The sequence below is a fragment of the Thiocapsa imhoffii genome, from assembly GCF_016583985.1.
Taxonomy (GTDB): domain Bacteria; phylum Pseudomonadota; class Gammaproteobacteria; order Chromatiales; family Chromatiaceae; genus Thiocapsa; species Thiocapsa imhoffii.
The window spans coordinates 1-57,671 of sequence record NZ_NRSD01000009.1 but is presented as its reverse complement, the minus strand read 5'-3'; the positions used below and the strand labels follow the sequence as shown (position 1 = coordinate 57,671).

Below are 57,671 nucleotides of genomic sequence, written 5' to 3'. Positions count from 1 at the left end.
GAGTCACTTCCATGCCATTGAGCCAGACCTCCCAGCCTAGTCCCCAGGCCCCCAGTGTCGGCGATTCCCAATTGTCTTCGACAAAGCGGATGTCATGAACCAAGGGATCGATCCCCAGATGACGCAACGAGCCGAGATAAAGATCCTGGATCTCAAGAGGCGAGGGCTTCAGCATGACCTGGTATTGATAGTAATGCTGCAGGCGGTTCGGATTCTCGCCATAGCGTCCGTCCGTGGGGCGTCGCGATGGCTGAACATAGGCGCAACGCCAAGGTTCCGGTCCGATGGAGCGGAGAAAGGTCGCGGGGTGGAAGGTTCCGGCTCCAACCTCCAGGTCGAGCGGCTGGACGATGACACATCCTTGTTCGGCCCAATAGCGCTCCAGCGCAAAAATGAGACCTTGAAACGTCGAGACATCCTCGCGATCGCGACTCAAGTTCGTTCTCCTTCCACAGGGATTGGACGAAAGCGCCCAAGTATATCGTCGTTTTCCGAGATGGCATCAAGGGAAGGGGTCAACGCCCGGCCCGGATGGCGTGGACAGAGCGCAGGCGACTGCTCAATCGCACCAACCTCCAACGTCGAATTGGATCAGCTGCGAGTTGGAAGATTCAGATCCTTCGCGCCAACGAGCCGACTCGACACCAAGCGTCGGTTGATGGCATGAACGAACCAGTTGATCGATCCGCCTTACGTCATCAAGCCGTGACGCGGACGGCCATCGTTGGAGCCATCCTCAACAGCCTGCTCGCCGCCGTGAAGATCGTCGTCGGCGTCCTGGGCCAATCCCAGGCCCTGGTCGCGGATGGGATCCATTCGCTTTCGGATCTGCTCTCGGACTTTCTCGTCCTGATTGCCGGGCGTCGTGCCAGCCAGGGTCCGGATGGTGACCACCCTTACGGTCATGCCCGTTATGAGACCGTCGCGACACTCCTGCTTGGTCTCCTCTTGATTGCGGTGTCCATTGGGATCGCCTGGGATGCGGTTCATCGTCTGTTCGATCCTCAGGCCCTGCTGCAACCGGGAATCTTGACCCTCGCCGCGGCCCTGCTGTCCATCCTCGTGAAGGAATGGCTCTACTGGTGGACACTCGCCTATGCCAAGCGGGTCAAATCCGATCTACTGCGTGCCAATGCTTGGCACCATCGCACCGATGCCGTCTCCTCTGTCGTCGTGCTGGTTGGGATCGCGGGGACCATGGCGGGCTTGGTCTATCTCGACGCCGTGGCGGCGGTGGTGGTCGCGGTCATGATTGCCAAGATTGGGTGGGATTTGGGCTGGAATGCGATCCATGAATTGGTCGACACCGGGCTTGAATCCGATCGTCTCAACGAGGTGAGGGCAACCATTCGCTCGGTTGGTGGGGTCCGCGATGTTCACATGCTGCGCACACGTCGTTACGCTGGGCAGGTCTCGGCCGACGTGCATGTCCTCGTCGATCCCTTCGTTAGCGTTTCCGAGGGCCACATGATCAGCCTCCTGGTCGAGCATCGGTTGAAGCGCGACATCGATGAGATCACCGATGTCACGGTTCATATCGATCCGGAGGACGACGATCGTGTACCACCCACACTCGCGTTGCCCCTACGCGCAGAGGTATTAGCGCGGTTGGCGTCCCTTTGGTCGGCCGTTCCCGAGGCGAATGAACGCGAGCGGGTCGTCCTGCATTATTTGGCGGGGAAGATTGATCTCGAAGTCCATTTCCCGATCGCGGCTTGTCTGCGTCAAGGCGCTGACGTGTCGCGCTTGCGCAAACTCCTCGCTGATGCGCTGAAGGACGATGCGCGTTTCGGTGAGGTGCGTGTCTTATTTTGTGATGCGAGCACGAGTACCTAAAGGCGTTGGACGCGCACTGCCGCACGGAGGGAGGTGCGGGGTTTGCGAGACCCGGAACCTGGAACGACCGTCGTCATGTTTGCCCTAGTTTGGTGCGTTGGCGGTTGTAAATGAATTATTTTAGTGCGCGCGTTTGTCATCTTGGTGTCGACTAGGCGGTGGGTGCGTCCGGCATGGCGCATTGTCTCTGGCGGTCAGACGATGGTGCTTGGTTCGATGATCCGCGTCTGCAGGGTGAAACCCGCGGATCATCCGGACATCCATCCTCCGTTTTCGATTTCGCGCGTGCGCGATGCGGCTAGGTCCCACTCCAAGTTCGAGATGGCCCGTTTTATGCTTTGTCGCATCGACACTTGCGACATCCGATGTGGATTGGATCAGGTCTAGAAGGCGCCGCGTCGTCGTGCGCCAGATGATCAGGCCATCCTAACGGTTCGGTCGCGCGCATCGGGACGCCGAGCCGCCAGACAGAGAGGTTGTCCGCGGGTGCCGAACCGAGGCAGACGCGGGCAACAGTTTCGAGAACCCCAAGCCAAGCTGAGAGAGATCCTATGACAGACGTGCTGAAAATGATCAAGGACAACGAAGTGAAATTCGTCGACCTTCGTTTTACCGATACCCGCGGCAAGGAGCAGCACGTCTCCATGCCGGCCCGGGTCGTCGACGAGGATCTGCTGAAGGAAGGAAAAATGTTCGACGGCTCCTCGATCGCCGGCTGGAAGGGCATCGAGGCTTCGGACATGATCCTGATGCCTGAGCCCGACACAGCGGTCATGGATCCCTTTACGGACGAGAACACGCTGATCATCCGCTGCGACATTCTCGAACCCGATACCATGACCGGCTATGAGCGTGACCCCCGTTCCCTCGCCAAGCGGGCCGAAGCCTACCTCAAATCGACCGGGATTGCGGATACGGCGTTCTTCGGTCCAGAGCCGGAATTCTTCATTCTCGACGATGTCCGCTGGGGCGCCGAGATGAGCGGTGCCTTCTACAAGATCGACTCCGAAGAGGCCGGCTGGAACTCTGAGCGCGTCTTCCCCGACGGGAACATGGGCCATCGCCCGAGCACGAAGGGCGGTTATTTCCCAGTGCCCCCGGTCGATTCACTCAACGACTTGCGGGCCGCCATGTGTCTTGCGCTCGAGGAGATGGGAGTGCCGGTCGAGGTCCACCATCATGAGGTCGCGACCGCGGGTCAATGTGAGATCGGCACCCAGTTCGATACCCTCGTGTCCCGTGCCGACAAGAATCAAATCACCAAGTATGTGATTCAGAATGTCGCCCACGCCTACGGAAAGACCGCGACCTTCATGCCCAAGCCGCTGGTGGGCGACAACGGGAGCGGCATGCACGTGCACCAGTCGCTCAGCAAGGATGGTCAAAACATCTTCGCGGGTGACAAGTATGCGGGTCTGTCCGATATCGCGCTCTATTACATCGGCGGTATCATCAAACATGCGCGCTCACTGAACGCGCTGACCAACGCCTCAACGAACTCCTACAAGCGGTTGGTCCCCGGTTTCGAAGCGCCGGTCATGCTGGCCTATTCCGCACGGAACCGCTCGGCATCGGTGCGCATTCCCTACGTTGCCAATCCGAAAGGCCGTCGGATCGAGGTGCGGTTCCCCGATTCCACGGGGAATCCGTATCTGGCCTTTGCCGCGATGATGATGGCCGGTCTCGACGGTATCCAGAACAAGATTCATCCGGGCGATGCCATGGACAAGGATCTCTACGATCTTCCGCGTGAGGAGGCCAAGGCCATCCCAACGGTGTGCCACTCACTCGATATGGCGCTGGATCATCTCGATCAGGACCGCGAGTATCTGACCGCGGGCGGTGTCTTCACGGATGATCTGATCGACGGCTACATCGCCCTGAAGATGGGTGAAGTGACCCGCATGCGCATGACGACGCACCCGGTTGAGTTCGATATGTACTACAGCCTCTAAGCGATCACCGCAGGCATTCATCCGCCGCCCATGAAGCGGTGTGATACTGTCGACGACAAGGCCCCGAGAACCGGGGCCTTGATCGTTTGGGTTGAGCAATCACGTGGCTTCGACTAACCTTTCGAGACGATGAGAGTCCTCCTGTTCACCGCAATCGGGTTGCTGACTTCCAGCCTCCACGCCGAAGTTTTTCGTTGGGTCGACGAAGACGGCCGGACACATTTCTCAGACCGTTTGCCAGAGAATCCCTCCCTGCAGGTGGAGCGTGCCGATCTCGACACCGGGACGGCTGCTGCTCTCCTGGGGCCTGTTGCCGCTTCAGCCGAGGAGGATCTCCTCCCTGGAAGCGGACCCTATGATGCCTTTGACATCCTTGCACCCTCTCCAGGGGCCGTCCTCGTTCAGGCAACCGATACGCTCGCCATCAATGTCTTGTTGGAACCGCCCTTGCTCGATGAGCACACGCTCGAACTGGTTCTCGACGATCGCACGATTGCGGTGGAAGCCGGGGTGAGCGCATTGGAGTTAGAAGGCGTCGGGTTCGGTCCACACCAACTGCAGTTGCGGATCACGGATGCGAATGGCCAAACCATCGCATCCACACCCACTCATGATCTCGACCTTCAAGAGACGACCCCACCTGGCATCCTACGCTAGTCGCTGTTGACGACCCGACCGTCTCTGGTCTCCTCCTTCCCCCCCCTCCCGCACCCACCGAGCCTCATTCTGGTGCGTCATGGTCGCGCATCGTCAAGCCTGGCGTGATGAGTCGCTCAGGTTCTTGCCACACCCTGGACATCGGACCAGCGGGTCGCTTCATTTCAGTTCGATTCACGATGGGATCGCTCGGTCACCGAGCGCGTTCGTGCGTTGATGGCGGCTCACTAAGAGTATTGATTGGTACGATTCTCGCTTAATGAGCTGATGAAGTGATCAGGATCCGGCTGGTGTCGTCGTCAACCCAGGTTCCGACCGAGCCGCCGTACGATAACCCCCATTCGCACGTTTGCGTGTTTGGTCGCGCGATCGTCCGAGCCAGTCGATCGAATCAAGATGATTGAATTATCAGTTAAAAAATCCGATTTCGAGCGCACGGTTCTCGACCACATGAACACCGCCGCGCTGCTCTTCGACAACGCATTGAGCCTGCTTTACCTGAATCCAGCGGCGGAGATGCTGTTCGAGGTCAGTGCACGTCACATGTTGGGGCAACATGCGTCACAGATCCTGCCCTGCCCGGATGCGGATGTCGAGGGGCGGCTGCGTGCGGCGCTCGCGTCACGTCACCCGTTCACTGAGCGCGAGGTCAATGTCTTCGCATCGGATGGGCGCATGAAGACCGTGAATTGCACGATTCTGCCTTTGCACTATTTTAGTGCGGAGGTTCAGTTGTTGGTCGAACTCACTCAGGTTGATCGACAACTTCGGATCACCAGGGAAGAGCAGCTTTTGTCGCAACATCAGGCCACGCGCACCATGATCAGCGGGCTGGCGCATGAAATCAAGAATCCATTAGGAGGTTTGCGCGGCGCGGCACAACTGCTGGAACGGGAACTCGCCGATCCTGAGCTGCGCGATTACACCCGCATCATCATCGATGAAGCCGACCGTTTGCAGGATCTCGTCGATCGAATGGCCGTGCCCAATCGCTCGCGACGGTGTGGTCCCGTGAATGTCCATAACGTCTTGGAACATGTGCGGGGATTGATCAGCGCCGAATATCCGCTCGGCCCAAGTGTCTCGCGAGACTACGACCCCAGTATCCCCATCTTTGAGGCCGATCAGGATCAGTTGATCCAAGCCTTTCTCAATCTCGCGCGCAATGCCGCGGCGGCGGCGGGCACCGCCGGGCACATCGAATTTAAAACACGTGTTCAGCGCCAATTCACGATTGGCCATTGCCGGCACCGACTCGTGCTCAAGGCGCAAGTCCAGGACAACGGAGCGGGTGTGCCCGATGAGATTAAGGATCAAATCTTCTTCCCCATGGTCTCGGGCCGACAAGGCGGCAGTGGCTTGGGTCTGGCGATCGCTCAGGACTTGATCCATCAGCATGATGGTCTGATCGAATGTCAAAGTCGTCCTGGCGAGACGATCTTCTACGTTTATCTGCCGTTGGAGAAGGTCCATGACTAGAGAGCCCAAGGTTTGGGTGATCGATGACGACAGATCCATCCGCTGGGTTCTCGAACGCGCCCTGCGCAAGGCCGAAATGCACGTCACCTGTTTTTCCAATGGAGTTGGAGTCATGGAGGCTCTCTATCGGGAACAACCGGATGTCATCATCACGGATGTGCGGATGCCGGGACTCGATGGACTCGACCTCTTGCGCCAGATCTCAGCACGCTATCCCAACCTGCCCGTGATCATCATGACCGCGCACTCGGATCTCGACAGTGCCGTGTCCGCTTTTCACGGGGGGGCATTCGAGTATCTCCCGAAGCCGTTCGATATCGACGAGGCCGTCAGCCAAGTCAACCGGGCGTGCCGCCGAGGACAGAGTGAACGCACGGAAGAGGTGGTGATCCATCAGTCGCCGGACATCATCGGTGAAGCCCCGTCGATGCAGGAGGTCTTTCGTGCGATCGGTCGACTGGCACGCTCGAACATCACCGTGCTGATCAATGGCGAATCCGGAACGGGCAAGGAACTGGTGGCCCGCGCCCTACATCGTCACAGTCCAAGGAGCGATCATCCCTTCATCGCCCTGAACATGGCCGCGATCCCACGCGATCTGCTGGAGTCAGAGCTCTTCGGTCACGAGCGGGGGTCCTTTACCGGGGCTCAGAGTCGCCGCACCGGGCGTTTCGAGCAAGCCAATGGTGGAACGCTTTTTCTCGATGAGATCGGCGACATGCCCGCGGAGCTACAGACCCGGCTCCTGCGCGTGCTCGCCGATGGTGAGTTCTATCGGGTCGGTGGTGTGGCGCCGACGCGTGTCGACGTTCGGATCATCGCCGCGACCCATCAGAACCTCGAGGAATTGGTTCGCCAGGGACGCTTTCGTGAGGATTTATTCCACCGGCTCAATGTCATCCGGATTCATTTACCGGCCCTTCGTCACCGCCGTGAAGACATCCCGCTCCTGATGCGGCATTTTCTCAGCCAAGCGGCTGTTGAGCTCAGTTGCGAACCCAAATTGCTTGCGCAAAGCGCCATCGATCTGCTGCAGCATCTCGATTGGCCCGGCAATGTCCGGCAACTGGAAAATACGGCGCGCTGGGTCACCGTCATGGCCTCGGGCAAGGAGATTCACGCCGAGGACCTGCCGCCCGAGCTCAATGCCTCCTATGCTGAATCCACGCCAGACGAACCCTGGGAGACGGTCTTTCGACGTTGGGTTCGTCAAAGCCTGAAGCAGGGGCAGGTCTCCCTGCTCGATCATGCCCTGCCGGCATTCGAACAGATCCTGATTCAGACCGCGCTTGAGCATACTGGAGGTCACCGACAGGAGGCGGCCAAGCTGCTGGGCTGGGGACGGAATACCCTGACGCGAAAAATCAAGGAACTCCAACTGGATATCGAGACGGATCCGGATGTGACCACGCCGAGCTGAGTGCCAGGTCTGACGTGATCAGGGCTGCGATTCTTGTGGGTTGCCCCAATACTCTCGCTGCGAGCCGCGGTGCGTCCGCCATGACGCTTTTTTGACTCTGGCGTTTCTATTGGAGAGCAATCACCTTGGACATGACAAGTATCGACCTCAGGGGCAGTGAAATCGACTCGATTGAGTGTCGCGAGGGGGTCTTACGCGTGCATTTTTCCCGCGCCTATCTCATCAAGACGATGACTGGATCGAAGGAGCGGACCCGTTGGTGGCAGGCTGGTGATCTGATCCTTGAGGAGGCCAGTCTGTCCTCGGGGATTCCAGCCGCTCCCTTGATCGGTCGCGGCGGGGATATCGAGGAGAACATCTATACCTATCGCGACATGATCCCCGTGCCCCTGACGAGCCGCGGCCACGCGCGTGTGTTGCTGCACTTCGAGGGCAGCGACACCTCACTCGATGCCGTTGGCACGGCGGTCAGGTTGGAGATGACCGACACCCCGAAGTACATCGAACATCTGCGTGATGAGCACGCCTAGCCCGCGAACGAGGCTCTGCCTTTCGGCGCTGTCGATCCTTGCGTAATGGGTCTTCGCTGGGATTGCGCGGATGCAGGTGGGGGGCAGCTGGAGCGAGACCGATCGAGCGAGCAGGCTCGATCGGTGGGGATCGGTCAGGAGGTCAACCCCGTCACAGGCGTGACGAACCGACGATTTCATGGGCGATATCGACCACGCGGTTGGCCATGTCCATGTATTCCTGCCGGTAGCCAACCAGTAATCCCTCACTTGGTGCCCAGTAATCCTTCCCCGTCACGCCGTGCTCGCGCTCGTGTTCGATGAACTGTTTCTGCATCTCGAGCATTTTGTTGATGAGATCTTGCTTTTCTTGTTTTAGCGCAGCGATATCGCTCATAGTCTGGTCCCCCAGGGGAGATGGCCGCGATGGCGCGGCGATGTTAGAAGTTACCGAATTCTTAATATAGCATGCGTCATTGAGCAGGGGTCAACCGCTGGCCCACTGGGTCAATGTCGGAAGAGGCCTGAGCCGCGCTGGATGGCGCGTGCGTGGGCGTTGTTAGAGTCTAAGGACCAGTCATGTTCGATGTCATCCTCTACGAGCCCGAGATTCCGCCAAATACGGGGAATGTGATGCGACTCTGCGCCAATGCCGGCTTACGGTTGCATCTGATCGAACCGTTGGGATTTCGTCTCGAGGATCGCCGCTTGCGTCGAGCCGGCCTTGACTATCGGGAATGGGCGCAGGTGCGGGTACACCCTGATTGGGTGACAGGTCTCGCGGCCATCAGCCCCCGGCGCCTGTTCGCGCTCACGACACGCGGGCTCACGGCCTATACGCAACCTCGCTTCGAACCGGGTGATGCCTTTCTCTTTGGTCCCGAAACGCGTGGTCTACCAACGTCGCTGCTCGAGACCATTCGCCCTACCTACCGGCTGCGCATCCCCATGCAGCCCGAGAGTCGAAGCCTGAATCTGGCGAACGCGGTCGCCATCGTCTTGTTCGAGGCCTGGCGCCAACAGGATTTCGCTGGCGCGGTTCTCGGAACCGCGGCCAAGGGGCCTTGACGGTTCCGTCTGGCGGCGATCCGACAGTGCCGCCTGTGCAGGGCCAGGGACCCCAGGACACAGGTCGAGAGCGATGAGTCGACCGCCGCTTCAGCCAAACTCGGCTTTCGGCTCGCGCTCGAGCAAGGTCTGTGTCGCGGTCTCGGGCGAGACGGCCTCGTAGAGGACCCGATAGACTTGCTCACTAATGGGCATCTCGATCTTCAGGCGCGTCGCGAGCCGATGCATGGCCAGTGCCGTCACCACCCCCTCCACCTCCTGACCAATGACGGCTTGCGCTTCGGCCAGACTGGCCCCGCTGGCCAGGGCGAGACCCAATCGTCGATTTCGGGATTGATCATCGGTACAGGTCAAGACCAGATCGCCGATCCCTGCCAGCCCCATGAAGGTCTCCTTGCGACCACCTAGGGCATCGCCGATGCGAATCAACTCGGCTAGGCCGCGCGTGATGAGTGCGGCCCGGGTATTGGCGCCAAAACCGAGACCGTCAGCAATCCCGGTTGCGATCGCGAGCACGTTCTTGGCGGCGCCGCAGACCTCGACGCCAACGATATCGGAGCTGGTATAGGCGCGAAACCGTCCTCCATGCAGGAGTCGGGCGATGCGCTCCGCGAAGCCGTGATCGGCACAGGCGACGGTCACGGCCGTCGGAAGCCCATGGGCGACCTCGAGTGCGAAACTCGGCCCGGAGACGACCGCCAACGCCCGCTCGCCCAGCACGGACTGTGAGACCGTGTGCAGCAGCTCTCCGCTAGCGGGATCCAAGCCCTTGGTCGCCCAGGCCACGCCGAGATCCGGGGGAAGGTGGCGCGCGGTCTGTTCGGCAACCTGCCGAAAGGCATGGCTCGGTACCACGATCAGGCAGTCGCTCGCGCCCTCAAGGGCGTGCGCCAACGAGGGTGTCGGGACCAGTTCGGCGGGGAGAGGGACGCCCGGAAGAAACAGGCGATTTTCCCGATCGCGCACCAGGGCCTCGACCTGTTCGCGCTCATGGCCCCAGAGACGAACCCGATGACCGTTGCGACACAGCAAGATCGCGAGTGCCGTGCCCCATGAACCGGCGCCAAGGACGGCGATCGTGGCACCCATGCGGTGGCTCAATGTGGTTTCGGCGCAGCCGCCTCCTCGTCCTTGGCACGTTGCAGCGCCTCTTGTTGATGCTGGGCGTAGAGGGCATCGAAGTTGACGTGCTGGAGAACCAATTGAGGGAAGCTTCCCTTCGAGACGAGGTCGGTGATGGCCTCACGCGCATAGGGGAAAAGCAGATTGGGGCAGTAGGCACCGACCATGGCCCCCATTTCCTGGTCATTGAAGCCGCTGATACCGAAGATTCCGGCCTGTTGGACCTCGACGATGAAGGCGGTTTTCTCGGCGAGCTTCGCCGAGACCGTGACGGAGAGCACCACCTCATAGAGATCGCTTTGCAAGGCATTGACCTTGGTGGCGACATTGAGTTCGTGTGCCGGCTTCCACTCACCACGAAAGACGTCGGGGGCATTCGGGGATTCGAAGGAGACATCCTTGATGAAGATGCGCTGCACCGAGAATTGGCGCTCCGGCGTGGATTGTCCCGGTTGACTGTGATCTGGCTCTGCCATGGGGGGATCTCCTGATCGGGTGATTGAAGCTCGGAACCGCGCCAACACGAACCCAAGCGTAGGACGACAGGACGCAACAGGCATCCGGGACCGTCGGTGCGGGCGGGGCACTCACCCCTTGGTCACCACCGCATGAATCCTGCGCGCTGGCGTGCGTGCTCGGTGTTCTAGCCGCTGTGATTCCCAGCGGGTCAGCGCTTCTTGCGCGTCAGCGGCAGGCTCGCCGCCTCCCAGCCCATGATGCCGCCACGCAGGTTGAAAACCTGTTCGAAACCTTCCTTGCGCAACTGCTGACAGGCGATCGAGGATTGAGCACCAGAACGACAGTTGACGATAATCGGCTTGGTCTTGTGCTTGACGAGCGTTCCGATCTGATTCTTGAAACCATTCATCGGGATATTGATGGCGTTGATGATGTGTCCTTTCGCATAGTCCGCGGCGGGACGTACATCGACGACGATCGCATCTTGATGGTTGATCATTTCGGTCGCCCCCAATGGCTCGACGCTGCCTTTGCCGCCAACGATGATGTTGTGCGTCAGCAGGCCGACGATGACGGCCAGGGCGAGGAAGAGGTACCAGTGGTTACCAATGAATTCCAGCAATTGGTCTAGCAACATCGCTTTGCGATCTCATGACGGGGGCAGTACCGGATCGGCCTGAGCAGTGCTTGCTCAAACCACCGAACGCAGGATCTGGGTCGTGCGTCCGCGTCTGCCCGGGGAATGTTCAAGGGGACGCAGTATAAGGAGGCAAGCCGCGAACGTCATCCGCCGCATGCGTGATCAGTCAGTGTGCGTGACTGCAAAAGACCTCACGCATCATCCCGATCAATTGCAGCGTTCGACCATCGCTGACGCGGTAGTACACGCGGTTGGCATCCTTCCTGGAGGCCAGGATACCCTTGTCGCGCAGGATCGCGAGATGTTGGGAGATGTTGCTCTGTGAGGTGCCGACGTGATCCACGATCTCCTGCACACTGACCTCTTGGTCACCCAGGGTGCAGAGGATCTTCAGGCGCAGCGGATGTGACATCGCCTTCAACGACCGCGACGCGCGCTCGATGTCGGCATCATCGGCAAAGAGATTGATTTCGCCACGCTCGTCCAACGGGTCGTTCAGGACCGGGCGGGTCGATTGACTGAGGTTGCTCACCATCGGATCCTGTTCGATCAATTTATCACTATACAATAATAAACTCTTCCGGTCTGCTTGCGAAGAGCATGCGCCGATCCTGTCATGTCCAGGATCCGGAAATCCGCTCGACTGCTCAGGCTGGACGCGACACCTTGCGCGAATCCCCGAGATCCCCCGGGGCTGGCGTTTATAATCGACGCCAGACCGAGTCTAACCAGACCTCGAGAACGATCTTGCCTCATGCCGTTGGACAACCGCGCCAGACACGCCTGCCCTTGATCCAAATGCCGATGCCCGCCGCAGCACATGAGCGTCTTCCCCCCCCGCGCTCGCTCTTTCTCATCCTGACGCTCACCATGATCTGTGCCGTCATAGAGGCGGGGTGGGCGTCCGATGAGGTCTTGCGGGCTCGGACCAAGGATCTGCAATCGATCGAACAGCAGGTCGAGTCATTGGGTGAGGCCTTGACGGCGCGGCAGGCGGATCGACAAGCGCTGATCGAGGAGCTCGAGCGGCGAGAACGGGAGGTCGCGGTCGCGTCCTTGCGGGGTCGTCAGTTGGAGCAAGAACTGACCGAGCAGAACCGCGTTGCCGAGGCCTTGCGCGTGCGCCATCTTGAGGAGCACGAAGCACTCGATCGCGAGTTGGACATCTGGTCCGACTTGATCCGTACGGCGTACGTGATGGGGCGAGCGGATCGCTTGCGATTGTTCCTGAATCAGGAGGATACCGCGAAAGCAAGCCGGATTTTATCGTACTTTGCCTATCTCAATCAGGAACAATTGCGGCGTGTCGCAGCGATTCAGGTTCGTGTCGAGCGTCTCACGCGCTTGGCGCACGATGCCGAACGCGAAGCCTCGCGTTTGGTCGAATTGGCACGCGAGCAGGACCACGCACGACAAGGCTTGGAGGCGGCGCGTGAGCAACGTGCCGCGGTCTTGGCTGAATTGGAAGCCAGCATCACGGAGCATAGCGGCAGTCTCGAGGTTCTCGAACGCGATGCCGAGTCCCTGCGGTTGCTGGTGCTGCATCTGCAACAGCGCGCGCAGATTCACGCTGAACTCGCGATCCAGCGCGAACCATTTCATACGCATAAGGGTCATTTGAATGCGCCCCTCTTGCATCCCGAAGTGCTCGTCGCCTTCAATACCCCGAAGGAGGACTCGGAGCTGCGCTGGGACGGTGTTCTCCTGGCCACGCGGGTCGGCGAGGAGGTGCGGGCCATCTACGACGGGCGGGTGCTGCACGCGGACTGGATGCGCGGGTTTGGCATGGTGTTGGTCTTGGATCACGGCGAAGGGTATATGTCGATCTACGGCCATAACGACGTCTTATTGAAAGAGCCGGGCGAATGGGTCTCAACAGGCGACGTGATCGCTCTGTCGGGCAACAGTGGCGGGCGTGACGTGCCCGGGCTCTATTTCGCGATTCGCCACGAGGGCCAGCCACAGGATCCGGCCGCTTGGTGCGGCGGACTCGACCGGTTCGGTGTGCCGCCTAAGGTGTCGGGATGAGGTGACTCGCGCCGAGGCGCGCTTAGGCGAGGCATCGGTGTGTCGGGTCGCTTTGCGGATTGCGGGAACGGAGCACACACATGCGGATCGAATCAATCGGCCGTGACCGGTGCGAAAGACAAGAGGCCCCTTGAGTGAGAGTGAGCGCGCGGCCATCGCCCCCAGCTTGAACGAACAGCCAGAAGGAGCAGCCGGACGTGCAATGCGCGCGATCATCCCTACCTTGCTTCATATGGTTAAAGCATCGAAGCGTTCGAATACACTGACCGGCTGATCGGCCGCGAGCCAAGCCCTGTTGATGCGGGTGGTCAGGGTCAGCATCCTGCGCAGACTGCCACGGGCCACCAAGACACGTCCTCACAACGACGACGTCCTCATTACAAACCGACTGTGACGCCAACATGCATGCAATCACACCAGCCTTCATCCCGATTGGCCCCCGCCACCTGCTCCTGGGCGCGACGCTCGCGACGAGCCTGCTGGGGTTGGTCGCCTGGGTCCCGAGCGCTGTCGCCGAAACGGCTCCAGATCGCTCCGCGGAGGCATCCAAGCCGGCAGGGAATGATCTCCCGCTCTCCGACCTGCGGGCCTTCGCCGAGGTCTTCGGACGCATTAAGGACGAGTATGTCGAGGGTGTTCAGGACAAGGCACTGCTCGAGGGTGCCATCCGCGGCATGCTCTCGAGTCTCGATCCGCACTCGGCGTATCTGAACAGCGAGGAATTCCGCGATCTCCAGGTCGGCACCAGTGGCGAGTTCGGCGGTCTCGGGATCGAGGTCGGAATGGAAGATGGCTTCGTGAAGGTGATCGCGCCGATCGATGACACCCCGGCTCAGCGTGCTGGGCTGCAGGCTGGCGATACCATCATGCGCATCGATCAAAAGCCCGTGAAGGGGCTCAGCCTCAACGAGGCGGTCAATCTGATGCGTGGCGCGCCGGGGACCGAAATCGAACTGACGGTGATGCGCGACAGCGCCGAACGTCCATTCGATGTCACCATTGAGCGAGCGGTCATCCAGGTTGCGAGCGTGCGCAGCCGGATGCTCGAGCCGGGTTTCGGTTATGTTCGCGTCTCGCATTTCCAGGCCCGAACCACCGAGGATGTCATCAAAGCGGTCGAGGCGTTGAAGGCGGAGCATGACGGGGCGCTGAAAGGGCTCGTGCTCGATCTGCGCAACAATCCGGGAGGGGTTCTCAACAGTGCGGTGGGCGTCAGCGATGCCTTTTTGACCGACGGCTTGATCGTCTACACCAAAGGCCGCCAACAAGAGAGTCAGCTCCAGTTCCAAGCCGGCCCCGACGACGTTCTGACGGGTGCGCCGATCGTGGTGCTCGTCAATGGGGGAAGCGCCTCGGCCTCCGAGATCGTCGCGGGTGCGCTGCAGGATCATCAGCGCGCCATCGTCATGGGTCACCCAACCTTCGGGAAAGGCTCGGTTCAGACCATCGTGCCGATCGACGAATCCACCGCACTGAAATTGACGACCGCGCGCTACTACACCCCCTCGGGTCGCTCGATCCAGGCGCAAGGGATCGTGCCGGATATCATCCTGGAGCGGGGTGAGTTCACACCGCTGTCATCGAGCGAACTGCGTGCCTTGAAGGAGGCGGACCTGATTCGACACCTTGAAGACGAACCACTGTCGTCAGCAGTCGATGAGACCGAGGACAGGGTGTCCTTGGTGGCCGAGGATTTCCAATTGTCCGAAGCACTGAATGTGCTCAAGGGTTTGAATATTCTTGGGTCATTCAATCAGCGATGAGCATCCGCCCCGCCTGGCGTGCGGTCTCTTCGCGATCGATATGAAGGGCAGATAGACCATGCCGACTGTTCTCATCCCCCTTGCCCAGGGCTGCGAGGAGCTTGAAGCCGTCACTTTGATCGACCTCCTGCGCCGTGCCGCCATCGAGGTGGTGACCGCGGGGCTCGATGCGCGGCCAGTGCGCGCCAGCCGGGGCACCGTCCTGATTGCGGACACCCAACTCGACGACCTTGCTGATCGTCTGTTCGATCTGGTCGTCCTGCCAGGCGGCTTGCCGGGTGCGGACCATTTGGCTGCCGACACGCGGATCATTGCCCTGTTGCGCAGACACCAGGCGGCGGGTCGTTACATCGCCGCCATCTGCGCCGCGCCCAAGGTGCTTGCCACGGCAGGACTCTTGGAGGGTCGCACAGTCACTCACTATCCCGGGGCAATCGATCGATCAGAGTATCCTGGCGTGCGTTTCAGCGATGACCCCGTGGTCGTCGATGGAACCCTGGTGACCTCACGCGGCCCTGGAACAGCCCTGGATTTCGCTTTGCAACTCATCGACCTCTTGTGTGGTGAAGACGTGCGTGATCAGGTCGAGAAGGCCCTGTTGCGACCACGGTTGCCGGCCACTTGAGTCGACTGTGCCAATCTGGGACGGTTATTCGCCAACCTTTGCGCGTCGCGGGGTCCGCTGCACCGCCACGCGCTCTGGTGCGTCGACTGGGCTGGAAGACGTGACCTGCGCGCCCATCGCAGACGGCTCGGGGTGTCGCCGATCGCATCCCGATCGCATTCCGAGCGATTGCGTGATGCCCGCGAGTCCATGACAAGGATCATCAACCCATGTTCGATTCGCTCATGCCGCCGCTCCTTGCAACCGGCACAGCCTTTTGCGTCAGTGTCTTGCTCACGCAATGGTTGGCTGGTCATGGCGTGCGCTTCAGTCCGATCGATCACCCGAACGCGCGCTCACTCCATAGCGTCCCGGTGCCCCGCAGTGGGGGCCTCGCGGTCCTCGCCGGGGTCCTCTGCGCGCTGCTGCTCCTGGGTGTTCTCGCGCGCTCGTTCAGCGAGTTGGCCTGGATCCTGGCGGCGCTGATCCCGGTCGCGGCCATGGCCCTGCTGGATGATTTTGGCGGCGTCTCGCGGCGGCTGCGACTGCTGGCGCAAGCCAGCGCGGCTCTGCTCCTCTTCGTCGGTCACTTGCGGTGGCAGATGCTCGAATTACCAGGCTGGACCCTCACTTGGCCAAGCGCCGTGGCACTGGCCGCCACCCTCGTCTACGTCATTTGGCTGATCAACCTTTATAACTTCATGGACGGCATGGACGGCCTCGCCGGCGGCATGGCGGTCTTCGGTTTCGCCGCCTTCGCCATCCTGGGCTGGAGCGGCGGCGAACCCCTGTTCGCCTTCGCGGCGGCGAGCATTGCCCTCGCGGCGGCAGGTTTTCTGAGCGCCAATTTCCCGCCTGCCCGCATCTTCCTCGGCGACGCGGGTTCCTCGAGCCTTGGTCTGCTGGTCGCTGCCTTCTCACTCTGGGGCAGCGCTCTTGGCCTGTTTCCGCTGTGGAGCGCATGGCTGCTCTTCTCGCCCTTCATCCTGGATGCCACCTGGACCCTGTTGGCGCGCCTGATCCGCGGCGAACGGATCTGGGAACCCCATCGTTCACACCATTACCAACGTCTTGTTCTCGCCGGATGGAGCCACCGTCGCACTCTGATGCGGGCCTATGTCATCATGGCCACGGTGGCGGCTTGCGCGGTTGCTTCACCGCGCTTGCCGGTTCACGAACAATGGATGCTGATCGGCGCCTGGGCGGTCATCTACGCCATGATTCACGTGAAAGTCCGGTTGGTCGAGCGGGCTGACGCGCCGGCCTCGAATTGACGTGATGGCCCCCGCGTGGTGGTGGAAGAGGGGCGCGGTATGATCCACTGGCCGGTGACTGCCGCTTTGTTCGATCGAGACCGGAGCACGACCCATGCATGACGACGCGATCCTCGACGCCATCCCGCGCATCACCGCGAAACGCGATGATCACGAGATCCTTGCGCCCGTGGACGCGCCCCCCGCGACGGACTCCGCCGCAACCCGCGCCATGGCCGATGACGCCGTGCCCGAAACCCCGCCGGTCGTTCTCGACGATGACCCGGAGTGGGCCGCGGCACGTGCGGTGGTTGCACATCTGCAAGCCGCGGGGAAGCTCTCATTAGGTGACCTCGCACGCGCGCGTCGACTGGCCGATGATGCCGGTGAGCCCTTGTTGCCCATGCTGGTGCGCCTCGGGCTGATCTCCGAGCGTGACATGGCGCAAACGATCTCCGAGGTCATGAATCTGCCGCTCGGGGAAGCGGCTCTCTTTCCCTCCGAGCCGGTGCGCGAGGACGTCTTCAGTTTTCGTTTCCTGAAAGATGCGAAGATCTTGCCGCTGTCCGAAGACGCGGAGTCGATCAAGGTGGCCTTCGCCCATCCCCTCGATGCGTTTGCGATCGCGGCCATGCAGATGGCCGGGGGCAAACCGATCCAAGCCTATGTCGCATTGCCGAGCGAGATCGAGCGCGCCCTCGAACGGCTGTACGAAAAGGTCGAGGAAGCGCCGACGGCCGCCGACAGCACGATGGGGGATTTCGATGAGGAAGACATCGAGCACCTGAAGGATCTCGCGAGTGAAGCTCCAGTGATCCGAATGGTGAATCAACTCATTCAGAAGGCCCTGGAGTCCCGCGCCTCGGACATTCATATCGAACCCTTTGCCGATGAACTGAAGGTGCGTTACCGCGTCGATGGGATCCTGCGGGAGGTCGATGCACCGCCGGTGCGTTCCACGGCCGCGGTCATTTCACGCGTGAAGATCATGGCAAAACTCAATATCGCCGAGCGTCGTTTGCCGCAAGATGGGCGCATCCCGATCCGCATCCAGGGACGAGAACTGGATCTGCGGGTCTCGACGGTGCCGACGATGTTCGGAGAGAGCGTCGTGATGCGTTTGCTCGACAAGCAGAGCGTGCGTTTCGATCTCGATGCGCTCGGCTTCGATGGGTCACCAAGGCGGCGGTTGAGAGACATCCTGGAGAAGCCCTATGGCATCTTCTTGGTGACGGGCCCGACGGGCTCTGGCAAGAGCACCACGCTCTATACCGCCCTCAGTCGTATCAATACCGAGGAGCGGAAGATCATCACGGTCGAGGACCCCGTGGAGTATCAATTGGCGGGGATCAACCAGATCCAGGTCAAGAGTGCGATCGGGATGACCTTCGCGAGCGCCCTGCGTGCCATCGTTCGGCAGGATCCCGATGTCATCATGGTCGGTGAGATGCGTGACCTGGAAACGGCGCGAATCGCGGTTCAATCCGCGCTCACCGGCCATGTCGTGCTCTCGACACTGCACACCAACGATGCGGCGAGTGGCGTGACTCGGTTGCTTGAAATGGGCGTCGAGGACTATCTGCTCACCTCAACGATCAATGGCATCCTGGCACAGCGACTGGTGCGCAAGCTCTGCCCGCATTGTCGTGAGCCGTATGCCGCGCTGCCAGAACTGGCGGCGCGATTCGACGTCCTTGGGGTAACACACAGTGACCTGGAACTCTATCGACCGATCGGTTGCGACGCCTGTAATGGCACGGGATACCGCGGCCGCCTCGTCATCACCGAGGTGCTCTTGATGACGGACACGATTCGCAAGGCGGTTCTCAGCCATGCCACGGCAACCGAGATTCGGCGCATCGCGGTGACCGAAGGCATGGAGACGATGTATCTGGATGGCCTGCGCAAGGCCCTCGATGGACGCACCACGATCGAGGAGGTCTTGCGGGTTGCCGAGGGAGGCGATGCCAGCATGAGTGATTGAGCCATCTCCCATGGCAGAGGCACGCCAAGTGGGGGGCGTGCGGTGCGCGGTGACCGCGGACGCGCCTTGTCCGCGGCACCTTCAAGAGCCGTTGAGCGGCCGTAGCGAGGATCCGGGTTGCCGAAATTCTTTTACAAAGCAGTGAAGCTCGACGGTGAATCGATCGAAGGCGAACTCGAGGCCGCCGACGAGGCCACGCTCGTTCGTCAGCTGCAATCACAGGGCCTGATCCCGATCGAGACGCGCTCCTCGGTGGGACTCCGGGCGCGTTTCGCACGGGTGCGCCGCCGCCTGAGTCAAAAAGAAATCAGTATTCTGACGCGCGAGCTGGCGACCTTGCTCGAGGCTGGGATGACCCTCGACCGCTCGCTGCAGATCTTGGTCGACCTCAGTACCGAAGAGCACCTCGTCAGGGTGCTGGCGGACTTGCAGGAGCGGGTCCGTGGTGGCGCGACCTTCTCCGGCGCACTGGAGATGCAGGATGGCCAATTTCCGCGTCTTTACGTCAACATGGTGCGCGCTGGGGAGGCGAGCGGCGCCCTCAATCAGGTGCTCGACCGCCTTGCTGATTATCTCGAGCGGCTCGCCGAACTGCGTCAGACCGTCACCTCTGCCTTGGTCTATCCCTCCATCCTCTTGGTGGTTGCCGGATTGTCCGTGATCATGTTGCTGGTGTTCGTCGTTCCGCAATTCACCGTGCTCTTTGATGACATGGGCGAGGCCCTGCCGCTCCCCACTCAAATCGTGGTTGCGGCCGGAGATTTTTTGCGCGATGCCTGGTGGGCCCTGCTGGTTGCCATGGCGCTGATGGCCGTGGTGTTGGAGCGTTGGCTCCAGGATCCAGTCGTACGGGCCCGATTCGATCAGCACATTCTTGGGGTTCCACTGTTCGGTGACCTGGTCTGGAAGATGGAGACCGCTCGACTCTGCCATACGCTGTCCACCCTGCTGAAGAACGGACTGCCGTTGCTCAGTGCCCTGACCCTCTCCAAGGAAGTGGTGTCGAACCGCAAGTTGGCGGGCTTGCTCAATGAAGTCAGTGATGATCTGAAGCATGGCCGGGGACTCGCGGGACCGCTGGCACGGCTGGCGGTGCTGCCCGAACTCGCCTTGCAGATGATCCGGGTGGGAGAGGAGTCCGGCAGTCTCGATGCCATGCTCGCAAAGGTCGCGAGCATCTACGATCGGGAGACGCGCACGAGCGTGCAGAGTATGCTGACCTTACTCGAGCCGATCCTCATCATTGGACTCGGCGTCATCGTGGCCGGCATCATCATGTCAATCCTGTTGGCCATCCTCGGGGCCAACGAACTGGTGTTCTGATCCGTGGTCGGATCCATTGGATCGCGTCGCGATCCGTACATCTCTGGCTCCACGAACGGTGTTCGAGTGGCGCATGCTTTTTCATCAGAGACTGTCGAGTCGATCTATGTCCTCTATTCAACTCTACCGAACCCGCGGGTTCACCCTCGTTGAGCTGCTCGTGGTGTTGGCGATTCTTGGGCTACTGGCGGGTCTCGTCGGCCCGCAGGTCATGAATTTTCTAGGTTCATCGAAAACCAAGACGGCCAAGCTGCAAATCGATAATCTGGCAGCCACTCTCGACATGTATCGCTTGGAGGTGGGCCGATATCCAACCCAGTCGGAGGGCCTGCAAGCGCTTGTCGAACGACCACCCAATGTCGCGAACTGGAACGGCCCCTACTTGCGTAAGGGGGATGTCCCGAAGGATCCATGGGGATTCGATTACAACTATCGGTTCCCGGGCGAACACGGGCCCTTCGATATCTGGTCCCTCGGGGCGGACAATCGAGAGGGGGGCGAGGGTGAGAATGCCGACATTCTGAGCTGGGAGTGACCTGACCATCAGACGCGCGGATGCGATGGTTGCGGACGCATGCACCGCTCGCGATGGACGACACCAGGGCTTCACCCTGGTGGAACTCCTGGTCGTGCTGGCGATTGCCGCCGTGGCGATCTCCACGGTGCCACCCTTGTTCTCCGCCGCCCTGCCCGGTGTCGAGATGAAGGCCGCCGCGCGACGCACCGTGACGGGGTTGCGCCTCGCCCGCGAGCAGGCGATCCGCCAGGGCCGTCCACTTACGCTCATCGTCGACGTTGAGGAGCGCCGTCTCGAGATTCCAGGCCATCGCGCTATCAACCTGCCACAGCGCTTGGAGTTGACGTTCGAGGGGGCGGAGCGCGAGATGCGTGATGCGCAACGCGGGGGCATCCGCTTCTTTCCCGATGGCACCTCCACGGGTGGTCGCATTGTCATCGCGTCCGGTGATGCCGGCTATCAGATCGGTGTCAATTGGCTGACCGGACGTGTCCGCATGGCCCCATGGGAACCCTAGGGAGGTCGTGTCGGGATGATTCAGCTCAGCACGCCGAGGGCGCGTGAGCGCGGCTTCTCGCTCTTGGAGGTCTTGGTCGCCTTTGCCATCCTAGCGATTTCGCTCGGTGTCTTGATGCAAATCTTCACTCAGGCCAGTCGGGCCACTCTGATCTCGTCGCAGTACAGTCGCGCGGCTTCGCTGGTCGAGTCGAAACTGAACGCGGTGGGTGATGAGATCCCCCTTGAGGAGGGTGTTGTCACAGGCGACCCCGAGGGCGGCATCCACTGGGAGATCGTGATTCAATCGGTCGAACTCGATGAGCTGTTTGGCAGTGAGGCGGCACCCATCACGCCTTTTCGGGTCACGGCCACGGCACTCTGGCAGGACGGCGCACAGGTTCGTCGTGTCACGCTCTCGACCTTGCGCCTGGGCGCGCCATTTTGAGGCGCGGACGCGATGGGCATGACCGCGGTATGGGCTCCTCTCAATCTGGACGTGGACAGCAGTCGGTGACTCTCAGATCGCGTCCAATGCATGACGCGGCTGTTCAGCGCGTCGTCACCTGGGCACGGACTCCAGGTTTCACCTTGATCGAGTTGCTGATCGCGCTGGCCATCGTCAGTCTCATCACCTTGATGTTGTTCTCGGGTTTACGGCTGGGGACACGCGCCTGGGAGGGCGTGGACGCGGTCTCGGAGCGGGTCTCGGAGGTTCGCGTGGCGCGTGATTTCCTTGCCGCGACCTTGAGCCAAACGCGTCCAACCATTCTCATGCTCGATGCCCAACCGGTGATCGTGTTTGCCGGCGATCAGCAGCGGCTGGAATTCGTCGCGCCCCTATCCGAGCAGGTGGGCGTGCCCGGCTTGTACGTCCTGCGGCTCGGGCTCGAAGCGCGCGGAGCGGATGACGCGCTGGTGCTGACCCGCTGGTTGATTCATCCAGAGATCATTGAGGGATCTGGCAACATTCCGGCCTGGGAGCCGCTGACCTCGGAATCCAGACTCTTTCTCGACGGGTTGTCAACCGACATCGACCTCGCCGCGGGGGCGTTCGGTCGCACCCCGCTCCTGGATCGCGTCGCGGAATTCGAAATCGCCTACTTTGGGCTTGCCGACGCGGCGGTCGAGCCAGACTGGCATGACGAGTGGCTGGATCAAGCCCTGTTACCGATGCTGGTCCGGATTCGGCTTGCAACGCCCGAGCAAAGCTGGCCCGCTCTGGTGATCCGACTCCCGCAGAGGCTCTTGTGAAGGCCGTTCGCACGCCTGCGGGTGACCGCGGCATCGCCTTGGTGCTGGTGCTCTGGGTCTTGACCCTCCTGACCGTCATGGCGCTTGGCCTGACCGCGGCACAGCGCACTGAAACCGCCTTGACGGAGAATCACCTCTCCGGGGCTCGCTTCCGGGTGGTCGCGGACGCGGCGGTCGCCTTCACGGCACTGCATTTCATGATGCCGCCGCCCGATGCCATGAATCCCGATGCGGTGGTCTGGTTACCAAACGGCACGGCCGTTGACTGGCGCTTCGCCGGGGTCGATCTCCGCATTCGGGTGTTCAATGAAAGCTCTAGGATCGATCTCAACGAGGCCTCGCCCGAGCTCCTGTCTGCTCTCTTGACCGTCTTGGGAGTGGCCGAGGGCGAGGCCGTGGCGCTCGCCGCGGCGATGGTCGATTGGCGCGACGAGGACGACCTGGCGCTCCTGCACGGTGCCGAAGCGGCCGAATACCGCCAACAGGAGCGCGCGGTGGGTCCGAAAAATGCCCCCTTCATGGTGGTCGAGGAACTCTTGCAGGTGCTCGGTATGACGCCGGAGCTCTATTGGTTGATGGCCCCCGAGGTCAGTGTCGATCTGGATGGAGTCGGTTATGACGAACGTTATGCCTCGGCCGTCGGCTTTGCCGCGCGGGAAGGCCTCACCCTGGAAGACGCCATGATCCAGATCGCCGAGCGTGATGCCCCGCTCTTCGAGCAAGGTGGTGGACCCATGTTCGTCGATCGTGCCGGTCCCCTCTATCGCATCGAGGTGAGCGAGGAGGACGAACGCGGATTGGGACGACGGATGGAGGCCCTGATTGAGATCATGCCTGGTCAGCAACCACCCTATGAGATCCGCTGGCGTCGTTTCGGGTTATCGCGCGCAGCGCAGGAGATTGGCGAGGTCACCGCCAATTGAGACGACCCCACCGACTAGCGTCGTGAATGCAGCAGGACGTACACTTCGACCCAGTCAAGCATGAGGTTCCCGCGCAGGGTGGACTTGGGTTAGGGAAGACGCCCGAATTGAGGGCTGGATCAGGCGGTGGATTCGCGCGCACCGCATTGGACGCATGGCGCGGGCGGCTGTCCAGGATGAATTCAAGACTCCGGCCTCTGGTTTGAGATGGCACCGATCAAGGGAGGCGCGCCACCCCGGATCGATTGAGAAACTGCGACCACAAGGCTATGGCCATCACCGATCGTTTCAATCTCCTCAGCCCCTTGCGCCTTGCTGACGCCAGGGTGCGTCTTGCCGGGCTCCACCAGGCGACCCGTGGGCGTCTGATCGTGTGTTTGCCCGACCCGTTGAAACGCTTCCTCGCCAGCCGTGAGCATTGCCTCATCATCGAGCCCGCAGGCGCGACGGCCTCGTTGACGAAGGTCTCGGGCGGCCTCCGCACCTCAGGTGGAGAGGTCTCGATCGATCCGGCGCTCCCGCTTTCATCGGAGGCGTTATTCGGGCCTGACGTGAAGGTGTCGCGCGTTCTGTCCATGCCGCGCGACACGGTGCTGACGCGCACCGTCTCACTGCCCGCGCAGGTGCGCTCGAACCTCGCGCAGGTCATCCGCTACGAATTGGATCGGCTTTCGCCCTTTCAGGCCAGCGACGTACTCTACGACTTTCAGCCCCGGCCCGGCCCGAAAGGGGCTCCGCGTCTCGTCGTCGATCTCGCCATCTGTCGACGCGACCTCATCGACGCCTGGCTTGACCGTTTCAAGAATGATGGGGCACCCATCGATCGCATCACCTGGGAGGGTGCATGGCCCCGGGCCAATCTGTTACCGCCGCAGGAGCGACCCCAAACACGACTCACCCTGTTCAGCCTCAATACGCTGGTGTGGGTCGCCATCGCTGGGTTGTTGGCCGTGGCCATGCTGAGTCCTCTCTGGCAGCGCCATTGGGTCGCCTCCAGCCTTGAGGACGAGCTCAGACGGGTGCGTCTCGAGGTGGTCGCGGTCGATGATCTGCGCCAGGAGTTGGAGCGCGCGCGACTCGGCAGCACCGCGGTCTTGCAGCAGCGGTGGGATGAGCCGAACATCCTTGTGCTCCTGCGAGAACTGACCGACCGGATTCCGGACGACACCTGGATCCAAACCCTGGACTACAACAATGGTCAAGTCGAACTGCGCGGAGAATCTGGACAAGCCACCGCCCTGATCGGCTTATTGGAGCGCGCGCCCGGAATCGACGCGGTCTCATTCAGGTCACCCGTGACACAGGTTCCACAAACCGGTAAGGAGCGATTCAACATTTCACTGCGGTTCTCACGTATGGCAGACGAATGAACGAACAGGTCAGCTCGAAATTCTTCTGCGTCCTAGCGTGGCTGTTGCTCGGTGTCGCGCCGGTCCTGTTGCTCGGCGTGGTGGTGGCGGCCTGGACCCACGAGCTCGGTCACTTGGCAACCAGTATCGCTGATCGTGAAGATCAACTTGCCCGTTTCCGACGCATCATTGCAACGCTTCCGCAACTCCAGGGCGAGCTTGAGAGTGTCCGCTCCAACGAGAGTTTCAAGGCATTCTATTTTAGTGCGCCGACGGCCGCCTTGGCGGGTGCCGAACTCCAACGCACGGTGCAGGATATCGTCACGGCAGCCAATGGCCGATTGATCAGCACCCAAGTGCTCCCGTCTCAGCCTGACGAGAATCCGCCTCGTGTCAGACTCAGAACCCAAATCCAGGCATCGACCGAGACACTGCTTGATGTGCTCTACGACCTCGAGCAGGCGCGTCCATTCCTATTCGTCGATCAACTCTCGGTGCGCTCATCGGCGCGTCCGCAGTCGCTCGCGCAAGATCCCCGCGGCATTCGCCGCTCCCCCATCAGCACGGTTGGAGAACTGACGATCCGACTCGACATCTTCGGCTTCACGCTCGGGGGCGAGACATGAGGGGGCGGTTACAGCTGCTAGCGCTGTGCTCACTGGCGCTGGTGCTGTTCCTCCAATGGAAGGATTGGCCTCCCGATCCAACGGGGCCTCTTATCGCGACCGAACCCACCACGCAGGCGTCACCAGAGACCCCGTTCGATCCCACCGCGCAGCTCCTGCCCACGGACCCGAAGGATGCCTTTGCAAGCGTCATTGAGCGTCCTCTCTTTCGCTTCGAACGACGGCCGGAGGAAGAGGATGCGATGGCGGAAGAGCCCATCCCCGAACCCGAGTTGGGAACATCATTGCTCGGCATGGATCTCAATGCGGTGATCATTACTCCCGAACTGGTCGCCGCATGGGTACAGGATCCTGGCCAACCAAAACTCCGCCGGCTGCGTATCGGTGATGACCTGGCCGGCTGGTCGGTCACGGGCATCCTCCCTGATCGAATTTTGCTGGAGCGACAGGGCCGCGAAGATACGCTAATATTGCGAGACTTCGGGAAATTATCGATGCCAGCCTCGCCCGAGGCACTACAGCGGCGCCTGCCGCAAGGGTTTCGTCCCCCTAACATCGGTCCTGACATCATTCCGACCCCCGATTTTCCGAGCCCTGATTTTCCGGACAATTGACATCGCAGGTGTCGAGCCAACACGTTTCAAACAGACTGCCCATGCACTTCATCAGCCCATGTCGCACGTGTGCGACCCGTTTCTTGCTGCGACGCCTGATCCTGCTTGTGGTCATGGGGGTTGTCGTGTCGGCCTGCGAGCGCGCTTATTGGGATCCAACGGTGCGCATCGACGAGATGCAAGACAGCGGAACGCGGACCCTCCCATCCGGTCAACGTGCCTTCATCCCGGCGAGTGATCCCGAAGCCGCGACCATTGCGCTGAACGATGAGTTGACGGGGCGCGCTGCACCGATCGAGTCGTTGCAGCGGGGCACGGGCCGGTTCGTCCGTGAAATCGGGCCGCCTCCAGGGGACATCACGCCTGGCGATGTCACCCTGAACTTCGACGGCACCGACATTCGTGAAGTGGTCAAGGTGATCCTCGGTGATCTGCTGCAAGTGAATTATGTGCTCCATCCCGCGGTGCAAGGCGTCACCTCACTGCAGACCGGACGGCCCCTGCGCCGCGAGGATCTGATTCCCACCCTCGAGACGCTGCTGCGGATGAACAATGCAGCGATCGTCTTTGTGGATGGGAGCTACGAAGTGGTGCCGCTCGCCAATGCGATCCAGGGCCGCGTGGTCCCGCAACTGGGTGACTCGGGGCGGGCCTTGCCAGAGGGCTACAGCGTCCAAGTGGTGCCGCTGCAGTACATTGGCGCCGAGGAGATGAACAGCATCCTCCAGCCACTCGCGCCCGAAGGCAGCATCATCCGCGTCGACAATCTGCGCAACTTGATCGTCATCGCTGGCACCAGCCCGGATATGGGCAACTTGCTCGACACGATCCGGGTATTCGATGTCGATTGGATGTCTGGGCTCTCGGTTGGCTTCTTCGTCTTGGAGTATGCCCGAGCGAACGAGGTGGTGAATCAACTCCAGGGCCTGCTTGCGGACGAGACAGGCAATCCATTCAAAGGTCTCTTCCGCTTCGTTCCTGTCGAGAGCGCCAATGCCTTGTTGGTCGTCTCGCCGCAGGCGAGTTACTTGCAGCAGGCACAAAACTGGATCGAGCGGCTCGACATGGCCGAGGCGACCGGTGATGCCGCCGAACGACTATTCGTCTATCGCGTGCGTCATGGCAATGCGGAGAATCTGGCCGATACCCTGTCCCAACTGTTCGGTGGCGACGAGGGACGGCGGCGGCCCACGGTGGACGGTGTGGCACCAGGTCTGCGCGGCCAGTCGATCGGCTCCCTCGGGGAGGATGCGGATGGGGGCGGTGCGAGTGGGCAGGCCGAGGCGCGGCGGAGCTCGTCCCGAGAGATCCTGCTGTCATCATCCGTGAGCATCGTTGCTGACGCGACCAATAACTCCTTAATGGTTCGGGCCAGTCCGCGCGACTACAAAAAGATCCTCGATGCCCTCAAGCAACTCGACATCCTACCGCTACAGGTGCTCGTGGAGGCAACCATCGTTGAGATCAGTCTGGAGGGGAATCTACAGTACGGTGTTCAGTGGAACTTCTTCGGACTCGCCACCGAGTCGCAACGCAGTAACCTCACCCTCAGTGGCGGCAACAGCGCGGACATCGGACTCACCTTCCCCGGCTTCAACTGGGCCGTGATCTCTCGTCCGAGCACGATCCGAGCAACCCTGAGTGCCCTGGCCCGGGACAACCTCGTGAATGTCTTGTCCTCGCCGTCCGTGATGGTTCTGGACAATCAGACCGCCAAGATCCAGGTGGGCAAGGAAGTGCCGATCGCAACGAGTCAACAACAGGGCTTTCAAGCATCGGATCGGGTGGTGAACACCATCCAATATCGCCCCACCGGGGTCATGCTGTCGGTGAAGCCACGGGTGACGCCGGGTGGGTTGGTCCAAATGGAGATCGAGCAGGAAGTCAGCACGGTGGATCAAGCCGGCAGCGGAGGGTCCGAACTCGACTCCCCGACTTTCTCCACCCGCAACATCACCAGTTCCGTGGCGGTGCGCTCCAATCAGGCGGTTGTCCTCGGCGGCCTCATTCAAAACGAGCAGAATAATACGAACCAAGGGGTTCCTGGGTTCTACAATCTGCCATTCGCGGGGCCACTCTTCGGGCAACGCAACCGCGTCTCGCGCCGCACGGAACTGGTCGTCGTCCTCACCCCCAAGGTCATTGCGAGTGATCATGACGCCGAAGCGGTGACACGAGACTTCCGTGACAAGGTGCGAGGACTCCAGATGACGTTCTGACGTCCGCTCGGTGATGGCTCACAGGCCTGATCGTCCGACGTCGTCACGAACCACGCACTGAGCGGTCGTCGGCCTTGCGAACAGCCCGTGGCCGGTCACGCGGTCTCGGTGGCTCTCACTGAGGTGATGTCATCCGAGTGCTTGAAGGCCGACTGTCCACGGCGGGAGGCACGTCACCCCACGCTATCCAAAATTGATCCGAGCCTCGAGATTTGGTGCGGAATCCGCGTTCGCGAGTGCCTCCTCAAGTGCAATCGTCCCCTCACGATAGAGCGCGAGTAGGGCGTCGTCGAAACTTGTGGTGCCATCATCGCTTGGCCCCTGCATCGTTTCCGGGATGGCGTCGACACGCCCATCGCGAATCAGATCGGCAACGTGCGGTGAGTTCACGAGGATCTCGATCGCGGCACAACGTGAGCCTGTCTTGGTGCGGACGAGTCGTTGTGAAATGATCGCACGTAGATAGGAGGAAAGATCCGTAAAGAGGGTTTTGTGCATCGCCTGGGGGAACATGTTGATGATCCGCTCCAAGGCTTGATAGGCATTGTTCGCATGCAGGGTCGAGATGGCGAGATGGCCGGTGCCCGCTAACTCGATGGCGGCCTCCATCGTCTCGCGGGTGCGGATTTCCCCGATCAGGATCACGTCTGGGGCTTCTCGCAGCGCACTCTTCAAGGCGTGCGCGAAGCTCTTCGTATCCAGACCCAACTCCCGTTGACTGATGACGCACTGCTGATGAGGGTGCAGGAACTCGATCGGATCCTCGATCGTGATGATATGGCCCGACGTGTTCCGATTGCGATGATCGATCATCGCCGCAAGCGTCGTGGATTTGCCCGAACCCGTCGCGCCGACCATGAGAATGATCCCGCGTTTGTGCATCACCAACTGACTCAAGGCGGGTGGGAGATTCAACTCCTCCGCGCTTGGGATACTGGCACGAATGTACCGCAGAACCATCGCCCGGCTGCCACGCTGGTGATAGACGTTGACGCGAAAACGGCCGCGACCTTCCAGTGCGATGGCGAAATCGAGCTCGAGTGACTCATCGAGTACGCGCGCCTGCTGCTCATCGAGCAGTGAGGCAACTGCTTCGCGACAAAAGGCTGGTGTCAGAATGGTGTCGCCGATCGAGCGCATCACGCCCTCGATCTTGATCTTCGCCGGTGCGCCTGGGATGAAAAAGAGATCCGATGCATTGTGCCGGATCATCATCTCAAGATAAGGCGTGATGTCCATCTGCGCGTGATCTCAGGGCTTTGATTTCGGTCGTTGTGTATCCGTTCCACCGACCCCGATCCCAACGAGGAAACTCGGTTCCAAATCCTCGTCGTCCTCGACCATGCGCAGTCCTCCGGCCTCTGCGAACGGATCGCGGCCCTGCGCCTCATGGCCCTCGAGCTTGATGGACAGACGTAACTCGTTCATTGAATCGGCGCTGCGCAAGGCGTCCTCATAGCTGATCTGGCCGGCTTCGTAGAGATCGAAGAGCGCCATGTCGAAGGTCTGCATCCCCAACTCACGTGACCGTTTCATGATGCTCTTGATCGAACCGACATCACCCTTGAAGATCAGGTCCTGAATCAGCGGCGAGTTGATCATGATCTCGACGGCCGCGACACGTCCCCCTTCGCTGGATGGCAGGAGCCGTTGGGAGATGACCGCTTTCAGATTCAAGGACAGATCCATCAGGAGCTGTGTGCGCCGCTCTTCGGGAAAGAGATTGATGATGCGATCGAGTGCTTGGTTAGCATTGTTCGCATGGAGCGTCGACAAACAGAGGTGTCCGGTCTCGGCGAAGTTGATGGCATGCTCCATCGTCTCGCGACTGCGGATTTCACCGATCAAGATCACATCCGGAGCCTGACGGAGGGTATTCATCAGCGCGATCTCCCAACTCTCGGTATCGACGCCGACCTCGCGCTGGGTGATGAGACAATTCCGGTGAGGATGCACGTACTCAACCGGATCCTCGATGGTAATGATGTGACCATGGCTTTGCTGGTTGCGGTAGCCGAGCATGGCCGCGAGCGACGTCGACTTACCCGAACCCGTGCCACCGACAACAAGCACCAGCCCGCGCTCCGTCATGACGATGTCTTTCAGGACCGGGGGGAGACCGAGCGCATCGAGTTCCGGAATCTGGGCGTTGATGGTGCGTAACACCGCACCACAGTGCCCCTGCTGGATGAAGGCATTGACCCGAAAACGCCCGATCCCCGGCGGACTGATGGCGAAATTACATTCCTTCGTTGCGTCGAAGTCACGGACCTGGCGATCGTTCATGATCGATCGGACCAGCACGTTGGTCTGCATCGCGGTCAGGGGTTGCTCGCTGATCGGGGTCATGCGTCCGTTGATCTTGCACGCGGGCGGAAAACCGGCCGAGATGAAGAGATCCGAGCCCTTCTTCGCTGTCATCTTGCGCAGACAGTCCAGCATGAATTGAGCCGCTTGTTGTCGATCCATCCTCTTTCGTCATCCTCCACGCCGAGTCCACTCCCCAAGAGAGTCGGTGACATCACCCCTCATGTCCGTGAACTCGTGCTCAACAATGAAACATGTGTTCGACGGCTCAGCACCGCAACCGCGGTCCGGCCCCCTCGGCGCTCAAGCCCGTCAACCCGGGCCTGGGATCAGACCAGCTGATCCTCGTGCGCCGGCGGCATTGAGATCGGAGCAGCGAATCGGTCCCTAGCGCGCGAGATCGGATCGGCCCATGAGCCATTCATCCACTGCCCGGGCGCATTGGCGTCCCTCCCGAATCGCCCAGACGACGAGTGACTGCCCACGCCGCATATCTCCCGCACAAAAGACACCTTCGACCGAGGTGTGATAGGCCTGTGGGCCGTCGGTATTCCCGAGCACATTGCCACGTGGATCGAACGTCAATCCGGCTTGCTCACGCAGCTCAGCGAGCATGCCGTCGTGGATCGGATGCGCGAACCCCATCGCGAGGAGGATCAAGTCGGCTTTGAGCTCGCCGGCACTATCCGGTACCCGCTGCATCGTCCAGGGTCCACCTGCGACACGCTCCCAGCGCACGAGCTCGTATCGCAAGGCTTTGACCCGGCCCTGCTCGTCACCGACGAATTCTGTCGAGGCAACGTTCCAGAGTCGTTCGCAGCCTTCTTCCTGTGAGCTGGAGGTGCGCAGCCGGTTGGGCCAGTTCGGCCACGTCAGCCCTTTATTCTCCTTTTCCGGTGGTTTATCGAGAATTTCGATCTGCGTCACCGACTTTGCACCGTGACGATTGGACGTCCCGATGCAATCCGAACCGGTATCGCCACCACCGATCACGACCACATGCCGACCGTGCGCGCTGATGAAGTCCTCATCAGGCACATAAGACCCCTGCACCCGTTTACTGTTGCGCGTGAGAAAATCCATCGCGAAGTGAATACCGGACAGCTGGCGTCCGGGGATGTCCAGATCACGAGGCTTCTCTGACCCACCGGCCAGCACCACCGCATCATACTCAGTACGCAGTTTTGCCACGGGGATGTCGACACCGATGTGGGCATTGGTGTAGAACTCGACGCCCTCGGTTCGCATCTGCGCCATGCGTCGATCGATCAAGTTCTTGCTCAGCTTGAAATCAGGGATCCCGTAGCGCAGGAGGCCGCCGATGCGGTCCGCTTTCTCGAACAAGTGCACCTGGTGGCCGGCTCGCGCCAACTGTTGTGCCACGGCGAGGCCCGCGGGTCCGGAGCCAACCACGGCAACCTGCTTGCCGGTGCGCCGCTCGGGCACCTGGGGTTTGATCCAACCCTCCTGCCAGGCTTTATCGACGATGGCACATTCGATCGTCTTGATCGCGACCGGCTTGTCATCGAGATTCAGGGTGCAGGCCGCCTCGCAGGGGGCGGGACAGATGCGACCGGTGAATTCCGGGAAGTTATTCGTCGAGTGCAACACCTCGATCGCGGCTTGCCAGTCATCGTGATAAACCAGATCGTTCCAATCCGGAATGATATTGTTGACTGGACATCCTTGATGACAGTAGGGAATCCCGCAGTCCATACAGCGGGCGCCCTGTTCGCTAACCTCCCGGTCCGAGAGCGGAACCACGAACTCGTTGTAGTGTACGATACGGTCAGCGGCCGGTTGATAACGGCGGTCTCGACGATCGATCTCAATGAAACCGGTTGGCTTACCCATGTTCCATAATCCCCTTCGACGGCTTGATCGGCTGTGGTGGACGGCTTTGACGTAACTGCATGGTTTCGAGCGCACGTCGATAGTCGACCGGCATCACCTTGACAAACTTCGTGCACATTCGCTCCCAATCATCGAGGATGCGTCGTGCCACAGCCGAGTTGGTGTAATGCAGATGCTGGAGGATGAGTTGTTTGAGCCGCTTCGCGTCATGTCGGCTCATATCCTCGCTCACATCCACCAGACCGTGTGTCTGCAGGTCTCCACCCTGATGATCGAGCGCCTCGAGAAGATCGTCCTCGGCAGCAATCGGCTCGAGTTCGACCATGGCGAGATTGCAGCGGTTCGCGAAACTGCCATCCTCGTCGAGCACATAGGCGATGCCGCCGGACATGCCCGCGGCAAAGTTGCGTCCCGTCGGGCCAAGGACAACCGCGATCCCGCCGGTCATGTACTCGCAGCCATGATCGCCAACTCCTTCCACGACGGCGATGGCCCCTGAGTTGCGCACGCAGAAGCGTTCACCCGCGACGCCACGGAAGAAGCATTCGCCACTGATTGCTCCGTAGAGGACCGTATTGCCGACGATGATATTGTCCTCGGCGCGATCGATCGCCGCGTTCGCGGGCGGATAGATGATCAACCGCCCCCCCGAGAGTCCCTTGCCGACATAGTCGTTCCCTTCACCCTCGAGCTCGATGGTCACGCCCCGCGCAACCCAGGCACCGAACGATTGGCCACCCGTACCCGTTGCCTTGATATGGATGGTGTCATCCGGGAGGCCGGCGTGGCCATAACGTTCGGCCAGCCGACCGGACAACATGGCGCCAAAGCTGCGATTAAAATTACGGATGGCGGTCTCGATCCGCACCGCCTCACCCCGCTCCAGGGCCGGCTGCGCTTGCCGAATCATCTCGTGGTCGAGAGCCTGTTCGAGACCATGGTCCTGGCTCTCGCAGTTGTGTACGGCGACACCCGGAACCTGCGGTGGCTGCGCGAGCAAGCGTGAAAAGTCCAGGCCACGTGCCTTCCAATGCTCGATCGCATGGCGCAGCTCCAACCGTTCTGAGTGCCCGATCATCTCGTTCATCGTGCGGAACCCGAGTTGCGCCATCAACTGACGCACTTCCTCGGCGATGAAGAAGAAGAAGTTGATGACATGCTCCGGCTGACCCGTGAAGCGTCGACGGAGTTCTGGGTCTTGCGTTGCCACACCAACCGGACAGGTGTTCAGATGGCACTTACGCATCATGATGCAGCCTTCGACGATCAAGGGTGCCGTGGCGAAGCCAAATTCGTCGGCGCCAAGTAAGGCACCGATGACAACATCCCGACCCGTGCGCATTCCCCCATCGACCTGCACCGCGATGCGCCCACGCAGCCGGTTCAGCACCAAGGTCTGGTGGGTTTCGGCGAGGCCGATCTCCCAGGGTGAGCCCGCATGCTTGATCGAGGTCAGCGGACTCGCGCCGGTCCCACCGTCATAGCCCGCGATGGTGACATGATCCGCGTGGGCCTTGGATACGCCCGCCGCGACCGTACCGACACCCACCTCCGAGACCAATTTCACCGAGATCCGCGCACGAGGATTGACGTTCTTGAGGTCGTGGATCAGTTGAGCGAGGTCCTCGATCGAGTAGATATCGTGGTGCGGTGGTGGCGAGATGAGTCCGACACCCGGAGTGGAATGACGCACCCGCGCGATCTGGGGACTGACCTTGTGCCCCGGCAGTTGACCGCCTTCACCTGGTTTCGCCCCTTGCGCGATCTTGATCTGGATATCATCGGCGTTGACCAGATACTCGGCGGTCACGCCAAAGCGGCCCGAGGCGACCTGCTTGATCGCCGAGCGTTCGGGGTTGCTCGAGCCATCCGGCAGGGGACGAAACCGCTCAGGCTCCTCGCCCCCTTCTCCGGTGTTGGATTTGCCCCCGATGGCATTCATGGCGCGGGCGAGGGTCGCATGGGCCTCGGGCGAGATCGAACCGAACGACATGGCCCCGGTGGCAAAGCGCTTCACGATCTCTCGCGCCGGCTCGACCTCGTCGAGTGGAATGGGTTGGTCTGCGAACTTGAACTCCATCAGACCACGCAGCGTCAGGAGCCGCTCGGATTGATCGTTGATCAATTTGGAATATTCAGCAAAGCTTTGGAAGCTGTTCGACCGCGTGGCATGTTGGAGTTTCGAGATCGTCTCGGGTGTCCAGACATGGTCCTCACCCCGCAGCCGATAGGCGTAATCGCCCCCCACGTCGAGATGCTTGCGATAGATTTGTTCGCGTCCGTAAGCTTGCGTGTGCCAACGCACGGTTTCCTCGGCCACCTCGCGCAGCCCGATCCCTTCGATCTTGGATTGGGTGCCGGTGAAATACTGCTGCACGAAGCGTGAATCAAGCCCGATCGCGTCGAAGATCTGCGCACCGCAATAGGACTCCAGCATGGAGATGCCCATCTTCGACATCACCTTCAGCAGTCCCTTTCCGATCGCCTTGATGTAGCGCTTCTGTGCCTCCTCGAAAGTGAGGGGCTCGGACAAATGCGGAAGCAGGGACTGAATGGTATCGAAGGCCAAATACGGGTTGATTGCCTCGGCGCCATAACCCTCCAAGGTCGCGAAATGATGGACCTCGAGCGCGGCACCAGTCTCCACGACGATCCCCGAACTCGTGCGCAGACCGCGCCGAATCAGGTGATGGTGAACCGAGGAGGTCGCCAGCAGCGCCGGAATGGGGATGTGGTCGAGGTTGGTGTTGCGATCAGACAGGATCAGGATGTTGTAACCGGCCAAGACCGCCTGCTCAGCCTGTTCGCACAGCCGCTCCAGGGCCGGCGCCATCCCATCGGCCCCTTCGGTCGCCAGATAGACCATGTGCAGTGTGCGGGTGCGGAAGGCCGCGCCGGCGCTGTACTCGATGTGGCGGATGCGTTCCAGATCCTGGTTGGTGAGAACCGGCTGCGGGGTCTCAAGACGCCAGTTCTTGCCCGCGTCATTGATGCCAAGCAGATTGGGACGTGGTCCGATCATGCACACCAGCGACATCACCAATTCCTCGCGAATCGGATCGATCGGCGGATTGGTGACCTGAGCGAAGTTCTGCTTAAAGTAGGTCGACAGGTGTTTGGGCCGGCTGGACAGGACCGAGGGCGGGTTGTCCGCGCCCATCGAGCCAACCGCCTCCTGCCCGGTCAGGATCATCGGCGTCAGCAGGAACTTAATGTCCTCCTGGGTGTAACCGAACGCCTGCTGGGCATCGAGCAGGGTCGCGTCGTCCGGCGACATGGGCCCGACACTGGTCGGCAGTTCGTCGAGGCGGATCTGCGTTTGTTTCAACCACTCACCATAGGGCTTGGCCTCGGCGAGCTGGGTCTTGATCTCGGCGTCGTCGATGATGCGCCCTTGTTCGAGATCGATCAGGAGCATCTTCCCCGGCTGCAGCCGCCACTTCTTGATGATGCGTTCCTCGGCGATGTCGAGCACGCCCATCTCCGACGCCATCACCACTAGGTCGTCCTTGGTCACAAGATAGCGCGCCGGTCGCAGTCCATTGCGATCAAGGGTGGCACCGATCTGACGCCCATCGGTGAAGGCAACCGCGGCGGGTCCATCCCAGGGTTCCATCAGGGCGGTGTGGTATTCGTAGAAGGCACGCCGCTTCTCATCCATCAAGCGGTTGCCGGTCCAGGCTTCGGGGATCAGGATCATCATGGCATGCGCGAGTGAGTAGCCACCCATGACGAGCAATTCAAGCGCATTGTCGAAGCAGGCCGAGTCGGACTGACCCTCCGGGATCAACGGCCAGATGGTATCGAGATCCTCACCGAGGATCTCCGAACGCATGGTGTGTCGGCGTGCCGCCATCCAGTTGACGTTGCCGCGTAAGGTGTTGATCTCGCCGTTGTGGCAGATCATCCGAAAGGGTTGCGCCAGATCCCAGGTCGGGAAGGTATTGGTGGAGAAGCGCTGATGCACGAGGGCAATCGCCGAGGTAAAGCGCTCATCGCTCAGATCGCGGTAATACTTGCCAACCTGATCCGCCAGCAGCATCCCTTTATAGTTCAGTGTTCGCGAGGACAGCGATGCGGTGTAGAAGGCGGTCTGATCGAATCCTGCCTGGCGAATCTCGTTGTCCATCCGTTTGCGGATGACGAAGAGCTTGCGCTCGAACGCATCCTGATCGGCGCAATCGGCTGAACGGGCCACGAAGACCTGTCGGATCATCGGCTCCGATGGCAGCACACTCGGGCCGAGGTCGCTGTTGTCGACCGGCACATCGCGCCAACCCAAGAGCCTTTGCCCACCAGCCGCCATTTGCCGCGCGACGATTTCCTGCATGTGCCCGCGCGCATCGGCGTCTTGCGGCAGGAAAATCATGCCAACCCCATATTCACCGATAGGCGGCAGCTCGAATGACACCTGCGCGCGCAGAAAGGCGTCTGGAATCTGGACGAGGATCCCCGCGCCGTCGCCTGCTTTCGGGTCTGCGCCGACCGCGCCTCGATGGGCGAGGCGCTCAAGGATTTCGAGTCCTTGCCGCACGATGGCATGGCTTTTCACATTCTTGATATTGCAAACGAAGCCGACGCCGCAGGCATCGCGTTCGTTCGCAGGGTCGTAGAGACCCTGTGCGGGCGGGTAGGCACGAAGGCTCATCGATGACCTCGCTGATCCGGGAGCTTCAACTGAATGATTGTGTAGTCGCAAGCGCTGCGCTTACACCTTGTAGGCTGTGCGTGATTGTCGCAGTCCGCGTCGAGTGCCACAATCCCGCCCCCGCGCTCGGCGAGCAAGTCATGGTGTCGAACAACGGACTCACATCGATCAGGTTGGCGAGAGACCCCGCATGAGCACATGGTCCGCACTGGGAGCGGTTCGACACGACAGCGGTGGGTGGTGTTCCGCGTTCACTGAACGACCGCGAGGTGGGGTAATTTAGCAGATGTCGTGCCACGCTTCGACTGCCGTGGCCATCATGGGCGTCTCATCGCGCGTGCGACGCCGTCGCACCAGCCTGAAATCGCGTCGGTTCGTCCTGACTCGCCGGGTTGGAACAGACACGCCACGCATCTCGAAGGATGAGTGGTCGAATATCGTGCAATCTGGACGCTGGTTGAACCAAATGGAGGCGCATGCCTCATTCCGATGCAACCGCGAGGGTCGCGTAAAGAAGGTCTGGATCGATGTCCGCCGTCACCAGCGCCTCGCCTGGATAACGCATGAGCACCAGGCGCAAACGACCATCCTGAATCTTCTTGTCGACGGACATATGCTCCATGAACTGTTCCGGTGTGAGATCGGCCGGCGCAGCCGTGGGCAGACCCGCACTCGTCACCAGACGCCGCACCCGCGCTAAGTCGGTATCGGTCATCCAACCCAGGCGCATCGACAGATCCGCCGCCAGACACATGCCCACACCAACCGCTTCACCGTGCAGCCAGGCGCCATAGCCGGAGGCGGTTTCGATCGCATGGCCGAAGGTGTGGCCAAGGTTCAAGAGCGCACGTTGCCCGGCTTCATGCTCATCGGCGGCAACGATCTCCGCCTTGATCTCGCAGGAGCGTCGAATGACGTAGGCAATGGCGTCTGGGTCGCGTGCGAGCAGTTCAGCCATGTGGGCTTCGAGCCATGACAGAAAGGCGTCGTCTCGGATCAGTCCGTATTTGATGACTTCGGCAAGCCCAGCCGACAGCTCACGCTGTGGCAAGGTCGCCAGGGTCGCGGTATCGGCAATCACCGCGCGCGGCTGATGGAAGGCGCCGATCATGTTTTTGCCGGCTGGGTGGTTGATTCCGGTCTTGCCGCCAACCGAGGAATCAACCTGCGCAAGCAGTGTGGTCGGCACCTGGATGAACCCCACCCCGCGCTGATAGCAGGCCGCGGCGAAACCGGCCATGTCACCTACCACACCACCACCGAGCGCAATCAGGGTGCAATCGCGACCAAAGCGGGCTTGCAGGAGAGCGTCGAAGATGCGATTCCAGACTTCGAGTGTCTTGAACTGCTCGCCATCGGGTAGCACGACCTCCGCAACCTGATAGCCCTCAAGTGCCCCAAGGACCGCGTCGCGATACAAGGGTCCGACCGTCTCGTTGGTGACGATCATGACCTGGGAGCTGCTGAGATGGGGCTGATAGAGGTCGCGATCGCCGATCAGTCCAGTCCCGATGTGGATGGGGTAGGCGCGTTCCGCGAGGGCAACACTCAAACTCCAGGTCATGTGGATACTCCGGTGAGGCCGCTTGATCGGACACGGCTGCGATGAGGCGTGGCGTCGCGGCGATCAAATCTCCTCGGACTCAAGGCGTCGGCAGATTTCCTTGACCACGGAACTGGTCCCACGTTTCTCGGTGGAGACGACCATGTCGGCGACTTGACGATACAGAGGCTCGCGCTCCTCCATCAGCTCGCGCAAACGTTGCAGCGGGTCCTCGGTCTCCAACAGCGGTCGGTTCCGATCCCGTGCGGTGCGGGCATACTGTTGCTCGGGGCTACAGTGCAGATAGATGACCACGCCCCGCGCGGCGAGATCCTGCCGGTTCTCGGGGGACAGAATGACACCACCTCCGGTGGCCAGCACGATCCGTTCCTCACTGACCAGCTCTTCGATCACCTGGCGCTCGCGGGCACGAAACCCGGCCTCCCCCTCGAATTCGAAGATGGTGGGGATGTCGACACCTGTGCGGCGCTGAATCTCCTGGTCACTATCTTTGAAGGTGTAAGACAGGGTCGAGGACAGTTGTCGACCGACGGTGCTCTTGCCGGCACCCATTGGGCCGACGATAAAGATGTTCTGTGCGCGCATCATAGGGCAAGGTATGCCAGATTTTCACCGCTTGGGCAAGGTCTAGAAGGCGAGGTGTTCCTGCAGGTCGTCATGTCGCTCTCCGATTCGGCCCGTCATGTCCCGCGTGGAGCCCGTCGACTGGGCTCGGTTGCACCATCTCAGACCTGCGTGGTGGACGTTGTGGGTCGCTTATGCGATCAGTTCACCACGAGATCCCCTTTCAGGATCTTCGGGGTCACGAAAATCAAGAGTTCCGAGTTGTTGTCCTCCCGAAATTCTTGTTTGAATAATCGGCCCATGACCGGGATGTCTCCCAGCCAGGGCACCTGTTCCTTGGCAACGGTTCGAGTGCGTTCATAGACGCCACCTAACACCACGGTCTCGCCATTGTCGACCAAGACCCGTGTTTCGATCTCGCGGGTGTTAATCGTCGGTGTCCCATCGGCGGCCGTGCGCAGAAAGTCGGGTTCGTCTTTGGTGACGATCAGATCCATGATGATCCGGTCGTCCGGGGTGATCGCTGGGGTCACCTTGAGACTCAGGGTCGCGTTCTCGAACTGAACATTCGTTCCATCTTGCGAGACCGTCGAGTAGGGAATCTTCTTCCCAACCTCGATCTTTGCCTCCTTCTGATCCGAGGTGATGACGCGGGGACTCGAAATCACCTCCCCACGCCCCTCGCGTTGCATCGCGGACAGTTCCAGTTGCAAGAGATAGGAGCCGACCCGGCCAATCAGGAAATTCACCGCACTGCCGCGATTCTCGGCCAGCCGCGCGGGGAGGTTGACGAGGAGGGAGGGGGTCGCCGAGGTTGGGTATTCCAGAGGGAGATCCTCGCCGGGATTTAAGATGATCGAGTTATTTGGAAGCCCGAGCGTGTTGAGACCGAAGGGACCTGCATCATAACCACCCCATCCAGGGGCGTTGCCGGCCATGCCGCCGCCAATCAACATCTCGTTGCTACCAATGGCGCCCATGGATGTGGCCAGACCAAACCGCACGCCAAGGTCACGGGTGAAATCATTATTCGCGATCACGACCCGGGACTCGATCATCACCTGACGAACCGGAATATCCAAGCGCGCGACAATGGTGCGAATCTCGTCGAGCCGTGCCGCTGTATCCATCACCAAGATGGTGTTGGTGCGTTCGTCGAAGGTGACGCTGCCGCGCCCCGGCGTCAAGATCGAGTCCTTGGTCGCTTCAGTGATGGTGCGATCGAATTGCTGCGCATCTCGACCTATCGAGTCGACTCGACCCTGAGCGCTGACACTCGACTGAACGCTCGATGCGCCGCGGATGAAGGCCGCAATCTCGGCTGCCTTAGCGAATTGAATCGGGATGAACTCCGAGCGAATGGGCGCCAGCTCCTCGAGTCGCTGATCCGCGCTCAGCGTCCTCTCCTCAAACCCGACGATCTCCTCGAAGGGACCGACCATGATGACATTGCCTTCTTGGCGCTTGGCCAGATTCTTGGTCTGTAAAATGATGTCAAGCGCTTGATCCCAAGGAACATTCTTGAGTCTTAAGGTAATGCTGCCGTCTACTGAGTCACTCGCGACCAGGTTGAGATCCGTGAAATCGGCTAGCAACTGTAGAACGGCCCGAACCTCGATGTCCTGAAAATTCAGTGAGAGCCGCTCGCCATCGTAGACCATGCGTTCACGCGCAAGGCGCTCCTTCTCCGCGGCGGTCAGCGGGCGCAGCTCCAGGGTGAAGAGGGTGTCCGATTGGTAGGCCATGTATTCGAATTCACCGCCGGTGAGCACCGTCACGTCGACATTGCGGCCTCTGGGACGGGACTCCACCGCCGTCACGGGCGTCCCGAAATCGATGACGTCGAGGCGTCGAAAGAGTCGCTGTGGGAGTGAGGTGTCGAGTAGCTCAACCAGAACCCGGGTCCCTTCTTCGCGCACCGTGACGCGGGTCGTCGGGCTGGGCAGTTCGATCAGAACCCGCCCCTCGCCCTGTGGGCCGCGGCGAAAATCGATGTCACGCACATTGGGCCCGGGGGCCGATCCCGTCTCCGCGGCCTGTCGCGCCCAGGGCGGTGGTGGCGGACGACTGGCCTGTTCGGGACTCGGTGCCGGCGCCGCGGATCGTGCTAGGGGTGAGGCGATCCGCGAGTCGACGGCGATCCGCACGCGGTCCCCATCGGTTGTTACCTCGTAGGGAACCGAGTCGTTGAGGTTGATGACGACGCGGGACCGATCACTTGCCTCGACGGCAACCAGGCTATGTACGGCGCCGACCCCGATCGGGATGGCGCGGCGATCGAGTCCGTTGCGCACTCCCGCGAAATCGAGCGCGATCCGCGCCGGTGAGATCGTATCGAAGGTTTGCGGCGCGCTGACGGGTCCGGAAAAACGCAGATCGATCTCGACCCGATTGCCGGGCTGCGCCGCGAATTGCACATCCGTGAGTTCGACTGCGCGGGCGGCGTGCGCCCAGCTCCAGAACCAAATGAGTCCAAGCAGCACCCAGCTTGCGCGCCAGCGAACTGAATGCGATGCGGGGTCTCGGGACGGTGGCGTCCGATCGTTGCGATCTGTCACAACAGGCTTCATCCTATGGCTTGGTCAGCGGAATCACTTGCTCGTTCTCGCGCCACTCACCGGACGCCTCCAAGACGATCTCCACGATGCGCATGACATCAGGCTTGATCGCCACGATCTGGCCGTTGTTCTGGCCCACATAGTTGCCAACCTGCACACGATAGAGCTGTCCCGTTTTGGTTCGCACCAATGCCCAAAGCGCCCCGTTTTCCTGCTGTAGGGTCCCGACCATGTTGAGATCCGTCAACGGAAACTGCTCCAGCTGTTCCTTGGGCCGGTTGGGATCCGGAGCCAGGCTTGCGCCATCGGACGTGATCTCGGTCGTCTGGCGGTCCATCACGAACGGATCGCGCCGATCGCGCGGGTCGAAGACAAAGCCCTCAACTGCTTCGATCTCAGGTAAGGGTTCGATTCGCCCGGGGGGGCGCGCCTTGACCTCTTTGATGTACTCACGCAGATCGGACATCCCTGACTGCTCACATCCCACCAAAAGCCCGACGACGGCCAGCGCACGCAGGGCATGCCCAAGCAGTCGTGCCTGTTTCGGCATCAGGAGGCATCCTCGTCAAGATAACGATATGTCTTGACAGAGGCCTCTAGCGTCAGGCGGTCGCCGCCCCTAGCCCGCGTTCCGCCACCCTCGGTGATCCGAATGTCATGCACCGTCACAATGCGCGAAAGTGCCGCCAACCCGCTGACGAACCGACCAAAATCCGGGTAGGTTCCAGTCACCCGAATCTGAATCGGCAATTCAGCATAGAAATCCTTGATCTGTTCATTACCCGGTTGAAACAGCTCAAACTCCAGTCCCGCGGCCAATCCGGTACGTGAGACATCGACCAGTAAGGAGGCCACTTCGGTTCGATTCGGCAGTTGCCGGAGCATCGCCCCGAACGACTCCGTCATCTCTTCGACTTGCTGACGATACTCATCAAGATTCGCCGCCTTGCGCTGCTTGCTTTCAAATGATGCGCGGAGATCACGCTCGGTCGTGGCCGCGCGCTCGAGGCGGACGAGCTGTTCCTCGGTGTCGAAGTAGTAGACGGCCCCCGCTACAGCCAAGCTGGCAATGAGAATCACGACCACCTTGATGGGGATCGGCCATTCGCCGATCGCATTGAGATCCAGCTCATTGAGCTCGTTCAAGTCCATGACGGGCCTCCGCGCAGTCGGCTAACCGATGCTCGAGCGGTGTGCGAGAGGGGCCCGTCGATCGTTCGACATCGCGGCACCTGCGCGGTTTCGAGCGACGGGAAGGACGTTCGCGGACAGCTGGGATGGCGGAATCATCTGTTGGAAGCTCAAGCGAAAATGGCTCAGCCCAGTCCCCGTGTTATCTCGATGCTCGATCAACAAGAGGTTGGGACGGCCAATCCAATCCGAGGCTTCGATATTGCGCATGAAGGCCGACACCCGCTCGTTGGATTGGGCGCGGCCCTCGACGATCACCGAACGGCCGGTTTGATCGAGGCGTGTCAGATAGACCCCATCGGGAACAGTCGTCACCAAGGCGTCGAACAGCTTGACGATCTCAGGGCGACTTTCTTGGAGCCGTTGAATGATCTGCATGCGCGATAAGAGATCGGATTTGATCTTCTCGAGATCCTGAATCTCGGTAATCTGTCGGTTCAGTTCCGTGATCTCGCCCTCAAGGACACGATTGCGGGCGAGCTGATTCTCGATCCGCCCCTCGATTTCGAGGTGGACCAAAAACGCCAGCACCAAGGTGCAGGTCAGTGCGATACCGCCGGCGATCGCGAATTCGATGAGTCTGCGTTTGCGCGCAGCGTCACGCCAAGGGAGGAGGTTGATCCGTGTCATCTAATCGAAGCCTCGCAACGCCAAACCAACCGCGATCATCATCCCGGGCGCCGCGCGCATCAGCTCTTGAGCCTTGATCCCCGGGGCGAGTGACATGTGCCTGAAGGGATTGGCGACCTCCGCCGGGATATTGAGGCGTTCGCTCACGAGCTGATCGATTCCCGGAAGACTCGCGGGCCGGCCAGCGAGCAGGATGTGATCAACGCGATTGTAGCTTGTGCCCGAGTAGAAAAATTGCAGCGCCCGGCCAATTTGCTGCGAAAGGGCCTCCTTGAAGGGCGCGAGCACGTCCGTCGCATAGCCCTCGGCAACATCGCCATCGACGATTTTCTGCATCGCCACGTCGCGGGCCAGACTGTAGCGCCGCTGGACCTCATCCAAGAGTTGTTGGCCGCCAAAATTCTGCTCACGAGTGTAGACGATCTGACCTTCTCGCAGCACATAAAGCGTTGTCGTCGCGGACCCAACGTCCGCCACGGCGAGCGTGGCGGCTGATCCGGCCTCTGGATCGGAGGCGATGATCACATCACAAGCGTTCTCCATCGCATAGGCCTCGACGTCAACGACGGTCGCCATCACGTCCGCGCCCTCCAAAACGCTGACCCGATCATCGACATTCTCTTGGCGCGAGGCCACGAGCAGCACATCGACCATCGAGGGGTTACCCTTGGTGGGCCCAACGACCTGAAAGTCTAGGTTGACCTCTTCCAATGGGTAGGGGATGTACTGATCGGCCTCGAGCTGGATTTGACTCTCGATATCCGCGTCCTTGAGGGTCGCCGCCATGGCGATCACCTTCGTGATCACCGCCGATCCAGCGACGGCGACCGCCCCGTGCTTTGCTTTCGTCCCGGACTGGCTGATGGCGCGACTCAGCGCCTTGGCCGCGAGATCAACATCGGCGATCTTCTTCTCGATCACCGCAGCGGGCGGCATGGGCTCGATGGAGTAATGCTCGACGCGGTAGGTCGCGGCGCTCCCGTTAGGCAACTGGGACAGCTCGATCAACTTGATCGCCGTCGAGCTGATGTCGATCCCAATCGTGGGTTTCCTCTGGCGCGTGAGGCCAAACATAACGAAAGTCCTGCAGTGCGACGCCAACCCGTGCGGCGCCGGGTTCACCATCGGTATGATCGAACAGGAATGGAGACGGTCACCCGAGCGGGAGGCGCGCTCCATGCAAACATGAGCTTAATGAAAATCGGAAGCGATGGGAATGCACGGCGCGCGGGCGCATGCTCGTGCCGCTGGCTGCTCTGGCCAATGGTCCACAGGGACCGCTGGCTGCCTGACGCGAGGTCGAAACGCATGTCCACCAGAGAACGCTTCTCCGCTCAACGTGAGCGACTTGCCTACGAGGCCGCCCGGATCCTCCTCGATCAAGGGGCCGTCGATTATGATCGCGCACGCCGGAAGGCTGCCGAACGCACCGGCATCCTTGATCGACGCTGCTGGCCGACCAACGAGGCGATCCGCGAGGCGGTCCTCGCTCGGCGGCGCCTCTTGCTGGGGGACACTGGAACCCAGCAGCTATCCCACTTACGGTCTGCGGCCCTGCAGGCGATGGAGACGCTTGCCCCCTTCGCGCCGCGACTCATCGGTGGCGCCCTGAGCGGTGCACTCGGTCCACACGAAGGGGTCGAGCTCTTGTTGTTTGCGGCGGATCCCGAGGCCGTGTTGTTCTTGCTCCTCGATCGCGGGATCCCTTGGCGTGCTGAGGAGCGGGTCTTGCGGTATCCGGATGGGACGCGTCGGACGCATCCGGCCTTCGCTTTCCTCGCCGGGGACGTCGCGATCGAACTGGTCGTTCTGCCCCTGAGTGGCCAGCGCATGCTGCCGCTCGACCCCATGACGGAACGGCCCATTCGCGGCGCTGATCGCGAGGCGGTCGCACGTTTGCTCGCGGCTGAGGCGCACGAGGATAACGCCTTCTAGTGCTCCAAGTTCCGGCGAGATGCCGTTGACTGGAGCACCCGATCAGTGCGGATGCACTGTCGCTGAATGCTCAATGATGGTGCAACGCGGGTCTGTCCCAGCTTACCGTTTCGAGATCGGCAGATAATCCCGTTGGGTTGGTCCGTGATAGATCTGACGCGGGCGCCCGATGCGATTGTTAGGATCGGACATCATTTCAAGCCAATGTGAGACCCAGCCAACGGTCCGGGCGACGGCGAACATGACGGTGAACATATTGCGTGGGATCCCCAAGGCTTGATAGATGATCCCTGAATAAAAATCGACGTTTGGATAGAGTTTGCGTTCCACGAAATAGTCATCGCTGAGGGCAATTTCCTCGAGCTTCATGGCCAACTCGAAGAGCGGGTTGTTGGTATCGGCAAGCTCCTCGAGAACCTGATGACAAACCTCACGGATGATCTTGGCGCGGGGATCATAATTTTTGTAGACGCGATGCCCGAATCCCATCAGGCGAAATGGATCATCCTTGTCCTTCGCCTTTTCCATGAAGTACTGAACATTTTTGACATCACCGATCTCATGGAGCATATCGAGAACGGCTTCGTTTGCCCCACCATGCGCCGGCCCCCAGAGTGAGGCGATCCCCGCAGCGATGCAAGCGAACGGATTAGCCCCGGAACTGCCCGCGAGCCGGACCGTTGAGGTACTTGCATTCTGCTCATGATCCGCGTGGAGGATGAACAACAGATTCATCGCCTTCTCGGCGATGAGGGTTGGTTTGTAATCCTCGCATGGCGTCGCGAACATCATGTGTAGGAAGTTCGCGCAGTATCGTAAGTCATTGCGCGGATACATGATGGGTTCGCCGACGTTGTGCTTGAAGGCCGCGGCGGCAATCGTTGGAAGCTTCGCGATCAAGCGATGGGCGGAAATCTCACGATGACGTGCATCGTTGACGCTGAGCGAGTCATGATAGAAGGCGGAGAGAGAGCCGACGACGCCGATCAAGATGGCCATCGGGTGTGCATCATAATGAAAACCATCGAGGAAATTCTTGAGGTTTTCATTCAACATGGTGTGGCGTGTGATCAGCTTCTCGAATGAGACCAATTCGGGTTCGTTCGGGAGCTCGCCGTTCAACAAGAGATAGGCGACTTCTAAAAAACTCGCCTTGGTTGCAAGTTGTTCGATGGGATAGCCGCGATAGAGAAGCGTGCCCTGCTCGCCATCGATATAGGTGATGGCACTGTGACAGCTGGCGGTAGACATGAAGCCTGGATCATAGGTGAAGATCCCGGCTTCTTTATAGAGTGACGTGATATCCGCGGAGGCTGGTCCAATGCTACCCGAGCGTAACGGGAATTCGAAGCTCTCCCCAGTGGCATTATTGGTGAGGGTAATCGTTTGGTTCGCCATGAGCTCGGCTCCTAGTCTAACGTGACAATATCTCGCGTCAGGCTGTGATGGTTCGTTTCAGATCTCAACCGCATCATCATGGGAGTCGTCCAGTCAGTCCCTGGCACGAGCGACCGGACGACCCTCACACCTCTGCCCCGTCCGCTGACTTGGCCAGAGAGTCAAGCAATAAAGCAAATATCACTCCAACTCTTGTGTTGAAGAGATCGCGCGAAGGCGGTCAATGTCACCCCGCACCGATGCGACGGAGCGGTCGAAATCCGCACGTTCGCCAGGATTCAGTGACAGTTCCACGATGGATTCCATGCCTTTCTCGCCGAGAATACAGGGCACCCCCATCGCGAGATCGGTTTCACCATATTCGCCTTCGAGCAGCGCCACACAGGAGAGTAAACGCCGGCGGTTGTTCACGATGGCATCGACCATCGCGGCCACGGCGGCCCCCGGGGCATCGTAAGCGCTCGAGTTCTTTCGTAACGCTAGGATCTCGGCGCCGCCTTGCCGGGTGCGCTCCATGATGGCAGCGATCCGCTCTTCGGAAATGAACGTTGAAATGGGGATACCATTGATGGTGCAGAATCGTGGGACGGGCACCATGGTATCTCCGTGTCCACCAAGCACCATGGTGGTGATGTCCAGTGTGGAGAATCCAGTTTCCTGCGCGATGAAGCTTGCCATACGGGACGCGTCCAGGACCCCGGCTTGGCCAAAGATCCGCCGACGTTCCCAGCCGCTGCGCTGCGCGAAGCGATACGTCAGGGTATCGACGGGGTTGGAAACCATGAGCACCATCGCATCCGGCGCATACTCAAGGATCTGGTCGGTCACCGCATCAATGATCCTGACGTTCGCTTCCAGGACGTCCGAGCGCGACATGCCGGGTTTTCGGGCCAACCCTGCGGTGACGATGACCAACTCGGAGTCCCGCAGGATCTGCGGATCGTTGCTGCCGTTCACCGAGCAATCGAACTCAAAAAAAGGCCCCGTTTGCAGGATGTCGAGCGCGATGCCCTCTGGAATGCCTTCGCGCACATCCAGGAGTGCGATCTCACGACAGAGTTCTTTTTCGGCGAGGATTTGGGCCGTTGTCTCGCCGACACGGCCGGCACCGATGATAGTGATTTTGTTCAAATGACGGTCTCTCCGATCAGTGGCGCAAAGGCCGGGGTCGCGCGAAACCAGCGCGCCAACTCGACCTGCAGCGGGTCAAACGCCGAGCGGACCACCGGGTGAGCGCTCGACGGGTATTATCTTACACCGCTCTCTTTGACTTTCAGGGAGAACTCGAGCAACTCTCTCATCACAATCGCGAGGTGGGTCCTTGCATCCGCGATGACGGATGGGGTTGATCCCCGTTGCCGAGGCGCAGCCTGTTCGGAGGGACGATCTGACGGACGTCGTACGCTGACCAACTCTTGAGGGCGTTGGCCACGGTGCGACAACTTCTGGCGCGGCGAGACACGACACAGTAGAGGGTCGCGATCGCACGGTGATCACGCGGCAGACAGGAAGAAACGTCTGGTGTGTAGCAATGTGGGACGTTAAGGGATCGGGGTTTGGTCTGAAACCGACCGGGTGCGATCCGACACCCGAATCGGGTCTCAGCGCGCGTACTTGCGTCGGAACTTATCGACGCGCCCTGCTGTGTCGAGCACTTTCTGCTTCCCGGTATAGAACGGATGGCAAGCGGAGCACACCTCCACATGCATCTCCTTGCCCAGGGTGGAGCGAGTCGTGAATTCGTTTCCACAACTGCAGACCACTTTGACGTCGTTGTAATTGGGGTGGATGCCTTCTTTCATGATGACCTTGGCGCTGGCCCGCTTTGGGCACAAAAAAACAACGAAGCGCATAAGCATACAACGCTGACCCGTGACGAGGCAACCACAGGATCCGTCCTCATTAACCTCGTGTCGCGCGGACGGCGCGTTCAGGATCGAGTGTTCTCAACTCGCGGCGGTGCCACATCCGTCGGAACGAATCAGATGAGGAGGATTCAGGTGCGCGCCACTCCGGGATGGCGTGACCGGCAGAAAGCGCGCAACCAGGTCGTCGAGAAAGCGGCGACCGAGATCGGTTGGTTGGACAACGCCCTGCCGGATGCGGATCAAACCGTCTTGCTCGGCCAGTCGCAGTGGCCCTGCAATCCGTGACCAGGGTTGGTTGGTGACCCTGGTGAAGAGGTCGCGTTCGAACCCTTGCGTCAGCCGCAAGGAATTGAGCGCAAACTCCAAGACGAGATCGTCCGCATCCAACTCCCAGCTCTCGGACAGATCACACACGACCGCGTCCAGGTACGCCTTTGGATGCCGTCGTTTGACACGGCGCGTGACCCGCCAAGAGTGCACGGTGGTGTCGTCATGATGCGTGAGCTTGCCATGAGCCCCGGCACCCAGGCCCAGATAATCACCGAATCGCCAGTAATTAAGGTTGTGTTGACAGCGTGCGCCTGGGCGTGCGTAGGCCGAGACCTCGTACTGACGAAAGCCTGCTTGCGCGAGCAGCGCGCGACCCTGATCGGCCATGTCAGCCATCGTATCCGGATCGGGTAACCGCGGCGGACATGCCTCGAAGCGAGTCTGTGGCTCGATGGTCAGCTGGTAATAGGAAATGTGCTCGGGTGCGAGCGCGATGAGCGCTTCTAAATCCTGCCTCGCGCCGGCTCGATCTTGGCCTGGAAGCCCAAACATCATGTCAAGATTGATCTGTTCAAAGCCAACCGCGCGCGCGGCGCGAACGGTTTCGATGATGTCGCGCTGGTCGTGGATGCGACCGAGAGCCAACAGGGCCCGCGGGGACAGGCTTTGCGCTCCGATCGAGAGTCGGTTGACACCCGCACGACGATAGGCGGCAAGTCGACTGGCATCCGTGGTTCCCGGGTTGGCCTCCAAGGTGATCTCGAGCCCTGAGTGAAGACGACAGCGCGCCCGAATCCCGTCAAGCAACCGCTGGACAGACGCACCAGGGAATAGGCTTGGCGTTCCCCCGCCGAGATAGATCGACGTCACGGGGCGTTGAGCCGCCGGCAGCATTCGCTCCTGGTCCAGATCCTGGAGCAGCCGATCGACATACGCCTCGAACGGAGGGGATGACTCCTTGTGCGAGTTGAAATCGCAGTAAGGGCACTTGCTCACACACCAGGGCAGGTGGACATAGAGTGCCAGCGGCGGCTGGGAAGGCGTCACGTCGTCTGATCGCGTGCTTGCAGATAGGCAAGTTCCGCGAGACGGCTCCACTCCTTGCTTTGATTAAGAAATTTCTTGTAGGAACTGTAAACACGGGAGGCCAAGGGATCCCGCTGCCCGACCTCCGCGACGACCTCATCTGAGATCGTCCGCAAACGTGCGAGCACGTCTGGGGGGAAACGCCGGAGTTCGACATTGTGTTTGGTCAGCAAGGTCTGCAATGCAACGGGATCGCGGGCACTGTATTCGGCGAGCATGTCTTGATTGGCGACCCGGCAGGCATTGAGAACAATGGCTTGCAGGTCGGCGGGGAGGGTCTCGAGGGCTTTTTTATTGATGAGGGCCTCAAGGATCGCACCGGGCTCGTGCCAGCCCGGGTAGTAATAGTACTTCGCGGCTTTGTAGAGGCCGAAGCTCAGGTCGTTGTAGGGTCCGACCCACTCGGTGGCATCGATGGTCCCCTTCTGGAGCGCGCTGAAGAGCTCACCACCGGGAAGATTCACGGGTGTGCCGCCGGCCCTCGCGAGCACTTCTCCACCAAGGCCTGGGATGCGCATTTTGAGTCCCTTCAAATCCTCAACACTGTTGATTTCTTTGTTGAACCAGCCACCCATCTGCACGCCTGTATTGCCGCAGGGTGCCGGGATGAGACCAAATTCCGCATACAGTTCCTTCCAGAGCTCTAGGCCTCCACCGTAGAAGATCCAGCCGTTGATTTCTTGCGCGGTCAAACCGAACGGAACGGTGGTAAAGAACTGCGCCGCTTCACTCTTTCCTTTCCAGTAGTAGGCGGAACCATGCCCCATCTCCGCAGTGCCGCGGGAGACGGCATCGAAAATTTCAAAGGCGGGAACGAGCTCTCCGGCACCGAAGACCCTGATCTCGATGCGACCACCGCTCATTTCACCGATCAGATCCGCTAATGTATTGGCCCCTGTTCCAAGGCCGGGGAAATTTTTGGGCCACGCCGTGACCATCTTCCAGCGAAATTGACTCTTCGACTGGGCGTTGCCGACTCCGCCGGCGAAGGCGCCAAGCGCCAGGGAGGTTGCGCCCAGTCCCCGAATCAGTTGTCGACGTTGCATGTCCGTCCTCGCCTTTCGTCTGCTTGCTCTCGAATCACACCCACGGATCGCGTTCGCGACGACACTATTTCGATTGCTTTTTTGAGATGGTTTCTTTCAAAAGCATGCCAAAACTGCCAAGCGCGGGTGACGGCATGGTCTCGGACGGTTGCCCTGATGTCGGGGATGCACGAGCGAGTGACTCCGGGCTGGGACTGGCTGGCTCGAGCGAGAGGCTGATGCGACGACGCTCAAGATCCACACCAAGGATCGTCACTGCGATCTCGTCGCCAGCGTTCAAGACCTCACTCGGATGGTGGACTCGCCGTTCGGCTCCCAATTCGCTGATATGCACTAGCCCTTCAATCCCAGACTCGAGCTCGACAAAGGCACCGAAGGGTTGTAATCGGCTGACACGACCCCGCACTCGCTCACCGATGGGATACCGATCCACGGCATCTTGCCAAGGGTTGCGGGCAAGCGCGCGAATCGAGAGCGCGATCTTTTCACGTCCCGTCGGCCCACTCGGTGGGTCGATTCGCAACACACAAACTGTAACCGGTTGTCCAACCGTCAGGATCTCGCTGGGATGCTTCACGTGCCCGAATGCTAATTCGCTGATGTGGACCATGCCTTCCAATCCACCGATATCGACAAATGCGCCATAGTCTTGCAAGCTGCTGACGACGCCAGGAAGCACGGCCCCTTCGGTGAGTTGCGCGCGTGTCGCCTCTGCACGCAACCGCTGCTCTTCCTCGAGCAGGACTCGGCGCGAGACGACCAGATTAGGACGTCGGCCACCCTCGAGTTTGGTGATGCGGAAGTCGAACCTGAGCCCGACGAGTTCCGTCAGATCGTCGATGAATTTGAGATCGATCTGAGAGGCAGGACAAAAGGCCCGCAACCCTGCGATCTGCACCTCAAGACCGCCCTTGACCGCTGCGCTGACTTGGCCCTGGACCGGAGCCCCCTGCCGATACGCACGTTCGGCCTCCTCGATTCCGTGATAGCGCTGGCCGTGCTGACTCCCAAGTAACAGCATCCCCGTGTCTGCATCCTTGCCGGTGACCTGTGTTTCAACGGTGTCTCCGAGACCGACCGTCAAAACCCCGTCGGCGTTGTGTAGGGCGGACCGATCGATTCGGCCCTCTGACTTGCCCCCGAGATCGATGAAACCAAACTCGTCACTGAGCGCAACCAAGACGCCCTTGACCTTGGCGCCAATCGCGGGTTCTCCGGTGCCGCTGGTCGGATGGGCTTGATCGAACTGTTTCAGAAGGTCTTCGAATCGTTCGGTTTCAGACATGATGTCCCGGTGTCATTGCAAGGTTAGGGTTTGCGGTGATGGTCTGGCGCAGCCCGTCCGACTACCCGGCCATCATTCAATCGATCGGTTGCAGCCGAGCATAGGCCAAAATCAACCACTTTGAGCCGACGCCCCGAAAGTTGACTTGGATCCGCGCCGCCGTGCCTCGGCCTTCGCTTTGGAGGACCACCCCCTCGCCAAAGGTTGGATGGATGACCTGTTGTCCCAGTCGAAAGGCGGCCGTATCGGCTTGAGAGGACGAGGTGGCGTGAGCGCTTGCACGCCGTGCCGGACCGCGCGCGCGCAAATCCTCAATCAGTTCCTTCGGGATTTCCCGAAGGAATCGGGAGGGCATGGCTCGGTCTTCACGTCCGTATAGTCGCCGACTTTCCGCGTGCGTCAAGTAGAGTTGTTGCATGGCTCGGGTCATGCCCACGTAGCACAGTCGCCGCTCCTCTTCCAATCGCGCTGGATCCTCGGCCGATAGGCTATGGGGAAAGAGCCCTTCTTCCACCCCGACCAAGAAGACGATCGGGAACTCCAGGCCTTTCGCGCTGTGTAAGGTCATGAGTTGCACGCCTTCCACGTCCGTATCATCCCTGGTGTCGCCAGACTCCAGGGCGGCATGAGCGAGGAAGGCGGTGAGCACGTCGCCTTCGTCCGGGTGATGATCCTCGTCGAAACGGGCTGCGGTATCGACGAACTGTTCAAGGTTCTCGATGCGGTCTTGGCCCTTGCCATCCTTGCTCTTCGCATAGAAATCCGCGAGCTGCGCCTGCTCGAGCAGGATGCGGACGAACTCTGGCAGGGCACATGCCTGGCGCGTATCACGCTGGCTCGCAACAAATTCGAGAAATCCTTGAACGGCATGCGTCGCGCGTGGCCCCAGGGCCGCCTTGTTCGCCAACTCCTGAGCAGCCTGCCAGAGCGAAACACGTGCCGTCAGCGCCTGCTGGCGCACCAGATCCAGGGTCCGTGAGCCAATTCCGCGATTCGGGGTATTAACAGCCCGCTCAAACGCGGCGTCATCGTCTTGATTCAGGATCAGACGGAGGTACGCGAGGGCATCACGAATCTCCGCGCGCTCGAAGAACCGGAGTCCACCGTAGATGCGGTACGGAATCTGAGCATGCAGTAGCGCCTCCTCAAAAAGGCGCGACTGCGCTGTTGTTCGGTAGAGGATGGCACAGTCACTGCGCCGATGCCCCTCGTCCGCGATCAAATGACGGATCCGATCAACCACGAAGCGGGCCTCGTCGACCTCATTGAACGCCGTGTAGCGTCGAATCGGCTCTCCTTCAACGTCTTGCGTCCAGAGCGTCTTGCCGAGTCGCGAGGGGTTGTGGGCGATGAGTGCGTTGGCGGCTGCGAGGATGTTGCCACTCGAGCGGTAGTTCTGTTCCAGGCGAACAACCTGAGTGTTGGGGTAATCACGCTGAAAGGATTGGATATTTTCGACGCGCGCGCCACGCCAGCCATAGATGGACTGATCATCGTCGCCCACGGCAAAGAGATTGTCATTGCGACCCGATAAAAGCCGCAACCAGGCGTATTGGATGGCGTTGGTATCCTGGAACTCGTCCACCAGGATCTGTGTGAAACGCCGCTGGTAATGGGCCAGGATGTCCGTGCGCTCGCGCAAGAGTTCGAGCGTGCTCAGCAGCAGATCAGCAAAATCGAGTAGTCCCGAGCGCGTGCGCTCTTCCTCATACTGCCGATAGATCCCGATCATCGTGTCGAGACCGTAATCTCCCTGCCCATCTAGGTGGTGCGGTCGCAACCCGTCATCTTTTTGGTGATTGATGAAGCCTTGGATCTGACGGGGGGGCCAACGTGCCTCGTCGAGTTGCAAGGCCTTGAGCACGCGCTTGATCAAACGAAACTGTTCATCCGCATCCAGAATCTGGAAATGTTGGGGTAATCCAGCATCCTGCCAGTGCGCTCTGAGGAAGCGATGGGCGAGGCCATGGAAGGTCCCAACCCACATGCCCGCGACAGATGCTCCGAGCATGGTCTCGATCCGGGCACGCATCTCGCGTGCGGCCTTGTTCGTGAAGGTCACCGCCAAGATGGCGTGATTCGGTACCTGCTCAACCTGAACGAGCCAGGCTATCCGGTGGACCAGCACACGTGTTTTCCCCGATCCCGCGCCAGCCAGAACGAGCAGGTTCGCATCTGTGGACGCCACGGCCGCACGCTGAGCGTCGTTGAGTGAGTCGAGCAAGGTCGAGACATCCATCTTCGTGATTCTACCGCGTTCCAATTGGTCCGTAAGTTTCTTCGGTGCTGTCCGGACGCTCACATTATGACAACTTTAATTTTAAGACTAGTAATGATAATAAGGCCTGTGGATAAAATTGATTCCTCTTAAAGCTATGTTTTTATTCTAAAATTAGATCGGAAGTAGAGCTGGATTAGGATGCGTAACCTGTGAATAAGCGGTGTCTGGATTTCGCGGTCCATGTTCCTGACAGCTTATCCACAATCCTGTCCTCATCTTCGTCGACAGGTTTGACCACAGGGGATCATCGTCTGCACGAGTCGGCTGGCTGTCGGTTGATGGAGGGGCGTCGTTTCATGTGTCCTCATGCGACATGCGGATGGATGCACTTGGTGAGGGCAGGCAGGGGTGAAGATCCGATCGCTGGGGAGGAGCCCTGTACGAGCAGTCGCTGGATTGGGCTTGTTCAGCGGTGTGGGAGGGTCAAAGCGCGGCGATGGGCTGCCAGAATCGGGCGGCGGGTCGCGTAGTGGTTTGCTCAACGCGGAGTGGTCGACGTCAGCGTACTCGTCATGTTCGTGGAGACCACACGAGGAGTGAACGAGCGATGGATGCGGTCAGGTTTCGTAGCGCGTTTCGGTGGTGGTACGCGCTTGAAAAGGCGCTGGATACACTATAGGTTAAGCTCTGTTTATCAGTCTAAACTCCCGTAGGAGACCCCTAGATGACCGAAGTCGTAGCAGAGCAACCGCTGGTCTTCACTCAATCCGCTGCATCGAAAGTCGCGCAGCTGATCGCCGCAGAGGGCAATCCATCACTGATGCTGCGAGTCTATATTCAGGGTGGGGGATGTTCGGGTTTCCAGTACGGCTTCACGTTTGATGAAGACGTCCAGGATGGTGACACCGAGGTCGTCACCGACGGCGTGACGCTTCTGATCGATCCGATGAGTCTGCAGTATCTCGCAGGGTCCGAGATCGACTACACCGAAGGATTGCAGGGCGCACAGTTTGTGATCCGCAATCCAAACGCGACCACGACCTGCGGGTGTGGTTCTTCCTTCTCCACTTGACATGAGCCGCGTCCCCACGGCGTCAAACTGATCCTTATGCTGCGCGCGATGACCCCGTCGGGACATCCGGTCTGGGGAATCAGACATCACGCGATAGGCCCGCTCGTCACGAGACCACGGACCGTCACTCCTCCGAGGATCGGATGGGCGGGATCGCAAGCGGGATGATCCGTGGATCAGCGGGCCTCACATCTGAACTGATCGGCTGTGACGGGTCCGACCACCATTGGAACGCCGTGAACAGTAAAAGACCGAGCGCGACGAGTCCAAGCCCGATGGAGAGGAACCGGAGGGTGTTTCCGCGTGTCCTGCGACGTGGCCACTCGGTCTGCCGAAATTTATAATCGCGCATAGTCAAAAAAGCACAAGACTCGGAAAAATATGACGCTTTCGATCAAGGTGTCAGTTTAGTCCCAAACCGGTTTGCTGAACACCCTAAGCGGCTCTTGGCTCGGGGGCACATCGAAGCTCATCTTGAGGTGTGGTCGGGCGCGTCGTACCCTCACGGCCCATCACATCTGCGGCAGAGTACGAGTGCATCATGACGGATAACCGACAAGATCTGCTTGATTTGATCAAGCACGGCACCGACGAGATCCTTCTTGAGGATACACTGAGGCAAAAATTAGCTCTCAATCGCCCCCTTAGGATCAAAGCTGGCTTCGATCCAACCGCTCCCGACCTGCACCTCGGCCACACGGTCCTCCTGAACAAGCTGCGCCAGTTTCAGGATTTCGGTCATGACGTCATTTTCCTCATCGGCGACTTCACTGGACGGATCGGTGATCCGAGCGGCAAGAGTGCCACACGCAAGCCGCTGACTGAAGACGACGTTGCACGCAACGCTCAGACCTATCAAGAGCAAGTCTTCCAGATCCTGGATGCCGAGCGAACCCGGGTCGTGTTCAACTCGGAGTGGCTTGATCAACTCGGCGCCGCGGGTTTGATCCAACTGGCAGCGCGTCACACGGTCGCGCGGATGCTCGAGCGGGACGACTTTGCCAAGCGTTACAAGAGCGGTCAGCCGATCGCGATCCATGAGCTGATTTACCCGCTGATCCAGGGTTACGACTCAGTGGCGCTCCACGCGGATGTGGAGCTCGGCGGAACCGACCAGAAGTTCAACCTTCTCGTTGGGCGCCAGCTTCAAGAGGCGTATGGCCAGCCCCCCCAGGTTGTGATCACGTTACCGATCCTTGAGGGGCTCGACGGCGTGCAAAAGATGTCGAAGTCGCTTGGGAACTACATTGCGATTGCCGATGCACCGGCGGAGATGTTTGGCAAGATCATGTCGGTGTCCGACGATCTCATGTGGCGCTACTTCGAACTCTTGAGTCGCCGTGATCTGGCCGAGATCCAAGGGTTAAAACAGGCCGTGGTCGAGGGCATGAATCCCCGTGATGTCAAGTTCGAGCTGGGCATCGAACTCGTTGCACGATTCCACGGCCAGGAAAAGGCCCGCCAGGCACGGGATGATTTCATCGCACGCTTCCAGCGAGGCGCGCTTCCCGAAGACATCCTCGAAACACACCTAAGCGTGGCGCCTGGTTCCGTGGTGCCCATCGCCAATGTGCTGAAACAAGCTGGCTTGGTGAGCAGCACCTCCGAGGCCCTGCGGTTGATTGCGCAGGGAGCGGTTCGCGTCGATGGAGAGCGAATCGAGGATCCGAAGTTATCTCTGGCGGCCGAGTCACAGCACATCTATCAAGTTGGGAAGCGACGGATTGCTCGGGTGCGTCTCTCAACTCTCGGTGACTCCTGAGGCGACATCGGCCGCGGTTCTGCAGCACACCGAAACGTACAGACGAGATTCTGAACGCGCCACCGGCAGCCGCGGTTAGTGACCGCTCGGAGATGTGAGGCTGCCGCGCGGCTAAAAGCCCACGACCATGTCGTGCTTTGATGGAACTCACTCGCTGTCAATCACTGCGGCCACGCGCAACGCCAACGCATCAGTCCTTTGTTTTGTGGTTGTGGGATCTGTTTGCGTTGGGTACTTGACGTGTTGAGGTGGGTTCGATTAGGATGCGCGGCTCCTCAGGGAGGTGAGGGGGGGTTGGAGGGAGTGGTGTTGGGT

At 60.4% G+C, this 57,671-nt stretch carries 49 protein-coding genes (1 of these 49 running past the window's edge); 25 read left to right on the top strand and 24 right to left on the bottom strand.

Annotated elements, in window-relative coordinates; genetic code table 11:
• Positions 1-436, bottom strand: the 5' portion of a protein-coding gene (gene glyQ, locus CKO25_RS10165; RefSeq protein ID WP_200387825.1) for a glycine--tRNA ligase subunit alpha. The gene continues 485 nt to the left of window position 1, outside the view; the window shows 436 of its 921 coding nt (coding positions 1-436); the start codon lies at positions 434-436; its stop codon lies off the left edge, out of view.
• A 227-nt stretch (positions 437-663) separates the two neighbouring features.
• Here glyQ and CKO25_RS10160 point away from each other — a divergent pair, with 227 nt between their 5' ends.
• The 6 genes from CKO25_RS10160 (at position 664) to CKO25_RS10135 (ending at position 7,877) form a co-directional block, all read left to right on the top strand.
• A complete protein-coding gene (locus CKO25_RS10160; RefSeq protein ID WP_200387824.1) occupies positions 664-1,836 on the top strand; it encodes a cation diffusion facilitator family transporter in 1,173 nt (390 codons plus the stop codon).
• Between the two features lie 551 nt (positions 1,837-2,387).
• Positions 2,388-3,791, top strand: coding sequence for a glutamate--ammonia ligase (glnA, locus tag CKO25_RS10155; protein ID WP_200387823.1), 1,404 nt, complete (start codon positions 2,388-2,390; stop codon positions 3,789-3,791).
• Between the two features lie 129 nt (positions 3,792-3,920).
• Positions 3,921-4,448 carry a DUF4124 domain-containing protein gene (locus CKO25_RS10150; protein ID WP_200387822.1) on the top strand — a complete coding sequence of 176 codons (528 nt, stop codon included), beginning with the start codon at positions 3,921-3,923 and terminating at the stop codon, positions 4,446-4,448.
• A 396-nt stretch (positions 4,449-4,844) separates the two neighbouring features.
• Positions 4,845-5,927: a nitrogen regulation protein NR(II) gene (gene glnL, locus CKO25_RS10145; protein ID WP_200387821.1), complete on the top strand. Its 1,083-nt coding sequence runs from the start codon at positions 4,845-4,847 to the stop codon at positions 5,925-5,927.
• Positions 5,920-7,347: a nitrogen regulation protein NR(I) gene (gene ntrC / locus CKO25_RS10140; protein ID WP_200387820.1), complete on the top strand. Its 1,428-nt coding sequence runs from the start codon at positions 5,920-5,922 to the stop codon at positions 7,345-7,347. Before glnL ends, ntrC begins: the two co-directional genes overlap by 8 nt.
• Positions 7,348-7,478: 131 nt before the next feature.
• Complete coding sequence (locus CKO25_RS10135) at positions 7,479-7,877, top strand: hypothetical protein (protein ID WP_338115105.1); 399 nt, start codon at positions 7,479-7,481, stop codon at positions 7,875-7,877.
• A gap of 151 nt (positions 7,878-8,028) precedes the next feature.
• Here the strand turns inward: CKO25_RS10135 and CKO25_RS10130 are convergent, their stop codons facing one another.
• On the bottom strand, positions 8,029-8,253 hold the full coding sequence (locus tag CKO25_RS10130) for a hypothetical protein (RefSeq protein ID WP_200387818.1): 225 nt from the start codon (positions 8,251-8,253) through the stop codon (positions 8,029-8,031).
• Positions 8,254-8,435: 182 nt separating this feature from the next.
• Here CKO25_RS10130 and CKO25_RS10125 point away from each other — a divergent pair, with 182 nt between their 5' ends.
• Positions 8,436-8,924, top strand: a complete 489-nt coding sequence (locus CKO25_RS10125; RefSeq protein WP_200387817.1) for a tRNA (cytidine(34)-2'-O)-methyltransferase — start codon at positions 8,436-8,438, stop codon at positions 8,922-8,924.
• A 90-nt stretch (positions 8,925-9,014) separates the two neighbouring features.
• On the opposite strand, the gene CKO25_RS10120 is transcribed toward CKO25_RS10125, so the two are convergent.
• The 4 genes from CKO25_RS10120 to CKO25_RS10105 all read right to left on the bottom strand — a co-directional run bounded on the left by CKO25_RS10120 (position 9,015) and on the right by CKO25_RS10105 (position 11,680).
• Positions 9,015-10,013 (bottom strand): NAD(P)H-dependent glycerol-3-phosphate dehydrogenase, encoded by a 999-nt coding sequence (locus CKO25_RS10120; RefSeq protein ID WP_200387816.1) that lies wholly within the window; start codon positions 10,011-10,013, stop codon positions 9,015-9,017.
• An 8-nt stretch (positions 10,014-10,021) separates the two neighbouring features.
• The gene (gene secB, locus CKO25_RS10115; RefSeq protein WP_200387815.1) at positions 10,022-10,522 is read right to left on the bottom strand and encodes a protein-export chaperone SecB; all 501 of its coding nucleotides are present in this window, start codon (positions 10,520-10,522) and stop codon (positions 10,022-10,024) included.
• Positions 10,523-10,713: 191 nt separating this feature from the next.
• On the bottom strand, positions 10,714-11,142 hold the full coding sequence (locus CKO25_RS10110; protein WP_200387814.1) for a rhodanese-like domain-containing protein: 429 nt from the start codon (positions 11,140-11,142) through the stop codon (positions 10,714-10,716).
• A 169-nt stretch (positions 11,143-11,311) separates the two neighbouring features.
• Positions 11,312-11,680, bottom strand: a complete 369-nt coding sequence (locus CKO25_RS10105; RefSeq protein ID WP_200387915.1) for an ArsR/SmtB family transcription factor — start codon at positions 11,678-11,680, stop codon at positions 11,312-11,314.
• Positions 11,681-11,892: 212 nt separating this feature from the next.
• Between CKO25_RS10105 and CKO25_RS10100 the strand changes: the two genes are divergently transcribed.
• From CKO25_RS10100 to gspD, 15 genes are all read left to right on the top strand, one after another.
• Positions 11,893-13,173 carry a murein hydrolase activator EnvC family protein gene (locus CKO25_RS10100; protein WP_242467542.1) on the top strand — a complete coding sequence of 427 codons (1,281 nt, stop codon included), beginning with the start codon at positions 11,893-11,895 and terminating at the stop codon, positions 13,171-13,173.
• A 401-nt stretch (positions 13,174-13,574) separates the two neighbouring features.
• Positions 13,575-14,936, top strand: a complete 1,362-nt coding sequence (locus tag CKO25_RS10095) for a S41 family peptidase (protein WP_200387813.1) — start codon at positions 13,575-13,577, stop codon at positions 14,934-14,936.
• Positions 14,937-14,994: 58 nt separating this feature from the next.
• The gene (locus CKO25_RS10090) at positions 14,995-15,561 is read left to right on the top strand and encodes a DJ-1 family glyoxalase III (RefSeq protein ID WP_200387812.1); all 567 of its coding nucleotides are present in this window, start codon (positions 14,995-14,997) and stop codon (positions 15,559-15,561) included.
• A 209-nt stretch (positions 15,562-15,770) separates the two neighbouring features.
• Entirely contained in the window at positions 15,771-16,814 is a 1,044-nt protein-coding gene (locus CKO25_RS10085) for an MraY family glycosyltransferase (RefSeq protein WP_200387811.1), read from the top strand.
• A gap of 94 nt (positions 16,815-16,908) precedes the next feature.
• Positions 16,909-18,777: a type II secretion system ATPase GspE gene (gspE, locus tag CKO25_RS10080; protein ID WP_200387810.1), complete on the top strand. Its 1,869-nt coding sequence runs from the start codon at positions 16,909-16,911 to the stop codon at positions 18,775-18,777.
• Between the two features lie 117 nt (positions 18,778-18,894).
• The gene (locus CKO25_RS10075; RefSeq protein ID WP_200387809.1) at positions 18,895-20,100 is read left to right on the top strand and encodes a type II secretion system F family protein; all 1,206 of its coding nucleotides are present in this window, start codon (positions 18,895-18,897) and stop codon (positions 20,098-20,100) included.
• Positions 20,101-20,206: 106 nt separating this feature from the next.
• On the top strand, positions 20,207-20,635 hold the full coding sequence (gspG, locus tag CKO25_RS10070; protein ID WP_200387808.1) for a type II secretion system major pseudopilin GspG: 429 nt from the start codon (positions 20,207-20,209) through the stop codon (positions 20,633-20,635).
• A 25-nt stretch (positions 20,636-20,660) separates the two neighbouring features.
• The gene (locus tag CKO25_RS10065) at positions 20,661-21,134 is read left to right on the top strand and encodes a GspH/FimT family pseudopilin (RefSeq protein WP_200387807.1); all 474 of its coding nucleotides are present in this window, start codon (positions 20,661-20,663) and stop codon (positions 21,132-21,134) included.
• A gap of 15 nt (positions 21,135-21,149) precedes the next feature.
• Positions 21,150-21,560, top strand: a complete 411-nt coding sequence (locus CKO25_RS10060) for a type IV pilus modification PilV family protein (RefSeq protein ID WP_200387806.1) — start codon at positions 21,150-21,152, stop codon at positions 21,558-21,560.
• Positions 21,561-21,646: 86 nt separating this feature from the next.
• A complete protein-coding gene (locus CKO25_RS10055; RefSeq protein WP_200387805.1) occupies positions 21,647-22,366 on the top strand; it encodes a prepilin-type N-terminal cleavage/methylation domain-containing protein in 720 nt (239 codons plus the stop codon).
• The gene (locus CKO25_RS10050; protein ID WP_338115102.1) at positions 22,363-23,289 is read left to right on the top strand and encodes a type II secretion system minor pseudopilin; all 927 of its coding nucleotides are present in this window, start codon (positions 22,363-22,365) and stop codon (positions 23,287-23,289) included. Before CKO25_RS10055 ends, CKO25_RS10050 begins: the two co-directional genes overlap by 4 nt.
• Positions 23,290-23,558: 269 nt before the next feature.
• Positions 23,559-24,659 carry a PilN domain-containing protein gene (locus CKO25_RS10045; protein ID WP_200387804.1) on the top strand — a complete coding sequence of 367 codons (1,101 nt, stop codon included), beginning with the start codon at positions 23,559-23,561 and terminating at the stop codon, positions 24,657-24,659.
• Positions 24,656-25,264: a type II secretion system protein GspM gene (gspM, locus tag CKO25_RS10040; RefSeq protein WP_200387803.1), complete on the top strand. Its 609-nt coding sequence runs from the start codon at positions 24,656-24,658 to the stop codon at positions 25,262-25,264. The genes CKO25_RS10045 and gspM overlap by 4 nt, the downstream gene beginning before the upstream one ends.
• Positions 25,261-25,878: a type II secretion system protein N gene (locus tag CKO25_RS10035; protein WP_200387802.1), complete on the top strand. Its 618-nt coding sequence runs from the start codon at positions 25,261-25,263 to the stop codon at positions 25,876-25,878. The genes gspM and CKO25_RS10035 overlap by 4 nt, the downstream gene beginning before the upstream one ends.
• A gap of 41 nt (positions 25,879-25,919) precedes the next feature.
• A complete protein-coding gene (gene gspD, locus CKO25_RS10030) occupies positions 25,920-28,097 on the top strand; it encodes a type II secretion system secretin GspD (protein WP_200387801.1) in 2,178 nt (725 codons plus the stop codon).
• 183 nt (positions 28,098-28,280) lie between these two features.
• Here the strand turns inward: gspD and CKO25_RS10025 are convergent, their stop codons facing one another.
• The 11 genes from CKO25_RS10025 to CKO25_RS09975 all read right to left on the bottom strand — a co-directional run bounded on the left by CKO25_RS10025 (position 28,281) and on the right by CKO25_RS09975 (position 44,487).
• On the bottom strand, positions 28,281-29,336 hold the full coding sequence (locus CKO25_RS10025; RefSeq protein ID WP_200387800.1) for a PilT/PilU family type 4a pilus ATPase: 1,056 nt from the start codon (positions 29,334-29,336) through the stop codon (positions 28,281-28,283).
• 12 nt (positions 29,337-29,348) lie between these two features.
• Positions 29,349-30,566, bottom strand: a complete 1,218-nt coding sequence (locus tag CKO25_RS10020; protein ID WP_242467541.1) for a PilT/PilU family type 4a pilus ATPase — start codon at positions 30,564-30,566, stop codon at positions 29,349-29,351.
• A 225-nt stretch (positions 30,567-30,791) separates the two neighbouring features.
• Complete coding sequence (locus CKO25_RS10015) at positions 30,792-32,258, bottom strand: glutamate synthase subunit beta (protein ID WP_200387799.1); 1,467 nt, start codon at positions 32,256-32,258, stop codon at positions 30,792-30,794.
• Positions 32,251-36,906 carry a glutamate synthase large subunit gene (gltB, locus tag CKO25_RS10010; protein ID WP_200387798.1) on the bottom strand — a complete coding sequence of 1,552 codons (4,656 nt, stop codon included), beginning with the start codon at positions 36,904-36,906 and terminating at the stop codon, positions 32,251-32,253. Before gltB ends, CKO25_RS10015 begins: the two co-directional genes overlap by 8 nt.
• Positions 36,907-37,387: 481 nt before the next feature.
• Complete coding sequence (gene aroB, locus CKO25_RS10005) at positions 37,388-38,470, bottom strand: 3-dehydroquinate synthase (protein WP_200387797.1); 1,083 nt, start codon at positions 38,468-38,470, stop codon at positions 37,388-37,390.
• A gap of 63 nt (positions 38,471-38,533) precedes the next feature.
• Positions 38,534-39,058, bottom strand: coding sequence for a shikimate kinase AroK (aroK, locus tag CKO25_RS10000; RefSeq protein ID WP_200387796.1), 525 nt, complete (start codon positions 39,056-39,058; stop codon positions 38,534-38,536).
• Between the two features lie 176 nt (positions 39,059-39,234).
• Positions 39,235-41,517, bottom strand: a complete 2,283-nt coding sequence (locus tag CKO25_RS09995; protein WP_338115101.1) for a type IV pilus secretin PilQ — start codon at positions 41,515-41,517, stop codon at positions 39,235-39,237.
• Positions 41,518-41,605: 88 nt separating this feature from the next.
• Positions 41,606-42,142 (bottom strand): pilus assembly protein PilP, encoded by a 537-nt coding sequence (locus CKO25_RS09990; protein WP_200387794.1) that lies wholly within the window; start codon positions 42,140-42,142, stop codon positions 41,606-41,608.
• A complete protein-coding gene (locus tag CKO25_RS09985) occupies positions 42,142-42,744 on the bottom strand; it encodes a type IV pilus inner membrane component PilO (protein ID WP_200387793.1) in 603 nt (200 codons plus the stop codon). Before CKO25_RS09985 ends, CKO25_RS09990 begins: the two co-directional genes overlap by 1 nt.
• Before the next feature lie 21 nt (positions 42,745-42,765).
• Positions 42,766-43,413, bottom strand: a complete 648-nt coding sequence (locus CKO25_RS09980) for a PilN domain-containing protein (protein ID WP_200387792.1) — start codon at positions 43,411-43,413, stop codon at positions 42,766-42,768.
• Positions 43,414-44,487 carry a pilus assembly protein PilM gene (locus CKO25_RS09975; protein WP_200387791.1) on the bottom strand — a complete coding sequence of 358 codons (1,074 nt, stop codon included), beginning with the start codon at positions 44,485-44,487 and terminating at the stop codon, positions 43,414-43,416. It abuts the gene before it with no gap.
• 234 nt (positions 44,488-44,721) lie between these two features.
• Here CKO25_RS09975 and CKO25_RS09970 point away from each other — a divergent pair, with 234 nt between their 5' ends.
• On the top strand, positions 44,722-45,348 hold the full coding sequence (locus tag CKO25_RS09970) for a hypothetical protein (RefSeq protein WP_200387790.1): 627 nt from the start codon (positions 44,722-44,724) through the stop codon (positions 45,346-45,348).
• 102 nt (positions 45,349-45,450) lie between these two features.
• Here the strand turns inward: CKO25_RS09970 and CKO25_RS09965 are convergent, their stop codons facing one another.
• The 7 genes from CKO25_RS09965 to uvrD all read right to left on the bottom strand — a co-directional run bounded on the left by CKO25_RS09965 (position 45,451) and on the right by uvrD (position 54,540).
• Positions 45,451-46,746 carry a citrate synthase gene (locus CKO25_RS09965; protein WP_200387789.1) on the bottom strand — a complete coding sequence of 432 codons (1,296 nt, stop codon included), beginning with the start codon at positions 46,744-46,746 and terminating at the stop codon, positions 45,451-45,453.
• A 180-nt stretch (positions 46,747-46,926) separates the two neighbouring features.
• Complete coding sequence (gene mdh / locus CKO25_RS09960; protein WP_200387788.1) at positions 46,927-47,877, bottom strand: malate dehydrogenase; 951 nt, start codon at positions 47,875-47,877, stop codon at positions 46,927-46,929.
• A 470-nt stretch (positions 47,878-48,347) separates the two neighbouring features.
• A complete protein-coding gene (rpmE, locus tag CKO25_RS09955) occupies positions 48,348-48,548 on the bottom strand; it encodes a 50S ribosomal protein L31 (RefSeq protein ID WP_200387787.1) in 201 nt (66 codons plus the stop codon).
• Between the two features lie 144 nt (positions 48,549-48,692).
• A complete protein-coding gene (hemW, locus tag CKO25_RS09950) occupies positions 48,693-49,931 on the bottom strand; it encodes a radical SAM family heme chaperone HemW (protein WP_200387786.1) in 1,239 nt (412 codons plus the stop codon).
• Positions 49,928-51,016 carry a TRAP transporter substrate-binding protein gene (locus tag CKO25_RS09945; protein ID WP_200387785.1) on the bottom strand — a complete coding sequence of 363 codons (1,089 nt, stop codon included), beginning with the start codon at positions 51,014-51,016 and terminating at the stop codon, positions 49,928-49,930. Before CKO25_RS09945 ends, hemW begins: the two co-directional genes overlap by 4 nt.
• 64 nt (positions 51,017-51,080) lie before the next feature.
• Positions 51,081-52,301 (bottom strand): 30S ribosomal protein S1, encoded by a 1,221-nt coding sequence (locus CKO25_RS09940; protein ID WP_200387784.1) that lies wholly within the window; start codon positions 52,299-52,301, stop codon positions 51,081-51,083.
• 76 nt (positions 52,302-52,377) lie between these two features.
• On the bottom strand, positions 52,378-54,540 hold the full coding sequence (gene uvrD, locus CKO25_RS09935) for a DNA helicase II (protein ID WP_200387783.1): 2,163 nt from the start codon (positions 54,538-54,540) through the stop codon (positions 52,378-52,380).
• Between the two features lie 706 nt (positions 54,541-55,246).
• Between uvrD and erpA the strand changes: the two genes are divergently transcribed.
• A complete protein-coding gene (erpA, locus tag CKO25_RS09930) occupies positions 55,247-55,594 on the top strand; it encodes an iron-sulfur cluster insertion protein ErpA (protein ID WP_200387782.1) in 348 nt (115 codons plus the stop codon).
• A 541-nt stretch (positions 55,595-56,135) separates the two neighbouring features.
• Entirely contained in the window at positions 56,136-57,356 is a 1,221-nt protein-coding gene (gene tyrS, locus CKO25_RS09925; protein WP_200387781.1) for a tyrosine--tRNA ligase, read from the top strand.
• The last annotated feature ends 315 nt before the right edge of the window (positions 57,357-57,671 follow it).

Excerpts from the sequence above, each read along its gene's own strand:
- CKO25_RS09985 (WP_200387793.1), bottom strand. The coding sequence starts at position 42,744 with ATGGACTTGAACGAGCTCAATGAGCTGGATCTCAATGCGATCGGCGAA.
- gspG (WP_200387808.1), top strand. The coding sequence starts at position 20,207 with ATGTCCTCTATTCAACTCTACCGAACCCGCGGGTTCACCCTCGTTGAG.
- CKO25_RS10110 (WP_200387814.1), bottom strand. The coding sequence starts at position 11,142 with ATGTTGCTAGACCAATTGCTGGAATTCATTGGTAACCACTGGTACCTC.
- CKO25_RS10095 (WP_200387813.1), top strand. The coding sequence starts at position 13,575 with ATGCATGCAATCACACCAGCCTTCATCCCGATTGGCCCCCGCCACCTG.
- CKO25_RS10105 (WP_200387915.1), bottom strand. The coding sequence starts at position 11,680 with ATGGTGAGCAACCTCAGTCAATCGACCCGCCCGGTCCTGAACGACCCG.
- CKO25_RS10150 (WP_200387822.1), top strand. The coding sequence starts at position 3,921 with ATGAGAGTCCTCCTGTTCACCGCAATCGGGTTGCTGACTTCCAGCCTC.
- CKO25_RS09970 (WP_200387790.1), top strand. The coding sequence starts at position 44,722 with ATGTCCACCAGAGAACGCTTCTCCGCTCAACGTGAGCGACTTGCCTAC.
- CKO25_RS09945 (WP_200387785.1), bottom strand. The coding sequence starts at position 51,016 with ATGCAACGTCGACAACTGATTCGGGGACTGGGCGCAACCTCCCTGGCG.
- CKO25_RS10045 (WP_200387804.1), top strand. The coding sequence starts at position 23,559 with ATGGCCATCACCGATCGTTTCAATCTCCTCAGCCCCTTGCGCCTTGCT.
- CKO25_RS10135 (WP_338115105.1), top strand. The coding sequence starts at position 7,479 with ATGACAAGTATCGACCTCAGGGGCAGTGAAATCGACTCGATTGAGTGT.
- ntrC (WP_200387820.1), top strand. The coding sequence starts at position 5,920 with ATGACTAGAGAGCCCAAGGTTTGGGTGATCGATGACGACAGATCCATC.
- CKO25_RS10015 (WP_200387799.1), bottom strand. The coding sequence starts at position 32,258 with ATGGGTAAGCCAACCGGTTTCATTGAGATCGATCGTCGAGACCGCCGT.
- CKO25_RS10025 (WP_200387800.1), bottom strand. The coding sequence starts at position 29,336 with ATGGACATCACGCCTTATCTTGAGATGATGATCCGGCACAATGCATCG.
- gspD (WP_200387801.1), top strand. The coding sequence starts at position 25,920 with ATGCACTTCATCAGCCCATGTCGCACGTGTGCGACCCGTTTCTTGCTG.
- CKO25_RS09975 (WP_200387791.1), bottom strand. The coding sequence starts at position 44,487 with ATGTTTGGCCTCACGCGCCAGAGGAAACCCACGATTGGGATCGACATC.
- aroK (WP_200387796.1), bottom strand. The coding sequence starts at position 39,058 with ATGATGCGCGCACAGAACATCTTTATCGTCGGCCCAATGGGTGCCGGC.
- CKO25_RS10085 (WP_200387811.1), top strand. The coding sequence starts at position 15,771 with ATGTTCGATTCGCTCATGCCGCCGCTCCTTGCAACCGGCACAGCCTTT.
- CKO25_RS09990 (WP_200387794.1), bottom strand. The coding sequence starts at position 42,142 with ATGCCGAAACAGGCACGACTGCTTGGGCATGCCCTGCGTGCGCTGGCC.
- CKO25_RS09980 (WP_200387792.1), bottom strand. The coding sequence starts at position 43,413 with ATGACACGGATCAACCTCCTCCCTTGGCGTGACGCTGCGCGCAAACGC.
- CKO25_RS10090 (WP_200387812.1), top strand. The coding sequence starts at position 14,995 with ATGCCGACTGTTCTCATCCCCCTTGCCCAGGGCTGCGAGGAGCTTGAA.
- gltB (WP_200387798.1), bottom strand. The coding sequence starts at position 36,906 with ATGAGCCTTCGTGCCTACCCGCCCGCACAGGGTCTCTACGACCCTGCG.
- tyrS (WP_200387781.1), top strand. The coding sequence starts at position 56,136 with ATGACGGATAACCGACAAGATCTGCTTGATTTGATCAAGCACGGCACC.
- erpA (WP_200387782.1), top strand. The coding sequence starts at position 55,247 with ATGACCGAAGTCGTAGCAGAGCAACCGCTGGTCTTCACTCAATCCGCT.
- gspM (WP_200387803.1), top strand. The coding sequence starts at position 24,656 with ATGAACGAACAGGTCAGCTCGAAATTCTTCTGCGTCCTAGCGTGGCTG.
- CKO25_RS10120 (WP_200387816.1), bottom strand. The coding sequence starts at position 10,013 with ATGGGTGCCACGATCGCCGTCCTTGGCGCCGGTTCATGGGGCACGGCA.
- aroB (WP_200387797.1), bottom strand. The coding sequence starts at position 38,470 with ATGACCTGGAGTTTGAGTGTTGCCCTCGCGGAACGCGCCTACCCCATC.
- CKO25_RS10020 (WP_242467541.1), bottom strand. The coding sequence starts at position 30,566 with ATGGATCGACAACAAGCGGCTCAATTCATGCTGGACTGTCTGCGCAAG.
- gspE (WP_200387810.1), top strand. The coding sequence starts at position 16,909 with ATGCATGACGACGCGATCCTCGACGCCATCCCGCGCATCACCGCGAAA.
- CKO25_RS10125 (WP_200387817.1), top strand. The coding sequence starts at position 8,436 with ATGTTCGATGTCATCCTCTACGAGCCCGAGATTCCGCCAAATACGGGG.
- CKO25_RS10035 (WP_200387802.1), top strand. The coding sequence starts at position 25,261 with ATGAGGGGGCGGTTACAGCTGCTAGCGCTGTGCTCACTGGCGCTGGTG.
- rpmE (WP_200387787.1), bottom strand. The coding sequence starts at position 48,548 with ATGAAAGAAGGCATCCACCCCAATTACAACGACGTCAAAGTGGTCTGC.
- CKO25_RS10055 (WP_200387805.1), top strand. The coding sequence starts at position 21,647 with ATGCATGACGCGGCTGTTCAGCGCGTCGTCACCTGGGCACGGACTCCA.
- CKO25_RS10130 (WP_200387818.1), bottom strand. The coding sequence starts at position 8,253 with ATGAGCGATATCGCTGCGCTAAAACAAGAAAAGCAAGATCTCATCAAC.
- uvrD (WP_200387783.1), bottom strand. The coding sequence starts at position 54,540 with ATGGATGTCTCGACCTTGCTCGACTCACTCAACGACGCTCAGCGTGCG.
- glnA (WP_200387823.1), top strand. The coding sequence starts at position 2,388 with ATGACAGACGTGCTGAAAATGATCAAGGACAACGAAGTGAAATTCGTC.
- CKO25_RS09940 (WP_200387784.1), bottom strand. The coding sequence starts at position 52,301 with ATGTCTGAAACCGAACGATTCGAAGACCTTCTGAAACAGTTCGATCAA.
- CKO25_RS09965 (WP_200387789.1), bottom strand. The coding sequence starts at position 46,746 with ATGGCGAACCAAACGATTACCCTCACCAATAATGCCACTGGGGAGAGC.
- CKO25_RS10065 (WP_200387807.1), top strand. The coding sequence starts at position 20,661 with ATGGTTGCGGACGCATGCACCGCTCGCGATGGACGACACCAGGGCTTC.
- secB (WP_200387815.1), bottom strand. The coding sequence starts at position 10,522 with ATGGCAGAGCCAGATCACAGTCAACCGGGACAATCCACGCCGGAGCGC.
- CKO25_RS10160 (WP_200387824.1), top strand. The coding sequence starts at position 664 with ATGAACGAACCAGTTGATCGATCCGCCTTACGTCATCAAGCCGTGACG.
- CKO25_RS10060 (WP_200387806.1), top strand. The coding sequence starts at position 21,150 with ATGATTCAGCTCAGCACGCCGAGGGCGCGTGAGCGCGGCTTCTCGCTC.
- glnL (WP_200387821.1), top strand. The coding sequence starts at position 4,845 with ATGATTGAATTATCAGTTAAAAAATCCGATTTCGAGCGCACGGTTCTC.